The sequence below is a fragment of the Citrobacter sp. Cb004 genome, from assembly GCF_030337065.1.
Taxonomy (GTDB): domain Bacteria; phylum Pseudomonadota; class Gammaproteobacteria; order Enterobacterales; family Enterobacteriaceae; genus Citrobacter; species Citrobacter braakii.
The window spans coordinates 1-57,671 of the sequence record NZ_JAOWCH010000053.1 but is presented as its reverse complement, the minus strand read 5'-3'; the positions used below and the strand labels follow the sequence as shown (position 1 = coordinate 57,671).

Here is a 57,671-nt window from a genome sequence, read left to right as displayed (position 1 = left end):
GATCGTTACACCACCCAAGAGAGCGAACGCCTGCTGCGTTTACCGCTGTTTTACAATCTGTCGCCGGTGAACCAGCGAACAGTCATTACGACCTTACTCAACTACTTCGCCTGATATGTCGCTTGCAAAAGCGTCCTTATGGACGGCGGCCAGTACGCTGGTAAAAATTGGCGCAGGTTTGCTGGTTGTGAAGTTGCTGGCGGTGTCGTTTGGACCGGCAGGCGTGGGGCAGGCGGGCAACTTCCGCCAGATGGTCACCGTGCTTGGCGTGTTGGCGGGGGCCGGCATTTTCAATGGCGTCACGAAATACGTTGCGCAGCATTATGACGATCCGGCCCGGCTCCGTAAGGTGGTCGGTACATCTTCCGCGATGGTGCTGGGATTCTCTACGCTGATGGCGGTGATTTTTTTGCTGGCGGCCGCACCTATCAGTCAGGGATTATTTGGTCATACTCATTATCAGGGGCTGGTTCGACTGGTTGCGCTGGTGCAGATGGGCATTGCCTGGGCGAACCTGCTGCTGGCGCTGATGAAGGGCTTCCGCGATGCGGCGGGTAACGCGCTGTCGTTGATTGTGGGGAGCCTGGTGGGTGTAGCGGCTTATTATGGCTGTTATCGCCTGGGAGGGTATGAAGGCGCCTTGCTGGGCCTGGCGCTGGTACCTGCGCTGGTCGTTCTCCCTGCCGCTATAATGCTGATTAAGCGTGGGACTATCCCCCTGCATTACCTGAAACCCTCGTGGGATAACGGTCTGGCAGGGCAGTTAAGCAAGTTTACGCTGATGGCGCTGATTACCTCCGTAACGCTGCCAGTGGCATACGTGATGATGCGAAACCTGTTGGCGGCGCAGTACAGCTGGGATGATGTGGGGATCTGGCAGGGGGTGAGCAGTATCTCCGATGCTTATCTGCAATTTATCACCGCCTCATTCAGCGTTTACTTGCTGCCGACGTTGTCGCGTTTGACTGAAAAGCGCGATATTACACGCGAAGTGATAAAGTCGTTGAAATTCGTGCTGCCGGCGGTTGCTGCCGCAAGCTTTACCGTCTGGCTACTGCGCGATTTTGCTATCTGGCTGCTTTTCTCCGCTAAATTCACCGCCATGCGCGACCTGTTCGCCTGGCAACTGGTCGGTGATGTGCTGAAAGTCGGCGCCTATGTTTTCGGTTATCTGGTGATCGCGAAAGCGTCGCTGCGGTTTTATATCTTGGCAGAAATTAGCCAGTTCATGTTATTGACGGCGTTTGCACATTGGCTGATCCCTGCACATGGTGCGCTGGGCGCGGCACAGGCTTACATGGCAACGTACATTGTCTATTTCTCTCTTTGTTGTGGCGTGTTTTTACTCTGGCGTAGGCGGGTATGACTGTACTGATTCACGTTCTGGGATCGGATATCCCTCACCATAACCAAACCGTGCTGCGGTTTTTCAACGACTCGCTGGCCGCGACGAGCGAGCACGCGCGCACGTTTATGGTTGCAGGTCAGGATGCCGGATTCAGTGAGAACTGCCCGGCGTTATCGCTAAGCTTCTATGGTGGGAAAAAGGCGCTGGCTGAAGCGGTTATCGCGAAAGCAAAAGCGGATCGCCAACAGCGTTTTTTCTTCCACGGTCAGTTTAACACCAGCCTGTGGTTAGCGCTGCTGAGCGGGGGAATTAAACCAGAGCAGTTTTACTGGCATATCTGGGGCGCGGATTTATATGAAGTCTCCAGTGGACTGAAATTTCGCCTGTTTTACCCCATTCGCCGTATGGCGCAGAATCGCGTGGGCTGCGTATTTGCCACGCGGGGTGATTTGAGCTATTTCGCCGAACAGCATCCGCGCGTGCGTGGCGAGTTGCTCTATTTCCCAACGCGGATGGATCCCTCGCTCAATAATATGAGCAACGCGTGTCAGCGCAGCGGCAAGATGACGGTGCTGGTTGGCAACTCTGGCGATCGCAGCAATGAGCATATTGCCGCGCTACGCGCCGTCCATCAGCAGTTCGGCGACACGGTGAATGTGATTGTACCGATGGGGTACCCCGCCAATAATGCGGCTTATATCGACGAGGTTCGTCAGGCCGGCCTGGCATTGTTTAGCGCTGAGAATCTGCAAATTTTAAGTGAAAAGCTGGAATTTGATGCCTATCTGACATTATTACGTCAGTGTGATTTGGGTTACTTTATTTTTGCCCGTCAGCAGGGGATCGGTACCCTGTGTTTACTGATTCAGGCCGGTATCCCGTGCGTGCTCAACCGTGAAAATCCCTTCTGGCAGGATATGGTGGAACAGAATCTCCCGGTGTTATTTACCACTGATGAGCTCAATGAAGGCGTCGTACGCGAAGCGCAGCGCCAGTTGGCATCGGTAGATAAAAATACAATCACCTTCTTTAGCCCGAATTATCTGCAGCCGTGGCACAACGCGCTGCGCATTGCTTCAGGAGAAACTGTATGAGCCTGATGCAATTTTGCGGTCTGCTTGTGGTATGGCTGCTCTCCACCTTGTTTATCGCCACGCTGACCTGGTTTGAATTCCGCCGCGTGCGTTTTAACTTCAATGTTTTCTTCTCACTGCTGTTTTTGCTGACGTTCTTCTTCGGATTCCCGTTGACCAGCATACTGGTGTTCCGTTTTGATGTGGCAGTTGCTCCGCCGGAGATCCTACTGCAGGCCTTGCTGTCAGCCGCCTGTTTCTATGCCGTCTACTACGTGACGTATAAAACCCGCCTTCGCAAGCGAGTCGAGGATAAGCCACGCAGGCCGCTATTTACCATCAATCGCGTTGAAGCGCATTTGACCTGGGTTATCCTGATGGCGATTGCATTGGTGAGCGTGGGCGTCTTCTTTATGCACAACGGATTCCTGCTGTTCAGACTGCAATCCTACAGCCAAATTTTTTCCAGCGAAGTCTCTGGGGTCGCTCTGAAGCGTTTCTTCTACTTCTTCATTCCGGCAATGTTGGTGGTCTATTTCCTGCGTCAGGACAGCAAAGCGTGGTTATTCTTCCTGGTGAGTACCGTCGCGTTTGGTTTGCTGACCTATATGATTGTTGGCGGGACGCGCGCCAATATCATCATTGCGTTTGCCATCTTCTTGTTTATCGGCATCATTCGCGGCTGGATTTCGCTGTGGATGTTGGCCGCCGCGGGCGTGCTGGGTATCGTCGGGATGTTCTGGCTGGCGCTGAAGCGCTATGGGATGAACGTTAGCGGCGACGAGGCGTTCTATACCTTCCTGTACCTCACGCGGGATACCTTCTCGCCGTGGGAGAATCTGGCGCTGTTGCTGCAAAATTACCACAATATTGAGTTTCAAGGGCTGGCGCCGATTGTCCGTGACTTCTACGTCTTTATCCCCTCCTGGCTGTGGCCTGGGCGGCCGAGTATTGTCCTCAACTCAGCGAACTACTTTACCTGGGAAGTGTTGAACAACCACTCAGGTCTGGCGATTTCGCCGACGTTAATTGGTTCACTGGTGGTGATGGGCGGGGCGCTGTTTATCCCGTTAGGCGCGATTGTCGTTGGACTCATCATCAAGTGGTTTGACTGGCTGTATGAGTTAGGCAACCGCGAAACCAATCGCTACAAGGCGGCGATTCTGCACAGTTTCTGTTTTGGCGCTATTTTCAATATGATCGTGTTGGCACGTGAAGGGCTGGATTCGTTTGTCTCGCGAGTGGTCTTTTTCCTCGTGATTTTCGGCGTTTGTCTGCTGGTGGCAAAACTGCTGTTTTGGCTATTCGATAGTGCGGGACTCATCCATAAACGAATCAAATCGCTGCCCCGGACACAGATTGAAGGATCGTAATGACAGATAACACAACTGCGCCACTCTACTCGCTGCGCGGGTTACAATTGATTGGCTGGCGCGATATGCAGCATGCGCTAAATTACCTGTTTGCCGAGGGACATCTCAGGTCAGGAACGCTGGTGGCAATCAACGCTGAGAAGATGCTGACGGCAGAAGATAACCCTGAAGTGCGGGATTTGATCAACGCCGCTGAGTTCAAATATGCGGATGGGATTAGCGTGGTGCGCTCAGTGCGCAAAAAATTCCCGCAGGCGCATGTTTCACGCGTGGCAGGGGCTGATCTTTGGGAAGCGCTTATGGCGCGAGCCGGGCAGGAAGGAACGCCTGTCTTCCTGATTGGTGGCAAGCCTGAAGTTCTGGCGCAAACGGAAGCCAAACTGCGTGCCCAGTGGCGCGTGAACATTGTAGGCAGTCAGGACGGTTATTTTACCCCGGACCAGCGTCAGGCATTGTTTGAACGTATCCACGCCAGCGGTGCGCAGATTGTGACGGTGGCGATGGGCTCGCCGAAACAAGAGATCTTTATGCGTGACTGCCGGAAGATTCACCCTGAAGCGCTGTATATGGGCGTCGGTGGTACCTACGACGTCTTTACCGGTCACGTTAAGCGTGCGCCGCGAATCTGGCAGACTCTGGGGCTGGAGTGGCTGTATCGCTTATTGTCGCAGCCAAGCCGTATCACTCGTCAACTTCGCTTATTACGCTATCTCCGCTGGCACTATACCGGCAACCTCTGACGCCCTCCCTCCTTTGATAAGTAGCGTGATCTGCTAATTACGCTACTTATTCACAACATAATCGCTGCTTTCTCGCACAATCTATTTATTTTTTGAATGCTTTAATTGCCATTTAAGCGATTTTAGGAAACCATTCGCAACAATCATTGCAGTGCCGTGGTGTTTTTGACGCCAGCCGTTAAGCGGTCGGTGCCGTATGGCCTGTTATGGCATAACAAGATGTACCCATAACGAGAACCGGTAATACCGGACAGTATGCAAACACAACAAGAGGATTTATGGCCGAGAACAAACCTGAGCTACAGCGTGGGCTGGAGGCTCGTCACATCGAATTAATTGCCCTTGGGGGGACTATTGGCGTCGGGCTATTTATGGGGGCCGCCAGTACCCTGAAATGGGCGGGACCTTCGGTTCTGCTGGCATACATCGTCGCCGGGCTGTTCGTCTTTTTCATTATGCGTTCTATGGGGGAGATGTTATTCCTCGAGCCGGTTGCCGGTTCATTTGCTGTTTACGCTCATCGATATATGAGCCCCTTCTTTGGTTATCTCACTGCCTGGTCATACTGGTTTATGTGGATGGCGGTGGGGATATCAGAGATTACCGCTATCGGGGTGTACGTCCAGTTCTGGTTCCCGGAAATGGCACAATGGATACCCGCACTGATTGCTGTCGGACTGGTTGCGTTGGCAAATCTCGCCGCGGTTCGCCTGTATGGTGAAATTGAGTTCTGGTTTGCCATGATTAAAGTGACCACCATCATTGTGATGATCGTCATTGGATTAGGGGTGATTTTCTTCGGTTTTGGCAATGGCGGTCAGGCGATCGGCTTTGGCAACCTGACTGAGCACGGCGGCTTCTTTGCTGGTGGTTGGAAGGGCTTCCTGACGGCATTGTGTATTGTCGTGGCTTCTTACCAGGGCGTGGAGCTGATCGGCATTACTGCGGGTGAAGCGAAGAATCCGCAGGTCACGCTGCGGAGTGCAGTAGGGAAAGTGCTGTGGCGTATTCTGATTTTCTACGTCGGTGCGATTTTTGTTATCGTCACTATTTTCCCGTGGAATGAGATTGGCAGTAACGGTAGCCCGTTTGTTTTGACCTTTGCCAAGATTGGTATTACCGCCGCGGCAGGGATTATTAACTTTGTGGTCCTGACGGCGGCGCTGTCGGGCTGTAACAGTGGGATGTACAGCTGTGGGCGTATGCTTTACGCGCTGGCAAAGAATCGCCAGTTACCTGCCGCCGTTGGAAAAGTTTCTCGCCAGGGCGTGCCGGTTGCCGGCGTGGCTATTTCTATCGCGATCCTGCTGGTTGGTTCGTGCCTGAACTACATCATTCCCAACCCGCAGCGTGTGTTCGTTTATGTCTATAGCGCCAGCGTGCTGCCGGGGATGGTGCCGTGGTTTGTGATCCTGATAAGCCAGATACGTTTCCGTCAGGCGCATAAAGCGGCGATCGCCAGTCATCCTTTCCGCTCGATTCTGTTCCCGTGGGCGAACTATTTGACGATGGCGTTCCTGATTTGCGTATTAATCGGCATGTACTTTAATGAAGATACCCGAATGTCGCTGTTTGTTGGCATTATCTTCTTACTGGCCGTGACGCTCATTTATAAGGTTTTTGGCCTGAATCGTCATGGCACAGCCCAAAAATTGCAGGAATAAGCGACAAAACGCACAAACCATGACCAAACGATAATTTATTTTAAAAAAGCACTAGACAGCAGACCGAGACCTCCGTAATATCCAGCCCCGCAACGGCGCTAAGCGCCCGTAGCTCAGCTGGATAGAGCGCTGCCCTCCGGAGGCAGAGGTCTCAGGTTCGAATCCTGTCGGGCGCACCATTTAGTAAGGTGCCGGAGCTGCGGTGGTTTTAATACCGCGTAAAAGATTTGCAGTGGTGGCTATAGCTCAGTTGGTAGAGCCCTGGATTGTGATTCCAGTTGTCGTGGGTTCGAATCCCATTAGCCACCCCATTAATTTAAAGTTGTGAAATGCGAAGGTGGCGGAATTGGTAGACGCGCTAGCTTCAGGTGTTAGTGTCCTTAGGATGTGGGGGTTCGAGTCCCCCCCCTCGCACCACGACTTAAAGAATTGAACTAAAAATTCAAAAAGCAGTAAAACGGCGAGTAGCGCAGCTTGGTAGCGCAACTGGTTTGGGACCAGTGGGTCGGAGGTTCGAATCCTCTCTCGCCGACCAATTTTGAACCCCGCTTCGGCGGGGTTTTTTGTTTTCTGATTTTCCCTTCTCAGCCTTTATTTCCCCGAATTTCCTGATGTCTTAAAAAGTCCGGTTCCATTGTTTTTGCAGTGCAATCGTGGCATGCCTTGTGCAATAATATACGGGTAGATGCTCATTCCATCTCTTATGTTCGCCATCTGGCCTCATAAACTCAGGAATGATGCAGAGCCGTTTACGGTGCTTATCGTCCACAGACAGATGTCGCTCTGGCCTCATCAAACACCATGGACATAACGTTGAGTGAAGCACCCATTTATGTTGTCATACAGACCTGTTTAACGCCTGCTCCAAAAGAGCGGGCGTTTTTTTATGCATATACACCTCATCCTTCAAGTCGCCTCGAAGCATCTCGAATGATTTGGTGTATATGAAATAACGGTAGGCCCGGTAAGCGAAGCGTCACCGGGCAAGAGGGAGTTACTGTGGGGGATTATTGTTCTGCAGCGTCAACATCAGGCCATCACGACGCATGGTGGCGGCTTCTTCCGGCTGATGCAGTCTGTCCAGCGCGTCAGCAAGCCAGGCGTAGTCATAGGCATCTGGACGCTGTTTGAGAGCGGCACGGAAGGCGAACGTGGCTTCCTGCCATTCGCCGTGCTTCATTAGCGATTGGCCCAGCGTGCTCCACAGTAATGGGCGATCGCCGACGGCTTTAATCTGCTGGCGCAACACTTTTTCTATCTGTTCCGGGTTGTTGGTTTTCAGACGCGGGATCGGCAGCACCAGGCGGTCGTCATACTGGCGTTTAAGACCATCAATGATGACCTGCTGCGCCGTATCGTGATCGTCACACTCAATCAGATGTTCAGCCATTGCCACCTGCAGGGCAACCTGGTGACGGGTTTTACGGTTCTGGTTTTTCCACCATGCACGTAGCCCCTCGCTGCCCTGATCGGCGCGAACCTGATCCATCAGACCAACCCATGCCTGCTGTTCCAGCATCGCGCGGTGCTCGTCATCACCCACGTGCGCTTTTGCCATGGATGGAATGATATCCAGTAACGAACTCCATGCACCGGTACGAATGTAGGCCTGTTCAGCCAGACGTAGCACTTCCGGATGACGTGGCGTCACTTCCAGCAGTTTATCTACGCTGTGGCGCGCGGCGTGATTTTCATTACGCGCCAACTGCAGGCGAACACGAGTGATTTCTACCGGGATCGTATCATTTCCGGCCAGTTCGGTTGCACGCTCAAGGTGTTGGTTGGCACGTGCTTCGTCACCGCGCTGTTGAGCCGCTTCTGCCGCCAGCAGGTAATTCACTACCGGCTGTTCTGCATGATCGGCGTTTTTCGACATCAGCTTTTCAACCTGCTGATAATCGCCTTCTGCCAGCTTGAGCAGCGCCTGCTCCGTCTGCTTACGGGCGCGACGACGCTTCCGACCGACAAACCATCCGCGGGTATGCGCGCCAGTGCGGAAAATTCGGCGCAGCAGCCATTCAATCGCAAACAGGACGACCATTGCGACGATCAGAATGATCACCAGACCCGTCACGCTGGTTTCGATATTGTAATTATCCGTCTGGATCAGTACGTAGCCCTGATGACCGGCAATCATTGGACCGACAACGATCCCGGCGATCAACAGCACAAAGAGCAATAATACTTTTAGCATCATTATTCTCCTTGCGGCGCAGTTGCCGGAGTTTCAGCTGAAGGCGCAGGAGCTGCTGCAACCGGCGCTGTGGCAGGCTGTGCCAGTAAATTACGTACGCGGGTCTGCATGAGCTTGTCGAGAAGCGCCTGGCTCTGCAGCGTTTCCGGTACGTCCATGCTGATGCTTTGTTGGCTCAGTTGGTCTACCTCTTCAAGGAAAGCTTTGGTGGCTGCATCGTCCGTGTCGTAGTAGGCGCGCACCCAGGTGGAGACGTTTTCCAGCGCCTGGCGATATGTTTCCTCCTGATGACGCGGCACGGCCTGGGCGGCCACTAACAGGCGAGAACGGATATTTTCACGTAAGTAAACGTCCTGGTTCGGTGCCAGCAGCGGGACGGCGGTTTCATCACGACGGCGAACGGTGATAAAGCTGTCCATAAAGTTCTGCCAGCTTTTTTGCAGATTGACGCGCCATTCGCTGATCGAGCTGGAAAGCTCGCTGCTGTCGGAATCCATCGGCGAATCGTCGGTGTCGTTGTCGGCCAGACGCAGATTATCAATCTGGTTAGAGAGCTGATTCACTTTCAGGATAATGCCGTCATAGTCGACCTGAGTCACTGCAGAGAGGCTCGCGATATCGTCGGTAATCGCGCGACGGGCGGTAATCAGGCTTGGGTCATTCATATCCGCCAGGCTGGCGTCAGCGCTTTTCAGCAGCGCCGCGGCGGTAGTAACGTCCTGATCGCTCCATAATTTGCGACCGGCCAGTTTCACCAGAAAATCAGCCTGCGCCAGCAGCCATGTCCCGGCATCGCTGCCGGAGATAGTAGCGACTTTTTGCTGGACTTCGTCAAGCTGTTTGACCAGCGCGGCCTGCTGGCGAGCGGCTTCATCCAGCTGCGTTGCCTGCTGCTTAATAATGCCTTCCAGCTCAGCTTTTTGGCTTTCTTGCGCTTTTTGCAACGCCGTAAGCTGGTTTGCCAGCGCATCGCTGGTTGCTGTCTGCGTTGTTGCCTGCTGTTTCCCCCAACCGTACAGCCCAACGCCTGCAGCCAGCGCAATAGCAATCGCCACAGCGCTCAGAATCAGCGCCGTGCTGTTCTTACTCTTTTTTTCAGTATTGACTGGCTGTGACGTGGTTTCCACGGCCTCCCTGGTCTCTTCAACCACGGCGGAGGATTTTTCTTGTTCCGTCATTATGGCATCCCATTATGAGAGTTATTGTAATGCGCGTAGTAGCGCATCGTTGTCGGCGTTATCAGCGACCTTAATATCTTGCCAGCCCAGTTCCCGGGCGAGGTGCGCCAGACGCTCACTGACGACCAGCAGCCGACAGCGTAGTAACCAGTGCTCACGATACCACTGCGGAATGAGCGACCAGAGCTGTTGTAGCATCTCTCCGCTGGTGACAACCACCGTGGTCACACCACGAGATTGCCAGCGCATCGCTTCTTCTGCACCATCGTAATATTTTGCACTGCGTTGATAACATTCACAAAAATCGACATCAGCTCCGCGTGCTGTCAGGGTTTCACCTATCAGCTCACGGCCACCATTGCCGCGTAATATCAGCGCGCGTTTTCCCGCAATATTTTGTAATTCAGGTAATTGTAGCAAGACTTCGCTAATTTCCCGATCCAGAGGGTAGTGAATATTGAAACCGCTAACGGTATGCAGCGCCAGCGCCGTTGTGCGACCAATGGCAAAATAACGCGGAAGGGAGGGCCAGCTTTTCCCTTGTTGCTGAAGTTCGGCATCTGCAAAGGTGACGGCGTGCTGCGAGAGGGCGAAGACCAGATCGTTTTCCGTCAGCGCCGACAGTCGGGAAGCCAGCGTTGCCAGCTCCCGACCGGGCGAAAACTCGATGAGCGGAAAGCTCCAGGCCACCTGCCCCAGTGTGCGCAGACGGCTCACTAACTCTTCCCCTGCGGGAGACGGGCGGGTGACCAGAATACTCATGCGGGGGCTTCTCCGTTGTAAACTTCAGCCAGAATGGTGCGCGCGCCGTTCTCCAGCAGCTCTTCAGCCAGAGAGATGCCCATCTGTTCAGCTTCCTGCGCGGCGCCGCGACGTTCTCCGCATACCATCTGCGAACCGTCAGGCGCGCCGACCAGCGCCCGCAGCCAAATCTCACCGTTAATGAGTTCTGCATAACTGCCGATAGGGACCTGACATCCCCCTTCCAGGCGGGTATTCATGGCGCGTTCGGCTTTGACGCGCAGCGCCGTCTCTTCATGGTTGAGCGGCGCTAACAGCGCCTGAGTGCGCATATCATCCAGTCGACATTCTATGCCAACTGCGCCTTGCCCGACAGCGGGAAGGGAGACTTCCGGCGGCAGAGCGGTGCGGACTCGCGACTCAAGACCTAAACGTTTTAATCCGGCGACCGCCAGAATAATGGCGTCATAATCGCCGTTATCCAGTTTGCTCAGACGCGTACCTACGTTACCGCGCAGTGAACGGATGACGAGATCCGGGCGACGCTTTGCCAACTGGCACTGGCGACGCAAACTGGATGTCCCGACGATACTGCCTGCCGGGAGTTCATCCAGCGTGTTGTACTTATTTGAGACGAAAGCATCACGCGGATCCTCTCGCTCGCAAATGGTGACCAGTCCAAGACCGTCAGGGAATTCAACCGGCACATCCTTCATGGAATGCACGGCGATATCGGCGCGTTTTTCCAGCAGCGCGACTTCCAGCTCTTTAACAAACAACCCTTTCCCCCCGACTTTCGCCAGCGGGGTATCAAGGATCACATCGCCACGGGTTACCATCGGAACCAGTTCCACGATCAGACCGGGGTGGTTTGCCATTAAGGCGTCTTTGACATAATGTGCCTGCCAGAGCGCAAGGGGGCTTTGGCGTGTGGCAATTCTCAAAACATTGTCTAACATGCTTGTTACCGTCATTATCAATCATTGACCATCCTAACATCCTTATCAAAGGGATGTCAGCGTTACGCTCAAACGTGAGTGAGAGGAAAAGGCGCTGCATCATCACTGGCAGTGAATAATGACGAGAAACCTCCCGACCGTATGAAGGAATTTACACGTAACGAACGGTGCTACACTTGTATGTAGCGCATCTTTCTTTACGGTCAATGAGCAAGGTGTTAAATTGATCACGTTTTAGACCATTTTTTCGGCTGTACAGCATAAAAAAATATGGGCGAAAAAACAGGTAACGGTTATTTTTGACATACGGTTTATCCGAATTGATGACGATTATTGTGAGCCCTTGTGCCGCAGCAATCGACAACATGACGGATAGCAACATCAGGCGATACGTCTTGTACCTCTATATTGAGACTCTGAAACAGAGACTGGATGCCATAAATCAACTGCGTGTGGATCGCGCGCTTGCTGCCATGGGACCTGCCTTCCAGCAGGTATACAGTCTGCTGCCGACATTATTGCACTACCACCATCCGCTGATGCCGGGTTACCTTGATGGTAACGTTCCCAAAGGCATATGCCTTTACACGCCTGATGAAACCCAACGCCACTACCTGAACGAACTGGAACTGTACCGCGGTATGCCACCGCAGGATCCTCCCAAGGGCGAACTGCCTATCACCGGCGTTTACTCAATGGGCAGCACCTCTTCGGTAGGGCAAAGCTGTTCCTCTGACCTTGATATTTGGGTCTGCCATCAATCCTGGCTGGATAGCGAAGAGCGCCAGCTGCTGCAGCGTAAATGTAGCCTGCTGGAAAGCTGGGCCGCCTCGCTGGGCGTGGAAGTCAGCTTCTTCCTGATTGATGAAAACCGTTTCCGCCACAATGAAAGCGGCAGTTTGGGTGGTGAAGACTGTGGCTCGACGCAGCATATCCTGTTGCTTGATGAATTCTATCGCACCGCTGTGCGTCTCGCGGGTAAACGTATTCTGTGGAATATGGTGCCGGGCGACGAAGAAGAGCATTACGACGATTACGTCATGACGCTTTACGCACAGGGGGTGTTAACGCCAAACGAATGGCTGGATCTCGGCGGACTCAGTTCGCTCTCCGCCGAAGAGTACTTTGGCGCCAGCCTCTGGCAGCTGTACAAGAGTATCGACTCCCCGTACAAAGCGGTATTGAAAACGCTGCTGCTGGAAGCTTATTCCTGGGAATACCCCAATCCACGCCTGTTGGCGAAAGATATTAAACAGCGCCTGCACGATGGTGAGATCGTCTCTTTTGGTCTCGACCCTTACTGCATGATGCTGGAGCGCGTTACCGAGTACCTCACGGCGATCGAAGACCCGACTCGTCTGGATTTAGTGCGTCGATGTTTCTACTTAAAAGTGTGTGAGAAACTGAGCCGCGAGCGCGCCTGCGTGGGCTGGCGTCGTGAAGTATTAAGTCAGTTAGTGAAAGAGTGGGGCTGGGATGACGCCCGTCTGACTATGCTGGATAACCGCGCTAACTGGAAGATTGACCAGGTACGCGAAGCGCATAACGAACTGCTCGATGCGATGATGCAGAGCTATCGTAACCTGATCCGTTTTGCCCGCCGAAATAACCTTAGCGTGAGCGCCAGCCCGCAGGATATCGGCGTGCTGACCCGTAAGCTGTATGCCGCGTTTGAAGCATTGCCAGGTAAAGTAACGCTGGTGAACCCGCAGATATCTCCGGATCTCTCGGAACCGAATCTGACCTTTATCCATGTGCCGCCGGGCCGTGCCAACCGTTCGGGTTGGTATCTCTATAACCGCGCGCCTAACATGGACTCGATCATCAGCCATCAGCCGCTGGAATATAACCGCTACCTCAATAAACTGGTGGCGTGGGCCTGGTTCAACGGCCTGCTGACCTCGCGTACGCATTTATTTATTAAGGGCAACGGCATTGTTGATTTGCCGAAGCTGCAAGAAATGGTCGCCGACGTGTCGCACCACTTCCCGCTGCGACTGCCAGCGCCAACGCCGAAAGCGCTCTATAGCCCGTGCGAGATTCGCCACCTGGCGATTATCGTTAACCTTGAATATGACCCGACGGCAGCATTTCGCAATCAGGTGGTACATTTTGATTTCCGTAAGCTGGACGTCTTCAGCTTTGGTGAAGAACAAAATTGCCTGGTGGGTAGCGTCGATCTGCTGTACCGCAACTCGTGGAATGAAGTGCGTACGCTGCACTTCAACGGTGAGCAGGCGATGATTGAAGCGTTAAAAACGATTCTCGGCAAAATGCACCAGGATGCCGCGCCGCCGGATAGCGTCGAGGTTTTCTGCTATAGCCAGCATCTGCGCGGTTTAATTCGCACCCGCGTGCAGCAACTGGTGTCTGAGTGCATCGAGTTGCGCCTCTCCAGCACCCGTCAGGAAACCGGACGCTTCAAAGCGCTGCGCGTTTCCGGGCAGACGTGGGGTCTGTTCTTCGAGCGCCTGAACGTCTCGGTACAGAAGCTGGAAAACGCGATTGAATTTTATGGCGCGATTTCACATAACAAACTGCACGGGCTTTCCGTTCAGGTTGAGACCAATCATGTGAAACTCCCGTCAGTGGTTGACGGTTTTGCCAGCGAAGGGATCATTCAGTTCTTTTTCGAAGAAACGGGTGATGAGCAGGGCTTTAATATCTACATTCTGGATGAGAGTAATCGGGCTGAGGTGTATCACCACTGCGAAGGCAGCAAAGAGGAGCTGGTACGCGATGTCAGCCGTTTCTACTCGTCGTCGCACGATCGCTTTACCTACGGCTCCAGCTTCATCAACTTTAACCTGCCGCAGTTCTATCAGATTGTGAAAACCGACGGGCGCGCGCAGGTGATCCCGTTCCGTACCCAGCCGATTAGCGCCGTGCCGCCCGTCAGTCAGGAAAACGACACTCCGCAGTTACAGCAGTATTTCTCGTGAGTATGATGCCGGATAAGCGAAGCGTATCCGGCAATAAAACTTAACGGAAGCTCACCTCTTCACCCGCCTGCTGTGTCGCCGCCTGTTCTAGCAGATCCCAGAACGTTTCGCCGCTACGATCGCAGATCCACTCGTCGCCTTTCAGGTCAAAGTGGTAGCCGCCCTGTTTGGTTGCCAGCCACACCTGATGCAGCGGCTCCTGACGGTTAATAATAATTTTGCTGCCGTTTTCGAAGCTGATGGTCAGCACGCCGCCGTTGATCTCACAATCGATATCGCTGTCGCCATCCCAGTCATCCAGACGCTCTTCAATGGTCATCCACAGGGTGTCAGCAAGGCGATGAAATTCACTGTCGTTCATTTTCTTATCCTGTTTTTCGTGATGACGGCAGTATAACCTGAAACAAAACGCGTTGCAGATTACAGGCTAACTCTTGCTTTTACGCCTTCTCCTGCGATGATAGAAAACAGAAAGCATGAACTTTACAGGCAATCGATAATGAAAAACGTGTTAAAGCCACTCGCTGTCATTTTTACTCTGTTCAGCCTGACGGGCTGTGGGCTAAAAGGCCCGCTCTATTTCCCGCCAGCAGATAAAACCGCGCCGCCTCCGACCAAGAGCGTTCAGCCGCAATCACAATCCACCACGCCAGAGAAAAACGATCGTGGGATTAGTGACGGGCCTTCTCAGGTGAATTACTGACGGCAGGAATAGATGTATATTTCTGTACCCGCGTGAACGGAGTGAATGATGCAATTCTCTAAAATGCATGGCCTTGGCAACGATTTTATGGTCGTCGACGCGGTAACGCAGAATGTCTTTTTCTCACCAGAGCTGATCCGCCGCTTGTCCGACAGGCATCTCGGCGTTGGATTTGATCAACTGCTGGTGGTTGAACCTCCGTATGATCCGGAGCTGGATTTCCACTACCGTATTTTTAATGCCGACGGTAGTGAAGTGTCACAGTGTGGCAATGGCGCCCGCTGTTTTGCCCGCTTTGTTCGCCTGAAAGGGCTGACCAATAAGCGTGATATTCGCGTCAGTACCGCTAACGGTCGTATGGTATTAACCGTAACCGACGACGAGCTGGTACGGGTGAATATGGGTGAACCCAATTTTGAACCCGCGCAGGTTCCGTTTCGCGCCAACAAAGCAGAGAAGACCTATATTATGCGCGTGGCTGAACAGACAGTATTGTGCGGCGTGGTTTCAATGGGGAACCCGCACTGCGTAATTCAGGTTGATGATGTTGATACGGCCACGGTAGAAACGTTGGGGCCGGTTCTGGAAAGTCACGAACGCTTTCCTGAACGCGCCAATATCGGATTTATGCAGGTGGTAAAGCGCGAGCATATCCGGCTGCGCGTCTATGAGCGCGGCGCGGGTGAAACGCAGGCCTGCGGCAGCGGTGCGTGCGCCGCTGTTGCGGTTGGTATCCAGCAGGGCCTGCTGGCAGAAGAAGTGAGGGTGGAATTACCGGGCGGTCGACTTGATATCGCCTGGAAAGGTCCGGGTCATCCGCTGTATATGACTGGCCCGGCGGCACATGTCTACGACGGATTTATTCACTTATGAAGCAACCAGGGGAAGAACTACAGGAAACGCTCATGGAGCTGGACGACCGGGCGGTCGTCGATTACCTGCAACGTAATCCTGAGTTTTTTATCCGTAATGCCCAGGCAGTTGAAGCGATGCGTGTTCCACACCCGGTGCGGGGCACGGTCTCTTTAGTGGAATGGCATATGGCGCGGGCACGTAATCATATTAACGTGCTGGAAGAGAATATGGCGTTGTTGATGGACCAAGCCAACGCCAATGAAAGCCTGTTCTATCGTCTGTTAAATCTGCAAGCCCGGCTGGTATCGGCCAGCAGTCTTGACGACATGCTGATGCGATTTCATCGCTGGGCGCGTGAGTTAGGGCTGGCTGGGGCGACGGTTCGTCTGTTCCCGGATCGCTGGCGACTTGGTGCGCCATCAAAATTCACTCATCTGGCATTAAGCCGTCAGGCTTTTGAACCGCTGCGTATTCAGCGTCTGGGCCAGTCACAGCACTATCTTGGGCCGCTCAATGGCCCGGAACTTCTGGTCATGATGCCCGAGGCGAAAGCGGTAGGCTCGGTGGCGATGTCGATGTTGGGGCAAGATGGATCCCTGGGCGTGATGCTGTTCAGCAGTCGCGATGTTAATCATTACCAGCAGGGGCAAGGTACGCAATTACTGCAGGAAATTTCGCTGATGTTGCCGGAGCTGCTGGAGCGCTGGATTGAACGCGTATGACCGATTCACCCCTTTCTCAGGATGTGGCGCGCTTTTTACGCTATCTGGGCGTTGAGCGGCAGCTTAGCCCGATCACATTGCTGAATTATCAGCGTCAGCTTGATGCCATCATTGCGTTAGCCGGAGAGACCGGTCTGCAAAGCTGGCAACAATGTGACGCTTCGATGGTACGCAGTTTTGCCGTGCGCAGCCGTCGTAAAGGGCTAGGGCCGGCGAGCCTGGCGCTGCGTCTCTCCGCATTGCGCAGTTTCTTTGACTGGCTGGTTAATCAGGGCGAGCTGAAAGCCAATCCCGCAAAAAGTGTTTCCGCGCCGAAAGCACCGCGTCATCTACCTAAAAATATCGATGTCGACGACGTTAATCGTCTGCTGGATATCGACCTCAACGATCCCCTCGCCGTGCGCGACCGGGCAATGTTAGAAGTGATGTACGGCGCAGGGCTGCGTTTGTCTGAACTGGTTGGGCTGGATATTAAACATCTCGATCTCGACACCGGCGAAGTATGGGTGATGGGGAAGGGCAGTAAAGAACGTCGCCTGCCAATTGGCCGCAATGCAGTGGCGTGGATTGAGCACTGGCTGGACCTGCGGGGGCTATTTGGCAGCGATGACGATGCGTTATTCCTGTCAAAACTGGGCAAACGCATTTCTGCGCGTAATGTGCAAAAACGCTTTGCGGAATGGGGGATCAAACAGGGGCTGAACAGCCACGTACATCCCCACAAATTGCGCCACTCTTTTGCGACGCATATGCTGGAGTCGAGCGGCGATCTGCGCGGGGTACAGGAGTTATTGGGGCATGCTAATCTCTCCACTACCCAAATCTATACCCATCTTGATTTTCAACACCTGGCTTCAGTGTACGATGCGGCGCATCCGCGCGCCAAACGGGGGAAATAATGCGTTTTTACCGGCCTTTGGGGCGCATTTCTGCGCTCACCTTTGACCTTGATGACACCCTTTACGATAACCGTCCCGTTATCACACGCACCGAGCAGGAAGCGCTCGCGTTTGTACAGAATTACCATCCGGCGTTGAATTCGCTGCAAAATAGCGACCTACAGCGCTTACGTCAGGCCGTTCGCGACGCTGAGCCGGAAATCTACCACGACGTTACCCAATGGCGTCACCGCGCCGTAGAGCGCGCTATGCTGGAGGCGGGATTGTCAGAAGCAGAAGCCAGAATGGGGGCAAATGCGGCGATGATGAATTTCGCCAAATGGCGTAGCCGCATTGACGTCCCGCAGGCGACGCATGACACGCTGAAGGCGCTGGCCCGCAAATGGCCGCTGGTGGCGATCACCAACGGTAACGCGCAGCCAGAACTGTTCGGCCTGGGCGATTACTTTGAGTTTGTGCTGCGCGCCGGTCCCGACGGGCGATCAAAACCGTTCAGCGACATGTACGCGCTGGCGGCAGATAAACTGAAAATGCCTGTGGCTGAGATTCTGCATGTGGGCGATGACCTGACGACAGACGTGGCGGGGGCCATCCGTTGCGGTATGCAGGCCTGCTGGATCAAACCGGAAAATGCCGACCTGATGCAAACCGCAGACAGCCGTTTGCTGCCGCATATCGAAATTTCACAGTTGGCATCTCTGACCTCGCTGATATAATCACCAGCAGAACTCTGTATATATACCCAGCTTTTTGGCGGATGGCGCTACGCTTATCCGCCTTACCTACTTTTACGCGGCGGTGCCAATGGACGTTTCTTACCTGCTCGACAGCCTTAATGATAAACAGCGTGAAGCGGTGGCCGCGCCACGCAGCAACATGCTGGTTTTGGCCGGCGCGGGGAGTGGTAAAACTCGCGTGCTGGTGCACCGTATCGCCTGGTTACTGACGGTAGAGAACAATTCGCCATACTCCATTATGGCGGTGACCTTTACCAACAAAGCAGCGGCGGAAATGCGCCACCGTATTGGCCAGATCATGGGAACCAGCCAGGGCGGTATGTGGGTGGGTACATTCCACGGTCTGGCGCACCGTCTGCTGCGCGCGCACCATATGGATGCGAACCTGCCGCAGGATTTCCAGATCCTCGACAGCGAAGACCAATTGCGTTTGCTCAAGCGTTTGATCAAGGCGATGAATCTTGATGAGAAGCAGTGGCCGCCGCGTCAGGCGATGTGGTTTATCAATAGCCAGAAAGACGAAGGGCTGCGCCCGCACCATCTGCAGAGCTATGGCAACCCGGTTGAGCAAACCTGGCAAAAGGTGTATCAGGCCTATCAGGAAGCGTGTGATCGCGCGGGGCTGGTGGATTTCGCCGAGCTGTTGCTGCGCGCCCATGAACTGTGGCTCAACAAGCCGCATATCCTGCAGCACTACCGCGAACGCTTTACCAATATCCTGGTGGACGAATTCCAGGATACCAACAACATTCAGTACGCCTGGATCCGCCTGCTGGCGGGCGATACCGGCAAAGTGATGATCGTTGGCGATGATGACCAGTCGATCTACGGCTGGCGTGGGGCGCAGGTGGAAAACATCCAGCGTTTCCTCACGGATTTCCCGGGCGCAGAAACTATTCGCCTGGAGCAGAACTACCGCTCGACCAACAACATCCTCAGCGCGGCCAACGCCCTGATTGAAAACAACAACGGGCGTTTGGGTAAAAAGCTGTGGACCGATGGCGTCGACGGCGAACCAATTTCACTGTACTGCGCGTTCAACGAACTCGATGAAGCGCGTTTTGTGGTCAATCGTATCAAAACCTGGCAGGACAATGGCGGTGCGCTGGAACAGTGCGCCATTTTGTATCGCAGCAACGCCCAGTCGCGCGTGCTGGAAGAGGCGTTGTTACAAGCCAGCATGCCGTACCGTATCTATGGTGGGATGCGCTTCTTCGAACGCCAGGAAATCAAAGATGCGCTCTCCTACCTGCGCCTGATCGCTAACCGTAATGACGACGCCGCATTTGAACGCGTGGTGAATACGCCAACCCGCGGGATTGGCGATCGTACATTAGATGTCGTGCGTCAGACCTCCCGTGACCGCCAGCTTACGTTGTGGCAGGCCTGTCGTGAGCTGTTGCAGGAAAAAGCCCTCGCGGGTCGCGCCGCCAGCGCCTTACAGCGTTTTATGGAGCTGATCGATGCGCTGGCGCAGGAGACCGCCGATATGCCGCTGCACGTGCAGACTGACCGGGTGATTAAAGACTCCGGCCTGCGCATGATGTACGAGCAGGAAAAAGGCGAGAAGGGTCAGACGCGTATCGAAAACTTAGACGAACTGGTGACGGCAACGCGCCAGTTCAGCTACAACGAAGAAGACGAAGACTTAATGCCGCTACAGGCGTTCCTGTCACACGCCGCGCTGGAAGCAGGCGAAGGGCAGGCGGATACCTGGCAGGATGCGGTACAACTGATGACGCTGCACTCGGCGAAAGGTCTGGAGTTCCCCCAGGTATTTATCGTGGGTATGGAAGAAGGCATGTTCCCCAGCCAGATGTCGCTGGACGAAGGTGGGCGCCTCGAAGAAGAGCGCCGCCTGGCTTACGTAGGCGTGACCCGGGCGATGCAAAAGCTGACGCTGACCTACGCCGAAACGCGTCGTCTGTACGGCAAAGAGGTTTACCACCGTCCGTCGCGCTTTATCGGCGAACTGCCGGAAGCGTGCGTTGAAGAGGTTCGCCTGCGCGCCACGGTTAGCCGCCCGGTGAGCCATCAGCGGATGGGCACGCCAATGGCGGAAAATGATACCGGCTACAAGCTCGGCCAGCGCGTGCGCCACGCTAAGTTTGGTGAGGGCACCATCGTCAATCTGGAAGGAAGCGGTGAGCATAGTCGTTTGCAGGTCGCGTTCCAGGGGCAAGGGATCAAATGGCTGGTGGCAGCCTACGCCAGACTGGAAACGGTTTGATCGGTTTGGCTTTGCCGGATGGCGACGCTGGCGCGTCTTATCCGGCCTACAGACCGGGTAACATTTTGATTTCCAGGCCGGACAAGGCGAAGCCGCCATCCCGCTATCTGTCGGTTAATATTCTGAAATCATAGATAAATAATTCCCCTCTGCTAACCTTTCTGTATAAGGGGAAATTATTACTTTTTCGCCATCCGTTGCGTGTTGACGTCAAAATTTTGCTGGCGTAACATGCGCGCACGATTACGCTAAGAGGACATTCGCCTTGGACACACCCAGTAGATACTGGCTCATTATCCTGTCATCCAGGATCAACTCCTAAGGCTATCCCTTTTTGCTGATAGCCTTCGCGGTTGTCAGCGACCTTCTGTTTTTTCCCGTCGCGCTGAGTCAGGCTGTTTAATGGTCTGAAACCCAATTTGTTTCTGTGTGCCCTCCGAACTGTCCGATAATTTTTTGCATTGGGAGTCCCGGTCATGCTGAGCGCATTTCAACTGGAAAACAATCGTTTAACTCGCCTTGAGGCAGACGAAATCGAGCACCTGGCCAGTTCGGTTTGGGTCGATTTAGTCGAGCCGGATGACGAAGAACGAAACCGTGTGCAAAAGGACTTGGGCCAGAATCTGGCTACGCGCCCTGAACTGGAAGACATCGAAGCATCTGCGCGTTTTTTTGAAGACGAAGACGGTCTGCACATTCACTCCTTCTTCTTCTATGAAGATGCCGACGATCACGCGGGTAACTCAACCGTCGCATTTACCATTCGCGAAGGTCGCCTGTTTACTCTGCGCGAGCGCGAGCTGCCGGCATTCCGCCTGTACCGCATGCGTGCGCGTAATCAGGCGATGGTGGATGGCAACGCTTACGAGCTGCTGCTCGACCTGTTCGAAACTAAAATTGAACAGTTGGCGGATGAGATCGAAAATATCTACAGCGACCTGGAAAAACTCAGCCGTGTGATCATGGAAGGGCGTCAGGGTGATGAATATGACGAAGCGCTTTCGACGCTGGCGGAACTGGAAGATATCGGCTGGAAGGTCCGCCTGTGTCTGATGGATACCCAGCGCGCACTGAACTTCCTGGTGCGTAAAGCGCGTTTGCCGGGGAGTCAGCTGGAACAGGCGCGCGAGATTCTGCGCGATATCGAATCCCTGCTGCCGCACAACGAATCACTGTTCCAGAAGGTTAACTTCCTGATGCAGGCGGCGATGGGCTTTATCAATATCGAGCAGAACCGCATCATCAAGATCTTCTCGGTGGTCTCTGTGGTGTTCCTGCCGCCGACGCTGGTGGCTTCCAGCTACGGCATGAACTTTGAGTTCATGCCGGAACTGCACTGGAGCTTCGGTTACCCAGGGGCGATTGTCTTTATGATGCTCGCGGGTCTGGCACCGTATCTGTACTTTAAGCGCAAGAACTGGCTGTAATGGCTGTGCCGGATGGCGGTTACGCCTTATCCGGCACTTCTTCAGCTCCGACGTACCCGTCGTTGCGTATAAATCGCATCCATCACGAAAACTGCCAGCGCCACCCAGATAAACGCAAACGTGACCATTTTATCCGCTCCCGGAACTTCACCGTAGAAAGTGACGGCCAGCAGGAACATTAGCGTGGGTCCGATATACTGGAAGAAACCCAGCGTGGACAGACGCAGGCGGGTCGCCGCGCCGGTAAAGCACAGCAGCGGAATGGTGGTCACGACACCTGCAGCAATCAGCAGCAGATTGAGCGACATGGGGTTTTGCCCCATATGGCTGGTTGGGCTGTCCGCAATGCCAAACAGATAGATGGCCGCAACGGGTAAAAGCCACAGGGTTTCGATCAGCATGCCGGTTTGTGCTTCGACGGCAATCTTCTTGCGTACCAGACCATAGAAAGCAAAACTGAACGCCAGGCCCAACGCGATGATTGGCAGCGATCCGAAGGTCCACAGCTGTACCAGTACGCCGCAGGCGGCTAACAGTACCGCCAGCCACTGCATGCGACGAAAGCGCTCGCCGAGGAAAAGCATTCCCAGCACAATATTCACCAGCGGGTTAATAAAATAGCCCAGGCTGGCTTCCAGCATATGATGATTATTGACCGCCCAAATGAACAGCAGCCAGTTTCCACCGATGAGCACTGCAGAGAGCGCCAGCAGGAAGATCTTCTTTGGCGTTTGTAGCAGTGTTTTGATGCCCGACCACTGGCGGCTGATGCTCATCAGTACCACCATAAAGAAAAATGACCAGATGACGCGATGCGTCAGGATCTCATCCGCCGGGACATAGTAAATCAGCTTGAAGTAGGCAGGAGCGATACCCCAAATAAAATAAGCAGCAAGAGCGAGTAACACGCCCTGCCGCGTTTGTTTAGCATCCATCGGGAAAACTCATTTCAGAAATGTAACAGCAGTTTACCTTTTTTTGAGCACTTACCCCACCATATAAGTGGCGGTTGCGCTGGCAATATAAAGCTGTTCTTCGTTATGCAGTTCCACGCGCGCAACGGCGACTTTATTCCCCGCCCGCAGCAGGCTACTGGTGGCGGTAAAGCGATTTCCTCTCCCCGGGCGCAGGTAATCAACGCGCAAATCGATTGTCCCCATACGTGACATTCGCTGACGCAGTTCGTCCTCGCTGATCGTCTCATGGCGGGTCAGCGTACTGCCAACGCACACCAGCCCGGCGGCAACGTCCAGCGCCGACGCGATCACGCCGCCATGTAGAATGCTTTGCGCCCAGTTGCCGACCATCATCGGTTGATTATTAAAGGCTAATTGAGCAAATTCTTTCTCATAGCGTTCAAGCTCCAGACCCAGAGCCCGGTTAAACGGCATGTGATAGACAAACATTTCACCCACTAACTTCAGCGCTTCCTCAGCAGTAAGTACGGCAGACATACGATCCCTACATCTCAATGGTTAATGAAATGTTGATATTATGCTTATTATTTGTTGTTTTCTACTTTAGGACGGGATAACTAACGAGGAACTCGCTAAGTATGTAGAATACTTGCCAGATAATTATACAATTCATCAATATTTTGGTTCAGGAGAACATTACCGATGCGGGCGATTCTGGGATGGTTACTACCAGCAGTCATGCTGCCGTTGACCGCGTATGCGCAGGAAGCGACAGTGAAAGAGATTCATGATGCACCGGCGGTTCGCGGCAGTATTATCGCTAACATGCTGCAGGAGCATGACAACCCTTTCACGCTTTATCCTTATGAGACCAACTATCTCATCTACACCAATACTAGCGACATGAACAAAGAGGCGATCAGCAGCTATAGCTGGTCCGAAAATGCGCGCAAAGATGAGGTTAAGTTTCAGCTAAGCCTGGCGTTTCCGCTCTGGCGCGGAATATTAGGCCCGAACTCGGTACTCGGCGGTTCCTATACCCAGAAGTCCTGGTGGCAGCTTTCGAACAGTGAAGAGTCTGCACCGTTTCGCGAAACCAACTATGAACCGCAATTGTTCCTCGGTTTCGCCACCGACTATCGCTTTGCCGGTTGGACGCTCCGCGATGTCGAAATGGGCTATAACCATGACTCCAATGGTCGATCCGACCCCACCTCACGTAGCTGGAACCGCCTTTACACCCGGCTGATGGCTGAAAACGGTAACTGGCTGGTGGAAGTTAAGCCGTGGTACGTTATCGGCAGCACTGACGATAACCCTGATATCACCAAATATATGGGCTACTATCAGTTGAAAATGGGTTATCACCTGGGTGACGCGGTGATCAGTGTGAAAGGCCAGTACAACTGGAATACCGGCTACGGCGGCGCAGAGCTGGGGGCCAGTTATCCCATTACCAAGCATGTGCGTCTTTATACCCAGGTCTACAGCGGCTACGGCGAATCACTGATTGACTACAACTTCAATCAGACCCGTGTTGGCGTGGGTGTAATGCTTAACGATATCTTCTGACAGATATTGAGAGTATTTTAATCATTGCAGTTTCTCTCTCAGGCGCTGAAAATAGCGCCTGTTTTTATTTCAGGCTAATGGGGTTAATGTGGCGCAGGCGGAAGTGTTGAATCTGGAAATGGGCGCTAAACAGGTTTTGCAGGAAACCTTTGGCTACCAACAGTTTCGCCCTGGTCAGGAAGAAATCATTGATACCGTGATCGCTGGTCGCGACTGCCTGGTCGTTATGCCGACCGGTGGCGGAAAATCCCTGTGCTATCAAATTCCCGCATTATTGCTTAACGGCCTCACCGTTGTTGTTTCTCCGCTGATTTCTCTGATGAAAGATCAGGTCGATCAACTGCTTGCCAACGGCGTGGCGGCCGCATGTCTGAACTCCACCCAAAGCCGTGAGCAGCAGCTTGAGGTGATGGCAGGCTGTCGTAGCGGGCAGATTCGCTTACTGTACATTGCGCCCGAACGCCTGATGCTGGATAACTTCCTTGAAAATCTGGCGCACTGGAACCCGGTGCTGCTGGCGGTTGATGAAGCGCACTGTATTTCGCAGTGGGGGCATGATTTCCGCCCGGAATACGCCGCGCTGGGGCAGTTGCGTCAACGTTTCCCAACCCTGCCGTTTGTCGCGCTGACCGCGACCGCGGACGAGACAACCCGGCTGGATATTGTGCGTCTGCTGGGGCTCAACGACCCGTTAATTCAGATCAGCAGCTTTGATCGCCCGAATATTCGCTACATGTTGATGGAGAAGTTTAAGCCGCTCGATCAACTGATGCGCTACGTGCAAGAGCAGCGCGGTAAGTCCGGTATTATTTACTGTAACAGTCGCGCTAAAGTAGAAGACACCGCCGCGCGTCTGCAAAGCCGAGGCATTAGCGCCGGGGCTTATCATGCCGGGCTGGAAAACGCTGTACGTGCAGAAGTGCATGAGAAATTCCAGCGTGATGACCTGCAAATCGTGGTGGCGACCGTAGCGTTCGGTATGGGAATCAACAAACCTAACGTACGCTTCGTGGTGCATTTCGATATTCCGCGCAACATCGAGTCCTATTACCAGGAAACCGGCCGCGCCGGGCGTGACGGCCTGCCTGCGGAAGCAATGCTGTTTTACGATCCGGCTGATATGGCATGGCTGCGCCGTTGCCTCGAAGAGAAACCCGCCGGGCAACTGCTGGATATCGAACGGCATAAGCTCAATGCGATGGGGGCGTTTGCCGAGGCGCAAACCTGTCGTCGTCTGGTGCTGTTGAACTATTTTGGCGAGGGGCGTCAGGAGCCGTGTGGTAACTGCGACATCTGTCTCGACCCGCCAAAACAGTACGACGGACTCATGGATGCGCGCAAAGCGCTGTCGACTATCTACCGTGTTAATCAACGCTTTGGTATGGGTTATGTCGTGGAGGTTCTGCGCGGAGCGAATAACCAGCGAATTCGCGAGCTGGCCCATGACAAGCTGCCGGTCTATGGCATTGGTCGTGAGCAAAGCCATGAACATTGGGTAAGCGTTATCCGCCAGCTTATTCATCTTGGGCTGGTGACGCAGAATATTGCTCATCACTCCGCGTTACAGCTAACCGAAGCCGCGCGTCCGGTACTGCGTGGTGATGTTGCGCTACAGCTTGCGGTACCGCGTATTGTGGCGCTGAAACCGCGAGCGATGCAGAAATCCTTCGGTGGCAACTACGATCGCAAACTGTTCGCCAAATTGCGGAAGCTGCGTAAAGCCATTGCTGATGAAGAAAATATCCCGCCGTATGTAGTGTTCAACGATGCCACGCTGATTGAAATGGCTGAGCAGATGCCGGTTTCACCGAGCGAAATGCTGAGCGTTAATGGCGTGGGGATGCGTAAACTTGAGCGTTTTGGCAAAGAGTTTATGGCGCTTATTCGCGCGCACGTTGATGGTGACGACGAAGAGTAGTCAGCCAGGCAAAAAAGTGCCAGGATGGTGACTCACTGAACTATTTCCCCCGCGAGTCATTTTTATGTTAACGCTATTTTTCACCGTTGCGTTGGTGCATATCGTTGCGCTGATGAGCCCTGGTCCCGACTTTTTCTTTGTTTCTCAAACAGCGGTTAGCCGTTCGCGCAAAGAAGCCATGATGGGCGTGCTGGGTATTACTTGTGGCGTCATGGTCTGGGCTGGCATAGCGCTGCTCGGCCTACATCTGATTATCGAAAAAATGGCCTGGCTGCACACCATTATTATGGTGGGCGGGGGGCTGTATCTGTGCTGGATGGGTTATCAGATGCTACGCGGCGCGTTTAAAAAACAGGATGTTGCGACTCCCACTCCGCAGGTTGAGCTGGCGCAGAGCGGACGCAGCTTTTTGAAGGGGCTGCTGACCAACCTGGCGAACCCTAAAGCCATTATCTATTTTGGCTCCGTGTTCTCATTGTTCGTTGGCGATAACGTGGGAACGGGCGCACGCTGGGGGATCTTTGCCCTGATCATCGTGGAAACGTTGGCGTGGTTTACCGTAGTCGCCAGCCTGTTTGCACTGCCGAAAATGCGTCGTGGCTATCAGCGTCTGGCGAAGTGGATTGATGGTTTTGCCGGTGCGCTGTTTGCGGGCTTCGGTATCCACCTGATTATTTCGCGTTAAGTTTCTTCCGGGCCGGATAAGCGCAAGCGCCTCCGGCACCTTCATCAGGCATGCCGTGCCGAGGCTAACAAGGCGCCTATCAGCATAAACAGCGAGCCAAACACTTTGTTTAACGCTTTCATTTGCTTTGGCCCTTTAATCCAGCCAGCAATGCGCGTGGCCAGCGTCGCGTAACCGATCATCACAATGATATCGACCACGATGGTCGTGACGCCAAGCACCACGTACTGCATTAACTGCGGTTCCTGCGGCAGGATAAACTGCGGGAACAGGGCGGCAAGGAAAACAATGCTCTTGGGGTTGGTCAGATTAACAAAGACTGCGCGTTTGAACAGGCGGCTGCGCGATTGCGTATTCGCCATGGTGTTCAGATCGATAGCACCCGCCGCCCGCCATTGCTGAATACCCAGCCAAATCAGATAGGCCGCCCCCGCCCACTTCAGCACCTCAAATGCGATAACCGAACGTGAAAATAGCGTTCCCAGTCCTACGCCAACCAGAACGATATGAATGCCAAGTCCTGTCTGCAAACCAGCAATCGACGCGCTGGCGCCGCGATAACCGTGACTGATGGCAGTGGTCATGGTGTTGATTGCGCCAGAGCCTGGAGACAAGCTCAAAATAATAGAGGTCAACAGGTAGGCGAACCACCATTCAAAGGTCATGAGAAACTCCCGGATTGTCTATTTTTATGCCACAATACGCTACTGCCGTTAGGTTGTGTCAGCGACGGCGAAAAAAACGATTTTACTTGGTCAGCGAGGCTGGATACCCGATGTTTCAGCAGCAAAAAGACTGGGAAACAAGAGAAAACGCGTTTGCTGCTTTTTCCATGGGGCCACTGACAGATTTCTGGCGTCAGCGGGAAGAAGCGGAATTTACGGGCGTGGATGATATCCCCGTCCATTTTGTGCGTTTTCACGCAGAAAAAAACGATCGCGTCATCGTCGTCTGTCCTGGACGCATTGAAAGCTACGTGAAATACGCTGAACTGGCGTATGACCTGTTTCATTCTGGTTTTGACGTCCTCATTATCGATCACCGTGGACAGGGGCGTTCCGGGCGTATGCTTTCGGACCCGCATCGCGGTCATGTCGATAACTTTAATGACTATGTCGACGATTTAACCGCCTTCTGGCAGCAGGAAGTGCTACCCGGTCCGTGGAGAAAGCGCTATATACTGGCGCATTCAATGGGCGGTGCGATAGCCACGTTATTCTTGCAGCGCCACCCGAATCAGTGTGATGCCATCGCGCTTTGCGCGCCGATGTTTGGTATTGTGATGCGCTTTCCCGACTGGATGGTACGCCACATTCTGGACTGGGCTGAAGGGCATCCGCGGATCCGCGAAGGTTATGCGATGGGTACCGGGCGCTGGCGGGCGCTGCCATTCGGTATGAATGCGTTAACCCATAGTCGACAGCGCTATCGGCGCAATCTACGCTTCTATGCGGATGAGCCACGGCTGCGCGTTGGCGGCCCCACCTACCACTGGGTACGTGAAGGTATTCTGGCAGGCGAACAGGTTCTGGCTGGAGCAGGAGACGACGCGACGCCGACGTTGCTGATTCAGGCCGAAGAAGAGCGTGTGGTAGATAACCGCATGCACGATCGTTTTTGTGAACTCCGCGCCGCAGCGGGCCATCCCGTAGAAGGGGGGCAGCCGCTGGTCATCAAAGGCGCGTACCATGAGATCCTTTTTGAAAAGGACGCAATGCGCTCAGTCGCGCTTAACGCTATTGTCGAATTTTTCGACAAGCATAACTCATCCAGCGGAACCCGCTTTGCCTAGAGGTTGAATTTTCTTATGTATCAGGTTGTTGCGTCTGATTTAGACGGTACGCTGCTTTCTCCCGACCATACTCTGTCCCCTTATGCCAAAGAGACGCTGAAGTTATTGACCGCTCGTGGCGTTAACTTCGTGTTTGCGACTGGCCGTCATCATGTTGATGTGGGGCAAATTCGCGATAACCTCGGCATTAAAACCTACATGATCACGTCCAACGGCGCGCGGGTGCATGATTCTGACGGGAATCTGGTGTTTTCGCATAACCTGGATCGCGACATTGCCAGCGACCTGTTTGGCGTAGTGAATGCAAACCCGGACATCGTGACCAACGTTTATCGTGATGATGAGTGGTTTATGAACCGCCATCGCCCGGACGAAATGCGCTTCTTCAAAGAAGCAGTGTTTAACTATTCACTGTTTGAACCTGCGCTACTGGAGCCGGAAGGCGTGAGTAAGGTGTTTTTCACCACCGATTCTCACGAAAGGCTGCTGCCGCTGGAACAGGCGATTAACGCTCGCTGGGGCGACCGCGTCAACGTCAGTTTCTCTACGCTTACCTGCCTGGAAGTCATGGCTGGCGGCGTATCGAAAGGTCATGCGCTGGAAGCGGTAGCGAAAGCGATGGGCTACAGCCTGAAAGATTGCATCGCTTTTGGCGACGGAATGAACGATGCGGAAATGCTCTCCATGGCAGGGAAAGGCTGCATTATGGGCAATGCTCACCAGCGCCTGAAGGATCTGCATCCGGAACTGGAAGTCATTGGTCTTAATGCCGACGATGCCGTGCCGCATTATCTGCGTGAGCTGTTTTTGCAGTAATGTTTTTGTTCGTTAGTTGACCAGATGTCAACTTAAAACTTCGCTACAATGGGCGTACCTTTTGTTAAGAGACATCCATTGTGGCGTTACTCATCATTACCACAATTCTGTGGGCCTTTTCCTTTAGCCTGTTTGGCGAGTACCTTGCCGGTCATGTCGATAGCTATTTTGCGGTGCTGGTGCGCGTTGGGCTGGCGGCGCTGGTGTTCCTGCCGTTTTTACGTACCCGTGGACATAGCGTAAAAACCATCGCGCTGTATATGCTGGTGGGCGCCATGCAGCTTGGCATTATGTATATGCTGAGTTTTCACGCCTATCTGTACCTGACGGTATCAGAACTGCTGCTCTTTACCGTGCTGACGCCGCTCTACATTACGCTGATTTATGACCTGATGAGCGGACGTCGTCTGCGCTGGAGCTACGCCTTCAGTGCGTTGCTGGCGGTGATTGGTGCGGGGATCATTCGTTACGATCAGGTGACCAGCCACTTCTGGACCGGCCTGCTGCTGGTGCAGTTGTCCAATCTCAGCTTTGCCATTGGCATGGTGGGCTACAAGCGTCTGATGGAAACGCGGCCAATGCCGCAGCACAACGCCTTTGCCTGGTTTTACATGGGGGCCTTTATGGTGGCGGTCGTGGCCTGGTTCATGCTGGGGAATGCGCAGAAAATGCCTGCAACCACGCTACAGTGGGGAATTCTGGTCTTTCTTGGCGTGGCAGCGTCCGGCATTGGTTACTTTATGTGGAACTACGGCGCGACCCAGGTGGATGCGGGGACGCTGGGCATCATGAACAATATGCATGTGCCGGCCGGGCTGCTGGTTAACCTGGCTATCTGGCATCAACAGCCTCACTGGCCAAGCTTCATCATTGGTGCGGCTGTGATAGTGGCTTCACTGTGGGTACATCGAAAGTGGGTCGTTCCGCACTCCGTACAAACGGCAGGTGATCGCAGGCGTGATTCCGCGCTGAGCGAATAAACGCTTCCGTGACCGGCTGTCGCTGCTCGCCATCGCGCACGGCGGCGTACAGCCGGCTCCACAATCCATCACCCAGGGTTTTGGTCACCACCAGGCCCTGGCGTTCAAAACTCTCCACCACCCAGTGCGGTAAAGCTGCAATACCCATTCTGGCTGCAACCATCTGAATCAGCAGCAGGGTGTTATCTACGCTCTTCAGCGACGGACTAACGCCCGCAGGCTGCAAGAAATGCCGCCAGACATCCAGTCGACTCCGTTGCACCGGGTAAATAAGCAGCGTCTCACTGGCTAAATCCTCCGGCGTGATCTGCGTCTTGCTGGCCAGCGGATGGTCCGGCGCCAGTACAAGGCGGACTTCAAAATCGAACATCGGCGAGTAGTGCAGTCCGCTACGCGGCAGAATGTCGGATGTCAGCACCAGATCCAGCTCATCCTGTTGTAGCGCTGGTTGCGGATCGAACGTCACGCCGGATTTAAAGTCCATCTCCACCTGCGGCCAGTTGGCACGAAAATTCTCCAGCGCGGGCGTCAGCCATTGAATACAGCTATGGCATTCAATAGCGATCCGCAGCCGGGTTTGCTGCGGTTCGTTGCAGGCCTGCAGCGCACGACCAATTTGCGGCAACACCTGATTTGCTAACTGCAGCAAAATTTCGCCTTGAGGCGTAAAGCGCAGAGGCTGGCTTTTACGGATAAAAAGTCGAAAGCCAAGGCGCTGTTCCAGATCGCTGAATTGGTGAGAGAGGGCGGATTGGGTCTGATGCAACGTCGCCGCTGCGGCCGCCAGCGAACCACTATTCCGCAACGCCTGGAGCGTTTTCAGGTGTTTAATCTCGATCATGAAAGTCCTTCACTTCGGCATGAACAAATTGCGCTTGAGGAATATACAGTAACTGTCAATTATGGATGTGTAAACATCTGGACGGCTAAAATCCTTCGTCTTTTAAATTTATGGTGCGTTGGCTGTATTTTTCCACCCCAGTCACTTACTTCAGTAAGTTCCTGGGATGAATAAACTTGCCACCTTCCCTAAATTAAAAATCAATAGGATTTACATATAATTAGAGGAAGAAAAATGACAATACTTAATCACACCCTCGGTTTCCCTCGCGTTGGCCTGCGTCGCGAGCTGAAAAAAGCGCAAGAAAGCTACTGGGCGGGAAATTCTTCCCGTGAAGATTTGCTAACCGTTGGCCGCGAGCTGCGTGCCCGTCACTGGGATCAGCAGAAGCAGGCGGGCGTTGACCTGCTGCCGGTGGGCGATTTTGCCTGGTACGATCACGTGCTGACCACCAGCCTGCTGCTCGGCAACGTTCCGGCTCGTCATCAAAATAAAGACGGCTCGGTCGATATCGATACCTTATTCCGCATTGGCCGTGGCCGCGCACCAACCGGGGAGCCCGCGGCGGCGGCAGAAATGACCAAATGGTTTAACACCAACTATCACTACATGGTGCCAGAGTTCACCAAAGGTCAGCAGTTCAAACTGACCTGGACCCAACTGTTGGATGAAGTGGATGAAGCGTTGGCGCTCGGTCACAAGGTGAAACCTGTGCTGCTGGGACCGGTAACTTATCTGTGGCTGGGGAAAGTAAAAGGCGAACAGTTTGACCGCCTGAGCCTGTTGAACGATATTCTGCCGGTTTACCAGCAGGTGCTGGCTGAGCTGGCGAAACGCGGTATTGAGTGGGTGCAGATTGATGAACCGGCTCTGGTGCTGGAGCTGCCTCAGGTTTGGCTGAACGCCTTCAAACCGGCGTATGACGCGCTGACGGGTCAGGTGAAGCTGCTGCTGACCACCTACTTCGAAGGCGTAACGCCAAACCTGGATACCATTACCGCGCTGCCGGTGCAGGGGCTGCACGTTGACTTCGTGCACGGTAAAGATGATGTGGCCGAGCTGCACAAGCGTCTGCCTGCCGACTGGTTGCTGTCAGCGGGGCTGGTGAACGGTCGCAACGTCTGGCGTGCCGATCTCAGCCAAAAATACGCGCAAATTAAAGATATCGTCGGGAAACGAGACCTGTGGGTAGCTTCTTCCTGCTCCTTGCTGCACAGCCCAATCGATCTCAGCGTGGAAACCCGCCTTGATGCAGAAGTGAAGAGCTGGTTTGCCTTCGCCCTACAAAAATGCGGCGAGCTGGCGCTGCTGCGTGATGCGTTGAACAGCGGTGATACGGCGGCAATTGTGGCGTGGAGCGCACCGATCCAGGCTCGTCGTCACTCTACCCGCGTACACAACGCCGCAGTGGAAAAACGTCTGGCGGCGATCACCGCCCAGGACAGCCAACGTGCCAACGCTTACCCGGTTCGCGCCGAAGCGCAGCGTGCCCGCTTTAATCTGCCGGCATGGCCGACCACCACTATCGGCTCATTCCCGCAAACCACGGAAATTCGCGGCCTGCGTCTGGACTTCAAAAAGGGCAACCTGGATGCCGGTAACTACCGCACCTGTATCGCGGAACATATCAAACAGGCGATTGTTGAACAGGAACGTCTGGGGCTCGACGTGCTGGTGCACGGTGAAGCCGAACGTAACGACATGGTGGAATATTTTGGCGAGCACCTGGACGGATTCGTCTTTACTCAGAATGGTTGGGTGCAGAGCTACGGCTCTCGCTGCGTGAAGCCGCCGGTGGTCATTGGCGATGTCAGCCGCCCGGAAGCGATCACCGTGGAGTGGGCGAAGTATGCCCAGTCGCTGACCGACAAACCGGTAAAAGGCATGTTGACCGGTCCGGTGACCATTCTCTGCTGGTCATTCCCGCGTGAAGACGTGACGCGTGAAACCATCGCTAAGCAGATTGCGCTGGCGCTGCGTGATGAGGTAGCGGATCTGGAAGCGGCGGGTATTGGCATTATCCAGATTGACGAACCGGCACTGCGCGAAGGTCTGCCACTGCGCCGCAGCGACTGGGCGGCGTATCTGGAGTGGGGCGTGGAAGCCTTCCGCATTAACGCGGCGGTGGCGAAGGATGAAACCCAGATCCACACCCACATGTGTTACTGCGAGTTCAACGACATCATGGACTCCATTGCGGCGCTGGACGCGGACGTGATCACCATTGAGACTTCACGCTCTGATATGGAGTTGCTGGAATCGTTTGAAGAGTTTGACTATCCGAACGAAATCGGGCCGGGCGTATACGATATTCACTCGCCGAACGTCCCGAGCGTGGAGTGGATTGAAGCCCTGCTGAAGAAAGCCGAGCAGCGTATTCCGGCCGAGCGTCTGTGGGTCAACCCGGACTGCGGCCTGAAAACGCGCGGCTGGCCGGAAACCCGCGCCGCGCTGGCGAACATGGTCAAAGCCGCGCAGAACCTGCGTCAGGCGTAATTCCGTGCCGGTGGCCGGGAAGCGCAAGCGCTTACCCGGCTTACAGGAAATAGCAAGAGTTGTAGGCCCGGTAAGGTGTAGTCGCCGCCGGGCAATTAACGTTTATTTCTTCCCGCCGTATTGTGTGAACCACTCCAGCATTCTCAGCCAGCCATCTTTCGCGGACTCTTCGTGATAGCTCGGACGATAATCGGCGTTAAAGGCATGTCCGGCATCCGGATAGACCACGATTTCCGCTTTTGCATTGGCGGCGCGCAGCGCCTGACGCATTGTTTCAACGGTATCTTGCGGAATACTGGTGTCCTGGCCGCCATAAAGTCCCAGAACGGGGGCGTTAAGATCGGTCGCGATATCAACAGGATGTTTCGGTGAGTTGAGGGTTTTATCGCCCACCAGTTTGCCATACCACGCTACCGCCGCTTTTAACTGCGGATTATGAGCTGCATACAGCCAGGTGATGCGTCCACCCCAGCAAAATCCGGTGATCATCAACTGGTGGGCATCTCCTCCGTTACGAGAAGCCCAACTGGCGACGTGATCCAGATCGGCCAATACCTGAGAGTCAGGCACTTTGGCGACAAGGCTGCTGAGCAACGTGGGGATATCGGCAAAGTCATTGGGATCGCCTTCACGAAAATAGAGCTCTGGTGCGATAGCCAGATACCCTTCCAGAGCCAGACGGCGGCAAACGTCACGAATGTGTTCATGAATGCCAAAAATCTCCTGCACGACAATGACCACAGGCAGCGGGCCATCGGACTGTTTTGGTCGTGCGTGATACGCTGGCATATCATCGCCTTGTGAAGGTATGGACGTTACACCGGCGATAATGGCGTTATCCGGAGTGTGAACCGTGGTAGACGTCGGTGGAGATACAGCAGGTGCAAAGCCAGATTGTCGTGTTGTCATGGTATTCTCCGTACCCTTAAATATTCAGCCAAAAAGCGCATTGTTAACTATAGACACATGCAACGAACCACATTGCCTTAAACGGTCTATCTTTTGTGCAGGGCTTCCTTACATCGCATCATTTATGTGATTCAAGTCACTATTTTATGGTAATGGAATGCAATTGATTTACATCATAGTGATGACTGTCACGAAAATATGTTCATGCCTTCGGTAAAGTGTGTTTTTGCTTCTTCTGACAAAACCGATTCACAGAGGAGTTTTTATGTCTAAGTCTGATGTTTTTCATCTCGGCCTCACTAAGAACGATTTACAAGGGGCTCAGCTCGCTATCGTCCCTGGCGACCCGGAGCGTGTGGAAAAGATCGCCGCGCTGATGGATAAGCCGGTTAAGCTGGCATCTCATCGCGAGTTCACTACCTGGCGTGCTGAGCTGGATGGTAAAGCCGTGATCGTGTGCTCTACCGGTATCGGCGGTCCGTCAACCTCTATTGCCGTAGAAGAACTGGCACAGCTGGGCATTCGTACCTTCCTGCGTATCGGTACGACTGGCGCCATTCAGCCACATATCAACGTAGGTGATGTACTGGTCACCACAGCATCTGTCCGTCTGGACGGTGCAAGCCTGCACTTCGCGCCAATGGAATTCCCGGCCGTCGCGGACTTCGAGTGCACCACCGCGCTGGTGGAAGCGGCGAAATCTATCGGCGCCACCACCCACGTAGGCGTTACCGCGTCTTCTGATACCTTCTATCCGGGCCAGGAGCGTTATGACACCTTCTCTGGTCGCGTAGTGAGCCGTTTCAAAGGCTCAATGGAAGAGTGGCAGTCTATGGGTGTCATGAACTACGAAATGGAATCTGCTACGCTGCTCACCATGTGCGCAAGCCAGGGTCTGCGTGCTGGTATGGTCGCGGGGGTTATCGTGAACCGTACTCAGCAAGAGATCCCTAATGCGGAAACGATGAAACAAACAGAAAGCCACGCGGTGAAAATCGTGGTGGAAGCTGCGCGTCGTTTACTGTAATTCTCCCGTCTATTCAAAAAGGCCGACGCGTTCGGCCTTTTTATTTTGCGTAGTGCCTCGCAGGAAATTCCTTTTAAACTGGACGTTTATACAGCACAATTCTATTTTGTGCGGGTAAGTCGTTGCTGTAAGGGGGCGTTGTGGATATTTCAATTATGATGAGTGCCGTGCTGGCGTTAGCCGCAGGGCTGCTGGTGGGGTGGCTAGCAACAAAAGCGCACGCCGATCGGATCCGTGCCGATCTCATCGAAGAACGACGCGAACTGGATATTGCGCTAAGCGCCGCCCGCCAGCAGCTCTCACAGGAAGCCCACTGGCGCGATGAGTGCGAACTACTCAATAACGAATTGCGCAGCCTGCACAGCATCAACACCTCTCTGGAAGCCGATCTTCGTGAAGTCACTACCCGACTGGAAGCGACGCAGCAGCATGCGGAAGATAAAATCCGCCAGATGATCAACAGCGAACAGCGTCTGAGCGAACAATTTGAAAATCTGGCGAACCGTATTTTCGAGCACAGCAACCGTCGTGTAGATGAGCAAAATCGCCAAAGCCTGAACAGCCTGCTTACACCGCTTCGCGAACAACTGGACGGTTTTCGACGCCAGGTTCAGGATAGCTTTGGTAAAGAGGCGCAAGAACGCCATACTCTGGCGCACGAAATTCGTAATCTGCAGCAACTGAACGCGCAGATGGCGCAGGAAGCGGTAAACCTGACGCGGGCATTAAAAGGCGATAACAAAACGCAGGGCAACTGGGGCGAGGTCGTACTCACGCGGGTGCTTGAGGCTTCCGGTCTGCGCGAAGGCTATGAATACGAAACCCAGGTCAGCATTGAGAACGATGCCCGTTCGCGGATGCAGCCAGATGTCATCGTCCGGTTACCGCAGGGCAAAGATGTGGTGATCGACGCGAAAATGACGCTGGTCGCCTATGAACGCTATTTTAATGCTGAAGATGAATACACCCGCGAGAGCGCGTTGCAGGAGCACATCGCCTCGGTACGAAACCATATCCGTCTGCTGGGGCGCAAAGACTATCAGCAGCTTCCTGGGCTGCGCACACTTGACTATGTGCTGATGTTTATCCCCGTTGAGCCTGCTTTTTTATTGGCGCTCGATAGACAGCCTGAACTGATTACCGAAGCCCTTAAAAATAACATTATGCTGGTTAGCCCTACCACGTTGTTGGTGGCATTGCGCACGATTGCCAACTTGTGGCGCTACGAGCATCAGAGTCGTAATGCGCAACAGATTGCCGATCGGGCCAGCAAACTTTATGACAAGATGCGTTTGTTTGTGGATGATATGTCGGCAATTGGCCAAAGCCTGGATAAAGCTCAGGATAACTACCGACAGGCGATGAAAAAACTCTCTTCAGGCCGTGGAAACGTCCTGTCACAGGCAGAAGCGTTTCGCAGTTTAGGCGTGGAAATTAAGCGCGAGATTAATCCTGAACTGGCTGAACAAGCCACTACGCAGGATGAAGAGTACCGCTTGCGTTCGGTTCCTGAAACGCAGCAGGATGAACCTTACCCTGATGATGAAGCGGTAAACCAGCAATCAAACTAGTCCGTTTGGGGTAGTTGAACCGGGCAGAAGGGTAGGGCAAATTGGCCCAATCTGTTACACTTCTTGAACATTTTTTGGATGAGCAGGCACTGAGATGGTGGATAATTCACAAGAAACGACGCACTTTGGCTTTCAGACCGTCGCTAAAGAGCAGAAAGCTGACATGGTGGCCCACGTTTTTCATTCTGTGGCGTCTAAATATGACGTTATGAATGACTTAATGTCATTTGGCATTCATCGTTTGTGGAAGCGCTTCACCATTGACTGCAGTGGCGTGCGTCGCGGGCAAACCGTTCTCGATTTGGCGGGCGGTACGGGCGATCTGACGGCGAAATTCTCTCGCATGGTAGGCGAAACTGGCAAAGTTGTGCTGGCGGATATCAACGACTCAATGCTCAAAATGGGTCGCGAAAAGCTGCGTAATATCGGCGTCGTGGGTAACGTTGAGTACGTTCAGGCGAATGCGGAAGCATTACCTTTCCCAGACAACACGTTTGACTGCATCACCATCTCTTTCGGTCTGCGCAACGTAACGGATAAAGATAAAGCATTACGATCTATGTATCGCGTGTTGAAGCCGGGCGGACGTCTACTGGTGCTGGAGTTCTCCAAGCCGATTATCGAACCGCTGAGCAAAGCCTACGACGCATACTCTTTCCACGTTTTGCCGCGCATTGGTTCTATGGTGGCAAGCGATGCAGACAGTTATCGCTATTTGGCGGAGTCCATCCGCATGCATCCCGATCAGGACACCTTAAAAGCAATGATGCAAGATGCCGGGTTCGAAAGCGTTGATTACTACAACCTGACGGCAGGTGTCGTGGCGCTGCATCGTGGTTACAAGTTCTGACAGGAGATTGGGGATGCCTTTAAAACCCTTAGTGACCGCCGGCGTTGAAAATTTGCTTAACACCTTTCTGTATCGTTCTCCTGCGCTCAAGTCAGCCAGAACGCGTTTACAGGGCAAAGTGCTGCGTGTTGAGCTCAAAGGATTTTCAACACCGTTAGTGCTGGTGTTTAGTGAGCGCCAGGTCGATGTGCTGGGGGCATGGGAAGGCGAAGCCGATTGCACCGTAATCACACATGCCAGCGTGTTACCGAAATTACGCGACCGGCAGCAACTCACCACGCTTATCCGCAGTGGTGAGCTGGAGGTTCAGGGCGATATCCAGGTGGTACAGAATTTTGTCGCGTTGGCCGATCTGGCGGAGTTTGATCCCGCAGAACTGTTAGCACCTTATACCGGCGATATCGTCGCGGAAGGGGTCAGCAAAGTTTTGCGTGGTGGAGCGAAGTTCCTGTGCCACAACATTCAACGCCAGCAGCGCTATGTTGCCGAAGCGATCACCGAAGAGTGGCGTATGGCTCCTGGTCCGCTTGAGGTTGCATGGTTTGCAGAAGAAACGGCAGCCGTTGAGCGTGCGGTCGAATCTCTGGCCAAACGGCTGGAAAAACTGGAGGCCAAATGACGCCAGGTGAAGTACGGCGCCTTTATTTCATCATTCGCACTTTTTTAAGCTACGGTCTTGATGAACTCATCCCCAAAATGCGTATCACGCTGCCGCTCCGGCTGTGGCGTTACACGCTGTTCTGGATGCCCAACCGACATAAAGACAAACCGCTGGGAGAACGGCTGAGACTGGCTTTACAGGAGCTCGGCCCGGTGTGGATTAAGTTCGGGCAAATGCTCTCTACCCGCCGTGATCTTTTTCCGCCACACATCGCCGATCAGCTAGCGCTATTGCAGGATCGGGTAGCCCCATTCGATGGGCAAAGAGCGAAAGAACAAATCGAAGAGGCGATGGGTGGACTGCCCGTCGAGGAATGGTTTGATGATTTTGAGATCACACCGCTGGCATCTGCGTCTATTGCTCAGGTTCACACCGCGCGACTGAAATCGAATGGGAAAGAGGTGGTGATCAAAGTTATCCGCCCGGACATACTGCCGGTAATTAAAGCGGATTTAAAACTGATCTACCGCCTTGCTCGTTGGGTACCTCGCCTGATGCCAGACGGCCGCCGCCTGCGACCAACAGAAGTGGTCCGTGAATATGAAAAAACGTTGATTGATGAGCTGAATCTGCTGCGCGAGTCGGCGAACGCGATTCAGCTGCGACGTAATTTTGAAGACAGCCCAATGCTGTACATCCCGGAAGTGTACTCTGACTATTGCAGTCAGAACATGATGGTGATGGAGCGCATTTACGGTATTCCCGTTTCAGATGTCACCTCGCTTGAGAAGAACGGCACCAATATGAAGCTGCTGGCTGAACGCGGTGTTCAGGTCTTCTTTACTCAGGTATTCCGCGACAGCTTTTTCCATGCGGATATGCACCCTGGGAACATTTTCGTGAGTTATGAGCATCCTGAAAACCCGAAATACATTGGTATTGATTGTGGGATTGTGGGTTCTTTAAACAAAGAAGATAAGCGTTATCTGGCTGAAAACTTCATCGCGTTCTTTAACCGCGACTACCGCAAAGTTGCTGAACTGCATGTGGATTCTGGCTGGGTTCCGCCGGATACCAACGTAGAAGAGTTTGAATTTGCCATTCGTACCGTGTGCGAGCCGATTTTCGAAAAACCGCTGGCGGAGATTTCCTTTGGCCATGTGCTGTTAAATCTGTTCAACACAGCGCGCCGATTCAATATGGAAGTTCAGCCTCAACTGGTATTGCTACAGAAGACGCTGCTGTACGTTGAAGGTGTCGGACGACAGCTCTACCCGCAGTTAGATTTGTGGAAAACGGCCAAGCCTTTCCTCGAATCCTGGATCAAAGATCAGGTCGGTATTCCGGCGCTTGTTAGAGCATTTAAAGAAAAAGCACCGTTCTGGGTCGAAAAAATGCCAGAAATACCTGAACTGGTGTATGACAGTTTGCGCCAGGGCAAATATTTACAGCACAGTGTTGATAAGATTGCCCGCGAGCTTCACGCGAATCATGTACGTCAGGGACAATCCCGTTATTTATTGGGCATTGGTGCAACATTGTTGCTCAGTGGAACATTCCTGCTGGTAAGCCGTCCTGAGTGGGGGCTTATGCCGGGCTGGTTAATGGCCGGCGGCGTCTTAGCCTGGTTGATCGGCTGGCGCAAAATGCGCTGAATTTTTCATCGCCCTAGGCAGGTCGTGTAACGTATACTACGGCCTTATTAATTCATCATCTATGACAGAGGAACATGTATGGGTGGTATCAGTATTTGGCAGTTGTTGATCATTGCCGTCATCGTTGTACTGCTATTTGGCACCAAGAAACTCGGCTCCATCGGTTCCGATCTTGGCGCGTCGATTAAAGGCTTCAAAAAAGCAATGGGTGATGATGAGCCAAAGCAAGATAAAACCAGCCAGGACGCTGATTTTACTGCTAAATCCATTACCGATAAGCAGGGCGAAGTGAAAAAAGAAGACGCCAAAAGCCAAGATAAAGAGCAGGTATAATCCGTGTTTGATATCGGTTTTAGCGAACTGTTATTGGTGTTCGTGATCGGCCTCATCGTCCTGGGGCCGCAACGTTTACCTGTAGCGGTAAAAACGGTTGCTGGTTGGGTTCGTGCTTTGCGTTCCCTGGCAACTACTGTTCAGAATGAACTGACCCAGGAGCTTAAGCTTCAGGAGTTTCAGGACAGCCTGAAGAAAGTAGAGAAAGCGAGCCTGACAAATCTGACCCCGGAGTTGAAAGCCTCAATGGATGAGCTGCGTGAAGCGGCAGAGTCGATGAAGCGTTCTTACAGTGTGCACGATCCTGAGAAAGAGAGCGATGAAGCGCACACTATCCATAATCCGGTGGTGAAAGAAGCTGATGCGCAGCGAGAAGGGGTCACCCCTGCTGCCGCTGAAAACCAGGCCAGTTCGCCGGAGCAAAAACCGGAATCCACGGGTGCTAAAACGCCAGAGCCAACGGAAAACACTTCCGCTACGTTAATGGATGCAGAAAAGAAAGCTGTCGCACCTGTTGCCGAATCCTCCCCCTCGTCGAGTGATAAACCGTAAACATGGCTGTAGAAGATACCCAACCGCTCATCACGCATCTTATTGAGCTGCGTAAGCGACTCCTGAACTGCATCATTGCGGTAATCGTGATCTTTTTGGCGTTGGTTTACTTTGCCAACGACATTTACCATATGGTCGCGGCGCCGTTGATTAAACAGATGCCGCAGGGTGCAACGATGATCGCCACCGATGTGGCTTCGCCGTTCTTTACCCCAATCAAGTTGACCTTCATGGTATCGCTGATCCTGTCAGCGCCAGTGATCCTCTACCAGGTGTGGGCATTTATTGCGCCAGCGTTGTATAAACATGAACGCCGCCTGGTTGTTCCGCTGCTGGTCTCCAGTTCGTTGTTGTTCTACATCGGCATGGCATTCGCCTATTTTGTTGTCTTCCCGTTAGCGTTTGGTTTTCTGGCCAACACGGCTCCGCAAGGCGTGCAGGTATCAACGGACATTGCCAGCTATCTCAGCTTTGTAATGGCGCTATTTATGGCTTTCGGTGTCTCTTTTGAGGTGCCTGTCGCCATCGTGCTGCTATGCTGGATGGGCATTACGACGCCAGATGATTTACGCAAAAAACGTCCTTATGTTGTGGTGGGAGCCTTTGTTGTTGGGATGCTACTGACCCCGCCAGATGTCTTCTCGCAAACGTTGTTGGCGATACCGATGTACTGCCTGTTCGAGGTGGGTGTTTTCTTCTCTCGTTTCTATGTCGGTAAGCGACGTACGAGAGATGAGGACAACGAGGCTGAAGAAGCAAAAGAAGCCGAAGCCACCGAGAAAACTGAAGAATAAATTCAACCGCCCGTCAGGGCGGTTGTCATATGGGAGGAAGCATGTTTGATATTGGCGTTAATTTAACCAGTTCACAATTTGCGAAAGACCGGGATGAGGTCGTGGCGCGCGCCTTTGCTGCGGGCGTAAACGGTATGCTTCTGACCGGAACAAACCTTCACGAAAGCCAGCAGGCGTTAAAGCTGGCGCAGCATTATCCGCATTGCTGGTCCACGGCTGGCGTGCACCCGCATGACAGCAGCCAATGGCAATCCTCAACGGAAGACGAGATCATCGCGCTGGCAAACCAATCGAAGGTAGTCGCTATTGGTGAGTGCGGCCTGGATTTCAATCGCAATTTCTCCACGCCGCAGGAGCAGGAACGTGCTTTCGAAGCGCAACTGCGCATTGCTGCTGAACTGCAGATGCCCATTTTCATGCATTGTCGGGATGCGCATGAGCGTTTTCTGACATTGCTGGAGCCGTGGCTGGACAGCCTCCCAGGCGCGGTGCTGCACTGTTTCACCGGTTCGCGCCAGGAGATGCAGGACTGCGTGGACCGAGGGCTTTATATCGGTATCACCGGGTGGGTCTGTGATGAACGCCGGGGGATGGAACTGCGGGAGCTGCTGCCGTTTATTCCGGTGGAAAGACTGCTGATAGAAACCGATGCACCTTATCTACTCCCTCGCGACTTAACGCCTAAACCGACGTCACGTCGCAATGAACCGGCGCACCTGCCGCATATTCTTGAGCGAATTGCTCACTGGCGTGGGGAAGATCCTCAATGGCTGTCAGCAACCATTGATGCCAACGTCAGAACGCTGTTCGAAGTGACCTTCTAAACGACTTATATTTTTCGAAAACCGGTATTTTTCACACTCTGCTTAATCTCTTTATTCAAGAGGTTAAGCAGTAGCATGGAACGCGCTTCGCCATCCGGTTCGGTGAAGATCGCTTTCAGTCCCTCAAACGCCCCTTCAGTAATAATCACGCTGTCCCCTGGCTGAGGGGTTTGCGGGTCAACAATACCTTCAGGCTTGTAGATAGAAAGCTGGTGAATTACGGGGGATGGGACGGTCGCAGGCGTCGCTCCAAAACGAACGAAATGGCTGACACCACGCGTGGCGTTGATCGTGGTGGTGTGGATCACTTCCGGGTCGAACTCGACAAACATGTAATTAGGGAATAGTGGTTCACTGACTGTGGTACGTTTACCGCGCACCATTTTTTCCAGGGTGATCATAGGCGTCAGGCAGTTCACCGCCTGTCTTTCCAGGTGTTCCTGGGCTCGCTGAAGTTGCCCACGTTTGCAGTACAGTAAATACCAGGATTGCATAATAACTCTTATTCGCTTGTTCTGAGCGCTAGCATAGCAAAAGCCATGAGTTAAGTTAATTATACCCGCCTCAAAGCAGGCTGAAACCCAACGGGTATATACTCCCAGGGCTTATATGTATCGCCAGAGTTCACGCTAATTTAACAAAAATACAGCATCACAATGATGAACGCCGTATAATGAAGCGCTTACGAAGAGGCCACAATGGACGCCATGAAATATCACGATTTACGCGACTTCCTGACGCTGCTTGAACAGCAGGGCGAGCTCAAACGCATTTCGCTTGAGGTGGATCCCCACCTGGAAATTACTGAAATTGCCGATCGCACCCTACGTGCTGGCGGGCCTGCGTTACTGTTTGAGAATCCTAAAGGCTATTCCATGCCGGTGCTGTGTAACCTGTTTGGCACACCGAAGCGTGTTGCGATGGGGATGGGGCAGGAAGATGTCTCGGCACTACGGGAAGTCGGTAAACTGTTGGCGTTTTTGAAAGAGCCGGAGCCACCGAAAGGATTCCGCGATCTGTTTGATAAGCTGCCGCAGTTTAAGCAGGTGCTGAACATGCCGACTAAGCGGTTGCGCGGTGCGCCTTGTCAGCAAAAAATCTACTCCGGTGATGACGTCGATTTAAACCGTATTCCGATTATGACCTGTTGGCCGGAAGATGCCGCACCGCTGATTACCTGGGGGCTAACCGTAACGCGTGGCCCACATAAAGAGCGGCAGAATCTGGGTATTTATCGCCAGCAGCTGATTGGCAAAAACAAGCTCATTATGCGCTGGCTGTCCCACCGCGGCGGCGCACTCGATTACCAGGAGTGGTGTGCGGCGCATCCTGGCGAACGCTTCCCGGTTTCGGTGGCGTTGGGGGCAGATCCTGCGACCATTCTGGGGGCCGTGACGCCCGTCCCTGATACATTATCCGAGTACGCATTTGCCGGGCTGTTACGTGGCACCAAGACCGAAGTGGTCAAATGTATTTCCAACGATCTGGAAGTGCCCGCCAGTGCTGAAATCGTGCTGGAAGGGTATATCGAACCGGGTGAGCTGGCCCCGGAAGGACCGTATGGCGATCATACGGGCTACTACAACGAAGTAGATAGCTTTCCGGTCTTTACCGTCACGCACATTACCCAGCGTGAAGAGGCGATTTATCACTCTACTTATACCGGACGTCCGCCTGATGAGCCCGCGGTGCTTGGCGTGGCGCTGAACGAAGTTTTCGTTCCTATTCTGCAAAAGCAGTTCCCGGAAATCGTCGATTTTTACCTGCCTCCGGAAGGCTGTTCATATCGTCTGGCCGTGGTGACGATGAAAAAACAGTACGCTGGTCATGCCAAACGCGTCATGATGGGTGTTTGGTCGTTTTTGCGCCAGTTTATGTACACCAAATTTGTTATTGTCTGCGATGATGATGTCAATGCACGCGACTGGAATGATGTGATTTGGGCAATTACTACCCGTATGGACCCGGCTCGGGATACGGTACTGGTAGAGAATACGCCAATTGATTACCTGGACTTTGCCTCGCCGGTTTCCGGCCTGGGTTCAAAAATGGGGCTGGATGCCACAAATAAATGGCCGGGCGAAACCCAACGCGAATGGGGACGCCCGATTAAAAAAGATCCTGAAGTAACTGCGCGTATTGACGCAATTTGGGATGAACTGGCCATCTTTAATGACGGCAAAAGCGCCTGAGGCGCGATCGTTTTGCCTATTGATCCGACAGAGAGAGCGCATGACAACCTTAAGCTGTAAAGTGACCTCGGTAGAAGCTATCACTGATACCGTATATCGCGTTCGTTTAGTGCCAGACGCGGCGTTTTCCTTTCGTGCTGGCCAGTATTTAATGGTCGTGATGGACGAAAGGGATAAGCGTCCGTTCTCCATGGCATCCACGCCGGACGAGCAAGGATTCATTGAGCTGCACGTTGGCGCCTCTGAGCTAAATCTTTATGCCATGGCTGTGATGGACCGCATTCTGAAAGACCGGGAAATCAAGGTCGACATTCCGCATGGCGAAGCCTGGCTGCGTGATGAAGACGAGCGCCCGCTGATCCTGATTGCCGGTGGTACAGGGTTCTCTTACGTGCGTTCCATTCTGCTTACTGCGCTGGCGCGTAATCCAAACCGCGATATCACCATTTACTGGGGTGGGCGCGAAGAGAAGCATCTCTACGATCTCTCCGAACTGGAAGCGTTGTCTGTTAATCACCCGAATCTGCGCGTTGAGCCAGTGGTGGAACAGCCAGAAGACGGCTGGCGTGGTCGTACGGGAACCGTGTTAACGGCGGTATTGCAGGATTACGGTACCCTGGCTGAGCACGATATCTACATTGCCGGTCGTTTTGAAATGGCCAAAATCGCGCGCGATCTGTTCTGTAATGAACGCAGTGCGCGTGAAGATCGCCTGTTTGGCGACGCTTTCGCGTTCATTTAAGCGCTGTGCGCCGGAGCCCTTCCGGCGCATCCATCAATCATCTGTCTTCCAACTAGCAGGGCGCAGGCCCGGCGTCATTGCCTCTCTTTCTCATCATAATTATTTTTTAGTAAACATAGTATGTCCGTCACTCAAACATAAATTGAGTTTTTGTGACAGCTCTCCATGTGTTTAGTAAACAAAATAGGCAAGCTAAACCGCATCACATTGTGAGAGGCAAATGAGGAAAAACCATGAGGCTCGGACTGGATATCGGCGGGACTAAAATCGAAGCGGTGGTGATTGATAACGCGGGTGAAATTGTTTACCGCGAACGATGCGCGACACCAAAGCAGCGTTACGGTGATTTTTTCCAGGCCGTGACGGAGATGATAGCCAGGGCTATGCAGGCCATTAATCAGCCTTTATCGGTTGGCGTCGGGGTGCCAGGTGCGGTGGATAGCGAAGGTTTGATTAAGAATTCCAACATTCTGGTGCTGAATCAGCAGGCCTTTGCGCAAGATCTCGAGCGTGCATTAGGAATGCCAGTGCCCGTTACTAATGATGCCAACTGCTTTACCCTGTCAGAAGCGATGGACGGTAGTGGGCGTGGGCATAGCGTGGTATTTGGCGTGATCCTCGGTACCGGATGCGGCGGTGGTCTATGCATCGAGAACCGGTTGATCTCCGGCCCTAACGCCTGTGCCGGAGAGTGGGGGCATAATGCCTTGCCGCGCTACCACGGATCTCGGGACGGGGCTGAAGTGACATGCTATTGCGGACAGTTGAACTGTATTGAGAGCTTTATTTCGGGTAGTGGCCTGGAGCGCCAGTATATGAATCACACCGCGCAACATATGGGTGTGCCACAAATTATGCAACGGGTAGCATCGGGTGATGCAGACGCCTGTTTGTTATGGGAACGCTATTGCGATCAACTGGCTCGCGCGTTGGCGAGTGTGGTAAATATGCTCGATCCCGATGTTATCGTGCTGGGGGGCGGGGTATCCAATATCGATTTACTGTACTCAGGCTTACAGGCGCGAGTGGCGCAGTACGTGTTTGGTAAACAGTGCCGCACACCGATCGTTCAGGCCCGCCACGGCGACAGCAGCGGCGTACGCGGCGCAGCCTGGCTGGGGCACAACAAGCCACAGTAAATCCATGAGAGTGAAATGAAGAAACCTGTACGTATCAGAGACATTGCCGACGCTTGTGGCGTCTCGGTTGGCGCTGTTTCCCGCGCGCTAAAAGGGCAACCGGGGCTGCGTGAAGAGACCCGGCAGCGCATTATTTCAGTGGCGCAGCAGCAGGGTTATGATTTTTCACGCCTGCGCGCAGATAAAATCAAACGTGTCCTGTTTTTACTGCATCGCCAGCACAATATCAGCCGGGCTTTACCGTTTTACTCTCAACTGCTGCTGGGGATAGAAGATCTGTGTCGCGAAAAGGGGGTTGCGCTGAGCTTTCTCTCTATAGGTCCAGGCGATGCAGTAAGTGAGCAGGTGATGCTGCACCAGCCTGATGCGCTGATCTGCGCGGGATTTTTTGAACCTGAGTTGCTTGGGCTGCTACAACAGATGAAATTGCCGCTGGTGCTGGTGGATCTCTGGGCGCCAGGACTGCCTTGCGTGAATCCTGACAATACTCTGGGCGGCTATCTGGCCACGCAACATCTGATTGCACAAGGCCGCAGCCGCATTGCGTTTCTTGCCAGTACGCTCGCGCACTACAGCATCCGTCAGCGTGAAAAGGGCTACCGTCAGGCATTGTATGAAGCCCGTTTGCTAATGCCGCCAGAGTATGACGTCGTTGCGCCGCCGCTGCTGGATACCGAGCAATCTCTGGTGGATGCGGTTAATGAGCTACTCAGACTGCCAGAGCCGCCCGATGCCATTTTTGCCTATAACGACGCGGCAGCGATGGTTGTTCAGCAGGTGTGTGCTCAGCAGGGTATACGTATCCCGGAAGATCTTGCGCTGGTGGGATTTGATGATATCGATGCTGCGTCCTGGTCACATCCGCCGCTGACTACCGTTGCGGTTGATAAAAAACAGCTGGGGCGTGAAGCGCTGCGTTTACTGCTGGAAGAAAATCAGGAAGAGAATCTGCTGCTGCCGGTGCAGTTAGTGGTGCGTGGTAGTTCAGGGAAATAAAAAACCCGCCCCTGACAGGCGGGAAGAACGGCAACTAAACTTTCTCTCTTCGCCATTGGCACCATAACTGTGTTGGCTTCGCTCATTCACCCGAATCACTTACTATACGTAAGCTCATCGGGATTCATTCGCTTGCCGCCTTGTTCTGGCACCAATGGCTTTGAGATAACATTTCGTAGGCCGGGCAAGCGAAGCGTCCCCGGCACTGCTGGATTAAACCCGCTCAAACACCGTTGCGATGCCCTGACCTAATCCGATACACATCGTCGCCAGACCAAACTGTACGTCTTTGCGTTCCATCAGATTCAGCAGCGTGGTGCTGATACGTGCGCCAGAACAGCCCAGCGGATGACCGAGCGCGATCGCCCCGCCGTTGAGGTTGATCTTCTCATCGATCTGCTCCATCAGCCCCAGATCTTTAATACATGGCAGGATCTGCGCAGCGAACGCTTCGTTCATCTCAAACAATCCGATATCGCTGGTAGTCAGCCCCGCTTTTTTCAGCGCCAGCTTTGAGGCCGGAACCGGGCCGTAACCCATGATTGACGGATCGCAGCCGACAACAGCCATCGAACGAATACGGGCACGCGGCGTCAGACCCAGTTGACGGGCGCGGCTTTCGCTCATTACCAGCATCGCTGCTGCGCCGTCGGAGAGCGCAGAAGAGGTACCGGCAGTCACCGTTCCGTTAACCGGATCGAACGCCGGGCGCAGGGTGGAGAGCGCTTCAACGGTCGTTTCCGGACGGATAACCTCATCGTAGTTAAACTGCTTCAGCACGCCGTCGGCATCATGACCGCCGGTCGGGATGATTTCGTTTTTAAAAGCGCCAGACTGTGTTGCAGCCCAGGCGCGAGCGTGTGAACGTGCGGCGAAAGCGTCCTGCATTTCACGGCTGATGCCGTGCATGCGGGAGAGCATTTCTGCGGTCAGGCCCATCATCCCTGCGGCTTTCGCCACGTTGCGGCTCATACCCGGGTGGAAATCAACGCCGTGGCTCATTGGCACATGGCCCATATGCTCAACGCCGCCAATCAGGCACGCCTGAGCATCACCAGTCATGATCATGCGTGCCGCATCGTGCAGCGCCTGCATGGATGAACCGCACAGGCGATTGACCGTGACGGCCGGAACGGAGTGCGGAACTTCCGCTAGCAGCGCGGCATTACGGGCGATATTGAAACCCTGCTCCAGCGTTTGTTGCACACAGCCCCAGTAAATGTCATCAAGCGCGGTTGGCTCCAGCGCCGGATTACGCGCCAGCAGGCTACGCATTAAATGTGCAGAGAGATCTTCTGCCCGCACGTTCCGAAACGCGCCCCCTTTCGAACGGCCCATCGGGGTACGGATCGCATCAACAATTACAACCTGTTCCATTGTGACTCCTTAAGCCGTTTTCAGGCTGCCAACCGGGCGGGCTGGCTCAACCTGGGGATAATACGGTTCGTTATGGCGCGCTTTATCACGCAGACCGGCCGGAACTTCATACAGCGGACCAAGGTGCTGATACTGCTGAGCCATATCGAGATACTTCGCGCTGCCGAGCGTATCCAGCCAGCGGAACGCACCGCCATGGAACGGAGGGAAGCCCAGACCGTATACCAGCGCCATATCGGCTTCTGCCGGGCTGGCAATAATGCCTTCTTCCAGGCAACGCACTACTTCGTTGACCATAGGGATCATCATGCGGGCGATAATCTCTTCATCGCTGAAGTCGCGTTTCGGCTGGCTGACCTCTGCCAGCAGATTGTCAACGGTGGCATCTTCTTCTTTCTTCGGCTTGCCCTTGTTGTCTTCTTTATAACGCCAGAATCCGAGACCGTTTTTCTGCCCGAAACGGTTAGCATCAAACAGGGCGTCTATCGCATCGCGATAATCTTTCTGCATACGCTGAGGGAAGCCTGCGGACATCACCGCCTGCGCGTGGTGCGCGGTATCAATACCTACCACGTCCAGCAGATAAGCCGGGCCCATCGGCCAACCAAACTGTTTTTCCATCACTTTGTCGACTTTGCGGAAATCCGCCCCGTCGCGCAGCAACTGACTGAAACCGGCAAAATAGGGGAACAGCACGCGGTTAACGAAGAAACCAGGGCAGTCATTAACCACAATCGGCGTTTTGCCCATCTGGCTTGCCCAGGCGACAACCTTAGCGATGGTTTCATCCGAGCTTTTCTCGCCGCGAATGATCTCAACCAGCGGCATACGGTGCACCGGGTTAAAGAAGTGCATCCCACAGAAGTTTTCCGGACGCTTAAGCGCGCTGGCCAGTTCGTTGATTGGGATGGTGGAAGTATTCGAAGCCAGTACAGTGTCCGGGCGAACCTGATCTTCGGTTTCCGCCAGTACCGCTTTTTTCACTTTTGGGTTTTCTACGACCGCTTCAACTACCACGTCCACGCGTTCGAAACCGCTATAGTCGAGGGTGGGATGAATGGTGGAAATAACGCCCGCCATTTTCAGACCGTCAATTTTGCCGCGCTCAAGCTGTTTGTTCAGTAGCTTGGCCGCTTCGGTCATACCCAGCGTTAATGATTTGTCGTTGATATCTTTCATGACAACCGGCACGCCTTTCCAGGCCGACTGGTAAGCGATGCCGCCGCCCATAATGCCTGCGCCCAGCACAGCCGCTTGCTTTGGCGCTTCAACATTTTTGGTGAGCTTTTTGGCTTTGGCTTTCACGAACTGATCGTTAAGGAAAATTCCAACCAGTGCGCGGGCTTCATTGGTATGCGCGAGTGGAACAAAGCTTTTATTTTCCAGATTCAGCGCTTCTTCACGACCAAAACGGGCCGCTGCTTCAATGGTTTTTACCGCGGTAATCGGTGCGGGATAATGCTTACCTGCCGTCTGCGCCACCATACCTTTGGCGATGGTAAAGCTCATTGCTGCTTCAATTTTGCTGAGTTTCAACGGCTCCAGCTTCGGCTGACGTTTGGCTTTCCAGTCGAGGTCGCCGTTAATCGCCTGATGTAATACCGCGATCGCGCCATCAAGCAGTTTGTCTTGCTTCACTACGCCATCGACCAGACCGATTTTTAGCGCCTGCTCAGCACCCACATCTTTACCCGCAGCAATAATTTCCAGCGCGCTGTCCGCACCCAGCATACGTGGCATACGCACGGAGCCGCCAAAGCCTGGCATAATGCCCAGCTTGGTTTCCGGCAGGCCGATGCGCAGGTCCGGCGTAGCCAGACGATAATCGGTCGCCAGGACACACTCACAGCCGCCGCCCAGCGCATAGCCGTTAACCGCTGAGAGAGTCGGAACAGGCAGATCTTCCAGGCGATTAAACACGCTGTTGGCAAAATGCAGCCACTGGCTCAGTTGCTCTTCAGGCACGAGGAACAGTGAAAGGAATTCGGTGATGTCGGCACCAACAATAAAGGCTGCTTTGTTAGAACGCAGCAGCAGCCCTTTTAAATTCGGTTGTTTTTCCAGCACGTCAAGCGCATGGCCCAGGCTGGCAACGGTGGCCGTGTCGAGTTTATTGACTGAGCCTGGGGCATCGAACACCAGTTCGGCGATGCCATCTTCCAGCCAGTCGAGGTACAGGGTGTCGCCTTTGTAAAGCATGTCAGTCTCCTGAATCCGCAAGGTGATCTGGTCATACCAGATGAATCGAAGTGTGTGTTTTATGTTAATAAAATGCAAATGAATGATTAAAGAAATGACGATTTGATCACGCTCGGCAGAAATCACGCACTCACAAACCGATGTGCTAAGATGCGGACACTTGAGGTCAAAAAAACAGAAGGATAGAAAATGGAATCACTGGCCGCACTCTATAAAAATCATATCGTTACCCTACAAGAACGGACGCGCGACGCGCTGGAGCGCTTCAAGCTGGATGCGTTACTTATTCACTCAGGAGAACTTGTTAACGTTTTTCTCGACGATCATCCCTACCCGTTTAAGGTCAATCCGCAATTCAAAGCCTGGGTGCCTGTAACGCAGGTTCCTAACTGCTGGTTGCTGGTGGATGGCGTGAATAAGCCGAAATTGTGGTTCTACCTGCCGGTCGATTACTGGCACAATGTTGAGCCGCTGCCGACCTCTTTCTGGACGGAAGAAATTGAGATCATCGCGCTGCCAAAAGCTGATGGTATCGGTAGCCAACTGCCTGCTGCTCGCGGCAATATCGGTTACATCGGTCCGGTTCCGGAACGCGCGCTGCAGCTAGACATCGCGGCCAGCAATATCAACCCGAAAGGGGTTATCGACTACCTGCATTATTATCGTGCTTACAAAACAGATTACGAACTGGCCTGTATGCGCGAAGCACAGAAAATGGCGGTGAATGGACACCGTGCCGCGGAAGAAGCGTTCCGTTCCGGGATGAGCGAGTTTGACATCAACCTCGCTTACCTGACTGCTACCGGTCATCGCGACACCGACGTGCCGTACAGCAACATCGTGGCGCTTAACGAGCATGCTTCGGTTCTGCATTACACCAGGCTGGATCATCAGGCTCCGTCTGAAATCCGCAGTTTCCTACTGGACGCCGGTGCGGAATACAACGGCTATGCAGCAGACCTGACGCGTACGTGGTCGGCGAAAAGCGACAACGACTATGCGCATCTGGTGAAGGATGTGAATGACGAGCAACTGGCGCTGATTGCCACTATGAAAGCGGGCACCAGCTACGTGGATTATCACATTCAGTTCCATCAGCGCATCGCGAAGCTGCTGCGTAAGCATCAAATCATCACCGATATGAGTGAAGAGGCGATGGTGGAAAACGATCTTACCGGGCCGTTTATGCCGCATGGCATTGGTCACCCGCTGGGCCTGCAGGTACACGATGTCGCTGGCTTCATGCAAGATGACAGCGGTACTCATCTGGCCGCGCCGTCGAAGTATCCTTACCTGCGTTGCACCCGCGTGCTGCAACCGGGCATGGTCCTGACCATCGAACCGGGCATCTACTTCATTGAATCGCTGTTGGCGCCGTGGCGTGAAGGGCAGTTCAGCAAACACTTCAACTGGCAGAAAATTGAAGCTCTGAAACCGTTCGGCGGTATTCGAATTGAAGACAACGTGGTGGTCCACGAGAACAATATCGAAAACATGACACGGGATTTAAAACTGGCGTAATGGACAGTTGGTTAATCCCTGCGGCGCCGGTTTGCGTCGTTGAAGAGATCAAAAAAAGCCGCTTCATTACGCTGCTCGCCCATACGGACGGCGTAGAAGCGGCGAAAGCGTTTGTTGAGTCAGTCAAAATGGAACACCCGGACGCCCGCCACCATTGTGTGGCGTGGGTGGCGGGCGCGCCCAATGACTCGCAGCAACTGGGATTTTCAGACGATGGCGAACCGGCTGGTACGGCAGGCAAACCGATGCTCGCGCAGCTGATGGGGAGTGGCATCGGTGAGATTACCGCGGTGGTGGTGCGCTACTACGGCGGTATCCTTCTGGGTACGGGTGGGCTAGTGAAAGCCTACGGTGGCGGCGTGAATCAGGCGTTGCGTCAGTTAACGACGCAGCGCAAGACGCCATTAACCGAATATACTTTGCAGTGTGAGTACGGTCAGCTGGCAGGCATTGAAGCTTTGCTGGGGCAGTTTGACGGTAAAGTTGTTGCCAGTGATTACCAGGCTTTTGTTCGGCTCAGGGTGGCGCTTCCTTATGCCAAAGTGGATGAATTTTCGGCAAAACTGGCGGATTTTAGTCGGGGTTCATTGCAATTGTTAGCGATTGAAGAATAATCCCCACCTCATTTTAAAGAACTAAGGAAGCGGCAGAGATGCATTTTCGCGCCATCACCCGAATCGTTGGACTACTGGTCATCTTATTCTCGGGGACAATGATTATCCCCGGACTGGTAGCGCTCATCTACCGCGATGGGGCAGGGCGTGCGTTTACTCAAACTTTCTTCGTTGCTCTGGCGATCGGCTCCATGCTGTGGTGGCCAAACCGTAAAGAGAAGGGCGAGCTGAAATCGCGCGAAGGGTTTCTGATTGTCGTTTTGTTCTGGACCGTGCTGGGTAGCGTGGGTGCGCTACCGTTCATCTTTGCGGAAAGCCCTAACCTCACGATAACTGACGCTTTTTTTGAATCCTTCTCCGGATTAACCACCACGGGGGCGACAACGCTGGTGGGGCTGGATTCATTGCCACACGCTATCCTCTTTTATCGACAGATGCTGCAATGGTTCGGCGGGATGGGGATCATCGTGCTGGCGGTGGCTATTCTGCCTATTCTTGGCGTCGGCGGGATGCAGCTCTACCGGGCAGAAATGCCGGGCCCGCTGAAAGATAACAAAATGCGTCCGCGTATTGCCGAAACGGCGAAAACGCTGTGGCTTATCTATGTATTACTGACGGTGGCGTGTGCGCTGGCGCTATGGTTTGCCGGGATGCCCGCGTTTGACGCTATTGGGCACAGCTTTGCTACGATAGCCATCGGCGGCTTTTCCACACACGATGCCAGCGTGGGGTATTTCGACAGTCCCACGATTAACACCATTATTGCTATCTTCTTGCTGATCTCCGGTTGTAACTATGGTCTGCACTTCTCTTTACTCAGCGGTCGCAGCCTGAAGGTCTACTGGCGCGATCCAGAATTCCGCATGTTCATTGGGGTGCAGCTGACGCTGGTGGCTGTCTGTACGCTGGTGCTGTGGATACACAATACCTACGGTTCGGCACTCACGACCATCAACCAGGCTTTTTTTCAGGTGGTATCAATGGCGACGACCGCCGGATTTACTACGGACAGTATTGCCCGCTGGCCGCTGTTCCTGCCGGTGCTGTTGCTGTGTTCTGCTTTTATTGGCGGCTGTGCCGGGTCGACGGGCGGTGGCTTGAAGGTGATTCGAATCCTGTTGCTGTTTAAGCAGGGTAACCGCGAATTGAAACGACTGGTCCACCCGAATGCGGTTTACAGTATCAAGCTGGGTAACCGTGCTTTGCCGGAGCGAATCCTTGAAGCTGTGTGGGGATTCTTCTCTGCCTATGCGCTGGTCTTTATTATCAGTATGCTGGCGATTATTGCGACCGGTGTTGATGACTTCTCCGCGTTTGCCTCTGTTGTGGCGACGCTGAATAACCTGGGGCCAGGGCTGGGGGTTGTTGCCGACAACTTTGCCAGTATGAACCCCGTGGCGAAGTGGATCCTGATTGCCAATATGCTGTTTGGTCGTCTGGAGGTCTTTACCCTGCTGGTACTCTTTACCCCTACTTTCTGGCGTGAATAATGGAGTAACACGTGAAAACACTGATTCTTTTTTCTTCCCGGGACGGACAAACGCGTGAAATCGCCGAGTATCTGGCTTCTGAACTCAAAGAGCTGGGCGTTTGGGCGGATGTCGTTAATTTGCATCGTACCGCGGAGCCTGACTGGCAAAATTATGACAGCGTGGTGATTGGCGCCTCGATTCGCTATGGTCATTACCATGCAGCTTTTCAGGAGTTTGTGAAAAAGCATGCCACGCGGCTGAACGCGATGCCGAGTGCCTTCTACTCCGTAAACCTGGTTGCCCGTAAACCGGAGAAACGCACGCCGCAAACTAACAGTTATGCGCGTAAGTTCCTGATGAGTTCGCCGTGGCGGCCTGATCGCAGTGCGGTTATTGCTGGCGCTTTGCTGTATCCCCGCTATCGCTGGTATGACCGCGTTATGATCCAACTGATAATGAAGATGTCAGGCGGTGAAACAGATACCAATAAAGAAGTGGTGTATACCGATTGGGAACAGGTCGCGGGTTTCGCGCGGGAAATCGCCCAATTAACCCACAAAACGTTGTCAAAATAAGCACAAAGAATAAAAAATACGCACTCGGAAGATTATTTTAAATTTCCCCTTGTCAGCCTGAAATAACTCCCTATAATGCGCCTCCACTGACACGGAACAACGGATTACAAACCGCCGGGTCAGCGGGGTTCCACTGAGAATCTCGCAGAGAAAAGCAAAAATAAATGCTTGACTCTGAATGAGGAAAACGTAATATACGGGACCTCGCGACAGAGCGCTAAAGCGCGTCGCAACTGCTCTTTAACAATTTATCAGACAATCTGTGTGGGCACTCGAAGATACGGATTCTTAACGTCGCAAGACGAAAAATGAATACCAAGTCTCTGAGTGAACACGTAATTCATTACGAAGTTTAATTCACGAGCATCAAACTTAAATTGAAGAGTTTGATCATGGCTCAGATTGAACGCTGGCGGCAGGCCTAACACATGCAAGTCGAACGGTAGCACAGAGGAGCTTGCTCCTTGGGTGACGAGTGGCGGACGGGTGAGTAATGTCTGGGAAACTGCCCGATGGAGGGGGATAACTACTGGAAACGGTAGCTAATACCGCATAACGTCGCAAGACCAAAGAGGGGGACCTTCGGGCCTCTTGCCATCGGATGTGCCCAGATGGGATTAGCTAGTAGGTGGGGTAACGGCTCACCTAGGCGACGATCCCTAGCTGGTCTGAGAGGATGACCAGCCACACTGGAACTGAGACACGGTCCAGACTCCTACGGGAGGCAGCAGTGGGGAATATTGCACAATGGGCGCAAGCCTGATGCAGCCATGCCGCGTGTATGAAGAAGGCCTTCGGGTTGTAAAGTACTTTCAGCGAGGAGGAAGGTGTTGTGGTTAATAACCACAGCAATTGACGTTACTCGCAGAAGAAGCACCGGCTAACTCCGTGCCAGCAGCCGCGGTAATACGGAGGGTGCAAGCGTTAATCGGAATTACTGGGCGTAAAGCGCACGCAGGCGGTCTGTCAAGTCGGATGTGAAATCCCCGGGCTCAACCTGGGAACTGCATCCGAAACTGGCAGGCTAGAGTCTTGTAGAGGGGGGTAGAATTCCAGGTGTAGCGGTGAAATGCGTAGAGATCTGGAGGAATACCGGTGGCGAAGGCGGCCCCCTGGACAAAGACTGACGCTCAGGTGCGAAAGCGTGGGGAGCAAACAGGATTAGATACCCTGGTAGTCCACGCCGTAAACGATGTCGACTTGGAGGTTGTGCCCTTGAGGCGTGGCTTCCGGAGCTAACGCGTTAAGTCGACCGCCTGGGGAGTACGGCCGCAAGGTTAAAACTCAAATGAATTGACGGGGGCCCGCACAAGCGGTGGAGCATGTGGTTTAATTCGATGCAACGCGAAGAACCTTACCTACTCTTGACATCCAGAGAAGTTTGCAGAGATGCGAACGTGCCTTCGGGAACTCTGAGACAGGTGCTGCATGGCTGTCGTCAGCTCGTGTTGTGAAATGTTGGGTTAAGTCCCGCAACGAGCGCAACCCTTATCCTTTGTTGCCAGCGGTTCGGCCGGGAACTCAAAGGAGACTGCCAGTGATAAACTGGAGGAAGGTGGGGATGACGTCAAGTCATCATGGCCCTTACGAGTAGGGCTACACACGTGCTACAATGGCATATACAAAGAGAAGCGACCTCGCGAGAGCAAGCGGACCTCATAAAGTATGTCGTAGTCCGGATTGGAGTCTGCAACTCGACTCCATGAAGTCGGAATCGCTAGTAATCGTGGATCAGAATGCCACGGTGAATACGTTCCCGGGCCTTGTACACACCGCCCGTCACACCATGGGAGTGGGTTGCAAAAGAAGTAGGTAGCTTAACCTTCGGGAGGGCGCTTACCACTTTGTGATTCATGACTGGGGTGAAGTCGTAACAAGGTAACCGTAGGGGAACCTGCGGTTGGATCACCTCCTTACCTTAAAGAA

52 protein-coding genes, 4 tRNA genes and 1 rRNA gene (1 of these 57 running past the window's edge) are annotated in these 57,671 nt (G+C 53.6%); 44 read left to right on the top strand and 13 right to left on the bottom strand.

All coding sequences use genetic code 11. The features are described from left to right. From rffA to OGV65_RS10085, 10 genes are all read left to right on the top strand, one after another. Window positions 1–114, top strand: partial view of a dTDP-4-amino-4,6-dideoxygalactose transaminase gene (rffA, locus tag OGV65_RS10130; protein ID WP_200047449.1) — the 3' end only. The gene continues 1,017 nt to the left of window position 1, outside the view; only the last 114 of its 1,131 coding nucleotides appear in the window; its start codon lies beyond the left edge, outside the window; the stop codon is at window positions 112–114. A 1-nt stretch (window position 115) separates the two neighbouring features. Then, the gene (gene wzxE, locus OGV65_RS10125; RefSeq protein WP_279263655.1) at window positions 116–1,366 is read left to right on the top strand and encodes a lipid III flippase WzxE; all 1,251 of its coding nucleotides are present in this window, start codon (window positions 116–118) and stop codon (window positions 1,364–1,366) included. Then, window positions 1,363–2,442, top strand: coding sequence for a TDP-N-acetylfucosamine:lipid II N-acetylfucosaminyltransferase (locus tag OGV65_RS10120; RefSeq protein ID WP_200047447.1), 1,080 nt, complete (start codon window positions 1,363–1,365; stop codon window positions 2,440–2,442). The genes wzxE and OGV65_RS10120 overlap by 4 nt, the downstream gene beginning before the upstream one ends. Continuing rightward, window positions 2,439–3,794, top strand: a complete 1,356-nt coding sequence (gene wzyE / locus OGV65_RS10115; RefSeq protein WP_094761733.1) for an ECA oligosaccharide polymerase — start codon at window positions 2,439–2,441, stop codon at window positions 3,792–3,794. Before OGV65_RS10120 ends, wzyE begins: the two co-directional genes overlap by 4 nt. After that, window positions 3,794–4,534, top strand: a complete 741-nt coding sequence (wecG, locus tag OGV65_RS10110; RefSeq protein ID WP_200108582.1) for a lipopolysaccharide N-acetylmannosaminouronosyltransferase — start codon at window positions 3,794–3,796, stop codon at window positions 4,532–4,534. Before wzyE ends, wecG begins: the two co-directional genes overlap by 1 nt. A 278-nt stretch (window positions 4,535–4,812) precedes the next feature. After that, window positions 4,813–6,198, top strand: a complete 1,386-nt coding sequence (thrP, locus tag OGV65_RS10105; RefSeq protein WP_016155119.1) for a bifunctional threonine/serine APC transporter ThrP — start codon at window positions 4,813–4,815, stop codon at window positions 6,196–6,198. Between the two features lie 102 nt (window positions 6,199–6,300). Beyond that, a tRNA-Arg gene (locus tag OGV65_RS10100) sits at window positions 6,301–6,377 on the top strand. A gap of 56 nt (window positions 6,378–6,433) precedes the next feature. Further along, a tRNA-His gene (locus OGV65_RS10095) sits at window positions 6,434–6,509 on the top strand. Between the two features lie 20 nt (window positions 6,510–6,529). After that, window positions 6,530–6,615 (top strand) — tRNA-Leu (locus OGV65_RS10090). 41 nt (window positions 6,616–6,656) lie between these two features. Next, window positions 6,657–6,733, top strand: a tRNA-Pro gene (locus OGV65_RS10085). 459 nt (window positions 6,734–7,192) lie between these two features. Here the strand turns inward: OGV65_RS10085 and hemY are convergent. The 4 genes from hemY to hemC are packed head-to-tail and all read right to left on the bottom strand — an operon-like array spanning window position 7,193 to window position 11,270. After that, a complete protein-coding gene (gene hemY, locus OGV65_RS10080) occupies window positions 7,193–8,392 on the bottom strand; it encodes a protoheme IX biogenesis protein HemY (RefSeq protein ID WP_047499566.1) in 1,200 nt (399 codons plus the stop codon). 2 nt (window positions 8,393–8,394) lie between these two features. Then, window positions 8,395–9,570 carry a uroporphyrinogen-III C-methyltransferase gene (hemX, locus tag OGV65_RS10075; RefSeq protein ID WP_019078439.1) on the bottom strand — a complete coding sequence of 392 codons (1,176 nt, stop codon included), beginning with the start codon at window positions 9,568–9,570 and terminating at the stop codon, window positions 8,395–8,397. A gap of 21 nt (window positions 9,571–9,591) precedes the next feature. Next, on the bottom strand, window positions 9,592–10,332 hold the full coding sequence (hemD, locus tag OGV65_RS10070; RefSeq protein ID WP_016155122.1) for a uroporphyrinogen-III synthase: 741 nt from the start codon (window positions 10,330–10,332) through the stop codon (window positions 9,592–9,594). Then, window positions 10,329–11,270: a hydroxymethylbilane synthase gene (hemC, locus tag OGV65_RS10065; RefSeq protein ID WP_016157846.1), complete on the bottom strand. Its 942-nt coding sequence runs from the start codon at window positions 11,268–11,270 to the stop codon at window positions 10,329–10,331. The genes hemD and hemC overlap by 4 nt, the downstream gene beginning before the upstream one ends. Window positions 11,271–11,665: 395 nt before the next feature. On the opposite strand from hemC, the gene cyaA reads away from it, so the two are divergent. Continuing rightward, complete coding sequence (gene cyaA, locus OGV65_RS10060; protein WP_286454911.1) at window positions 11,666–14,212, top strand: class I adenylate cyclase; 2,547 nt, start codon at window positions 11,666–11,668, stop codon at window positions 14,210–14,212. 40 nt (window positions 14,213–14,252) lie between these two features. Here the strand turns inward: cyaA and cyaY are convergent, their stop codons facing one another. Continuing rightward, entirely contained in the window at window positions 14,253–14,573 is a 321-nt protein-coding gene (gene cyaY / locus OGV65_RS10055) for an iron donor protein CyaY (RefSeq protein WP_003828967.1), read from the bottom strand. A gap of 138 nt (window positions 14,574–14,711) precedes the next feature. On the opposite strand from cyaY, the gene lptM reads away from it, so the two are divergent. The 8 genes from lptM (at window position 14,712) to corA (ending at window position 21,785) form a co-directional block, all read left to right on the top strand. Continuing rightward, window positions 14,712–14,915 carry an LPS translocon maturation chaperone LptM gene (lptM, locus tag OGV65_RS10050; RefSeq protein WP_003017937.1) on the top strand — a complete coding sequence of 68 codons (204 nt, stop codon included), beginning with the start codon at window positions 14,712–14,714 and terminating at the stop codon, window positions 14,913–14,915. A gap of 48 nt (window positions 14,916–14,963) precedes the next feature. Continuing rightward, window positions 14,964–15,788 (top strand): diaminopimelate epimerase, encoded by an 825-nt coding sequence (gene dapF / locus OGV65_RS10045; protein ID WP_016155126.1) that lies wholly within the window; start codon window positions 14,964–14,966, stop codon window positions 15,786–15,788. Then, window positions 15,785–16,492: a DUF484 domain-containing protein gene (locus OGV65_RS10040; protein ID WP_103767363.1), complete on the top strand. Its 708-nt coding sequence runs from the start codon at window positions 15,785–15,787 to the stop codon at window positions 16,490–16,492. Before dapF ends, OGV65_RS10040 begins: the two co-directional genes overlap by 4 nt. Next, window positions 16,489–17,391, top strand: coding sequence for a tyrosine recombinase XerC (gene xerC / locus OGV65_RS10035; RefSeq protein WP_046274891.1), 903 nt, complete (start codon window positions 16,489–16,491; stop codon window positions 17,389–17,391). Before OGV65_RS10040 ends, xerC begins: the two co-directional genes overlap by 4 nt. Then, a complete protein-coding gene (gene yigB / locus OGV65_RS10030; protein ID WP_016155129.1) occupies window positions 17,391–18,107 on the top strand; it encodes a 5-amino-6-(5-phospho-D-ribitylamino)uracil phosphatase YigB in 717 nt (238 codons plus the stop codon). Before xerC ends, yigB begins: the two co-directional genes overlap by 1 nt. Before the next feature lie 88 nt (window positions 18,108–18,195). Further along, complete coding sequence (gene uvrD, locus OGV65_RS10025; protein ID WP_003828957.1) at window positions 18,196–20,358, top strand: DNA helicase II; 2,163 nt, start codon at window positions 18,196–18,198, stop codon at window positions 20,356–20,358. 265 nt (window positions 20,359–20,623) lie between these two features. Continuing rightward, complete coding sequence (ysgD, locus tag OGV65_RS10020; protein WP_212723238.1) at window positions 20,624–20,680, top strand: YsgD/CorL family protein; 57 nt, start codon at window positions 20,624–20,626, stop codon at window positions 20,678–20,680. 154 nt (window positions 20,681–20,834) lie between these two features. Beyond that, window positions 20,835–21,785: a magnesium/cobalt transporter CorA gene (gene corA, locus OGV65_RS10015; RefSeq protein ID WP_003017920.1), complete on the top strand. Its 951-nt coding sequence runs from the start codon at window positions 20,835–20,837 to the stop codon at window positions 21,783–21,785. Window positions 21,786–21,826: 41 nt separating this feature from the next. On the opposite strand, the gene rarD is transcribed toward corA, so the two are convergent. Together rarD and yigI are read right to left on the bottom strand one after the other, a co-directional pair. After that, the gene (gene rarD / locus OGV65_RS10010) at window positions 21,827–22,720 is read right to left on the bottom strand and encodes an EamA family transporter RarD (RefSeq protein ID WP_016155131.1); all 894 of its coding nucleotides are present in this window, start codon (window positions 22,718–22,720) and stop codon (window positions 21,827–21,829) included. Window positions 22,721–22,771: 51 nt separating this feature from the next. Continuing rightward, window positions 22,772–23,239, bottom strand: a complete 468-nt coding sequence (gene yigI / locus OGV65_RS10005; protein WP_003017917.1) for an acyl-CoA thioesterase YigI — start codon at window positions 23,237–23,239, stop codon at window positions 22,772–22,774. A gap of 165 nt (window positions 23,240–23,404) precedes the next feature. On the opposite strand from yigI, the gene pldA reads away from it, so the two are divergent. The 3 genes from pldA to rhtC all read left to right on the top strand — a co-directional run bounded on the left by pldA (window position 23,405) and on the right by rhtC (window position 26,877). Beyond that, window positions 23,405–24,274: a phospholipase A gene (gene pldA / locus OGV65_RS10000; protein WP_016157849.1), complete on the top strand. Its 870-nt coding sequence runs from the start codon at window positions 23,405–23,407 to the stop codon at window positions 24,272–24,274. Window positions 24,275–24,362: 88 nt separating this feature from the next. Next, entirely contained in the window at window positions 24,363–26,192 is a 1,830-nt protein-coding gene (recQ, locus tag OGV65_RS09995; RefSeq protein ID WP_286454907.1) for an ATP-dependent DNA helicase RecQ, read from the top strand. Between the two features lie 64 nt (window positions 26,193–26,256). After that, a complete protein-coding gene (gene rhtC, locus OGV65_RS09990; protein WP_019078428.1) occupies window positions 26,257–26,877 on the top strand; it encodes a threonine export protein RhtC in 621 nt (206 codons plus the stop codon). A 44-nt stretch (window positions 26,878–26,921) separates the two neighbouring features. Here the strand turns inward: rhtC and rhtB are convergent, their stop codons facing one another. Next, the gene (rhtB, locus tag OGV65_RS09985; RefSeq protein WP_003828938.1) at window positions 26,922–27,542 is read right to left on the bottom strand and encodes a homoserine/homoserine lactone efflux protein; all 621 of its coding nucleotides are present in this window, start codon (window positions 27,540–27,542) and stop codon (window positions 26,922–26,924) included. 110 nt (window positions 27,543–27,652) lie between these two features. Between rhtB and pldB the strand changes: the two genes are divergently transcribed. The 3 genes from pldB (at window position 27,653) to OGV65_RS09970 (ending at window position 30,465) form a co-directional block, all read left to right on the top strand. Continuing rightward, the gene (gene pldB, locus OGV65_RS09980; RefSeq protein ID WP_003017911.1) at window positions 27,653–28,669 is read left to right on the top strand and encodes a lysophospholipase L2; all 1,017 of its coding nucleotides are present in this window, start codon (window positions 27,653–27,655) and stop codon (window positions 28,667–28,669) included. 15 nt (window positions 28,670–28,684) lie between these two features. Beyond that, window positions 28,685–29,485 (top strand): sugar/pyridoxal phosphate phosphatase YigL, encoded by an 801-nt coding sequence (yigL, locus tag OGV65_RS09975; RefSeq protein ID WP_008787091.1) that lies wholly within the window; start codon window positions 28,685–28,687, stop codon window positions 29,483–29,485. Window positions 29,486–29,565: 80 nt separating this feature from the next. After that, the gene (locus OGV65_RS09970) at window positions 29,566–30,465 is read left to right on the top strand and encodes a carboxylate/amino acid/amine transporter (protein ID WP_141876190.1); all 900 of its coding nucleotides are present in this window, start codon (window positions 29,566–29,568) and stop codon (window positions 30,463–30,465) included. On the opposite strand, the gene metR is transcribed toward OGV65_RS09970, so the two are convergent. Further along, a complete protein-coding gene (gene metR / locus OGV65_RS09965; RefSeq protein WP_003017908.1) occupies window positions 30,353–31,306 on the bottom strand; it encodes an HTH-type transcriptional regulator MetR in 954 nt (317 codons plus the stop codon). The genes OGV65_RS09970 and metR overlap by 113 nt on opposite strands. A 234-nt stretch (window positions 31,307–31,540) precedes the next feature. Here metR and metE point away from each other — a divergent pair, with 234 nt between their 5' ends. Beyond that, complete coding sequence (gene metE / locus OGV65_RS09960) at window positions 31,541–33,802, top strand: 5-methyltetrahydropteroyltriglutamate--homocysteine S-methyltransferase (protein WP_286454906.1); 2,262 nt, start codon at window positions 31,541–31,543, stop codon at window positions 33,800–33,802. Window positions 33,803–33,904: 102 nt separating this feature from the next. On the opposite strand, the gene OGV65_RS09955 is transcribed toward metE, so the two are convergent. Then, the gene (locus OGV65_RS09955; protein ID WP_016155137.1) at window positions 33,905–34,711 is read right to left on the bottom strand and encodes a dienelactone hydrolase family protein; all 807 of its coding nucleotides are present in this window, start codon (window positions 34,709–34,711) and stop codon (window positions 33,905–33,907) included. A 265-nt stretch (window positions 34,712–34,976) separates the two neighbouring features. Here OGV65_RS09955 and udp point away from each other — a divergent pair, with 265 nt between their 5' ends. The 9 genes from udp to tatD all read left to right on the top strand — a co-directional run bounded on the left by udp (window position 34,977) and on the right by tatD (window position 42,918). Next, window positions 34,977–35,738 (top strand): uridine phosphorylase, encoded by a 762-nt coding sequence (gene udp, locus OGV65_RS09950; RefSeq protein WP_006686084.1) that lies wholly within the window; start codon window positions 34,977–34,979, stop codon window positions 35,736–35,738. A 140-nt stretch (window positions 35,739–35,878) separates the two neighbouring features. Continuing rightward, window positions 35,879–37,309, top strand: coding sequence for a DNA recombination protein RmuC (gene rmuC / locus OGV65_RS09945; RefSeq protein WP_019078423.1), 1,431 nt, complete (start codon window positions 35,879–35,881; stop codon window positions 37,307–37,309). Between the two features lie 94 nt (window positions 37,310–37,403). Further along, a complete protein-coding gene (ubiE, locus tag OGV65_RS09940; RefSeq protein WP_003017897.1) occupies window positions 37,404–38,159 on the top strand; it encodes a bifunctional demethylmenaquinone methyltransferase/2-methoxy-6-polyprenyl-1,4-benzoquinol methylase UbiE in 756 nt (251 codons plus the stop codon). Window positions 38,160–38,172: 13 nt separating this feature from the next. After that, window positions 38,173–38,778, top strand: a complete 606-nt coding sequence (gene ubiJ, locus OGV65_RS09935; RefSeq protein ID WP_016155139.1) for a ubiquinone biosynthesis protein UbiJ — start codon at window positions 38,173–38,175, stop codon at window positions 38,776–38,778. Further along, window positions 38,775–40,415 (top strand): ubiquinone biosynthesis regulatory protein kinase UbiB, encoded by a 1,641-nt coding sequence (gene ubiB / locus OGV65_RS09930; protein ID WP_016155140.1) that lies wholly within the window; start codon window positions 38,775–38,777, stop codon window positions 40,413–40,415. Before ubiJ ends, ubiB begins: the two co-directional genes overlap by 4 nt. 78 nt (window positions 40,416–40,493) lie before the next feature. Beyond that, complete coding sequence (gene tatA, locus OGV65_RS09925; protein WP_003017888.1) at window positions 40,494–40,748, top strand: Sec-independent protein translocase subunit TatA; 255 nt, start codon at window positions 40,494–40,496, stop codon at window positions 40,746–40,748. Window positions 40,749–40,751: 3 nt separating this feature from the next. Then, window positions 40,752–41,300: a Sec-independent protein translocase protein TatB gene (gene tatB / locus OGV65_RS09920; RefSeq protein ID WP_047499557.1), complete on the top strand. Its 549-nt coding sequence runs from the start codon at window positions 40,752–40,754 to the stop codon at window positions 41,298–41,300. Between the two features lie 2 nt (window positions 41,301–41,302). Further along, window positions 41,303–42,094 (top strand): Sec-independent protein translocase subunit TatC, encoded by a 792-nt coding sequence (tatC, locus tag OGV65_RS09915; protein WP_016155142.1) that lies wholly within the window; start codon window positions 41,303–41,305, stop codon window positions 42,092–42,094. Between the two features lie 41 nt (window positions 42,095–42,135). Further along, window positions 42,136–42,918 carry a 3'-5' ssDNA/RNA exonuclease TatD gene (gene tatD / locus OGV65_RS09910; protein WP_047416487.1) on the top strand — a complete coding sequence of 261 codons (783 nt, stop codon included), beginning with the start codon at window positions 42,136–42,138 and terminating at the stop codon, window positions 42,916–42,918. A gap of 5 nt (window positions 42,919–42,923) precedes the next feature. On the opposite strand, the gene rfaH is transcribed toward tatD, so the two are convergent. After that, window positions 42,924–43,412 carry a transcription/translation regulatory transformer protein RfaH gene (gene rfaH, locus OGV65_RS09905; protein ID WP_047358740.1) on the bottom strand — a complete coding sequence of 163 codons (489 nt, stop codon included), beginning with the start codon at window positions 43,410–43,412 and terminating at the stop codon, window positions 42,924–42,926. A gap of 204 nt (window positions 43,413–43,616) precedes the next feature. On the opposite strand from rfaH, the gene ubiD reads away from it, so the two are divergent. From ubiD to OGV65_RS09885, 4 genes are all read left to right on the top strand, one after another. Continuing rightward, window positions 43,617–45,110 (top strand): 4-hydroxy-3-polyprenylbenzoate decarboxylase, encoded by a 1,494-nt coding sequence (gene ubiD / locus OGV65_RS09900; protein ID WP_016155145.1) that lies wholly within the window; start codon window positions 43,617–43,619, stop codon window positions 45,108–45,110. Between the two features lie 40 nt (window positions 45,111–45,150). Next, window positions 45,151–45,852, top strand: coding sequence for an NAD(P)H-flavin reductase (gene fre / locus OGV65_RS09895; protein WP_003828903.1), 702 nt, complete (start codon window positions 45,151–45,153; stop codon window positions 45,850–45,852). A 233-nt stretch (window positions 45,853–46,085) separates the two neighbouring features. Then, window positions 46,086–46,991 carry an ROK family protein gene (locus OGV65_RS09890; protein WP_286454904.1) on the top strand — a complete coding sequence of 302 codons (906 nt, stop codon included), beginning with the start codon at window positions 46,086–46,088 and terminating at the stop codon, window positions 46,989–46,991. 15 nt (window positions 46,992–47,006) lie between these two features. Then, the gene (locus OGV65_RS09885) at window positions 47,007–47,987 is read left to right on the top strand and encodes a LacI family DNA-binding transcriptional regulator (protein WP_286454903.1); all 981 of its coding nucleotides are present in this window, start codon (window positions 47,007–47,009) and stop codon (window positions 47,985–47,987) included. Window positions 47,988–48,200: 213 nt separating this feature from the next. On the opposite strand, the gene fadA is transcribed toward OGV65_RS09885, so the two are convergent. Both fadA and fadB read right to left on the bottom strand, forming a co-directional pair. Further along, window positions 48,201–49,364: an acetyl-CoA C-acyltransferase FadA gene (fadA, locus tag OGV65_RS09880; RefSeq protein WP_259688982.1), complete on the bottom strand. Its 1,164-nt coding sequence runs from the start codon at window positions 49,362–49,364 to the stop codon at window positions 48,201–48,203. 9 nt (window positions 49,365–49,373) lie between these two features. Then, on the bottom strand, window positions 49,374–51,563 hold the full coding sequence (gene fadB, locus OGV65_RS09875) for a fatty acid oxidation complex subunit alpha FadB (RefSeq protein ID WP_286454901.1): 2,190 nt from the start codon (window positions 51,561–51,563) through the stop codon (window positions 49,374–49,376). 189 nt (window positions 51,564–51,752) lie between these two features. Between fadB and pepQ the strand changes: the two genes are divergently transcribed. The 5 genes from pepQ (at window position 51,753) to OGV65_RS09850 (ending at window position 57,661) form a co-directional block, all read left to right on the top strand. Continuing rightward, the gene (gene pepQ / locus OGV65_RS09870; RefSeq protein ID WP_016155150.1) at window positions 51,753–53,084 is read left to right on the top strand and encodes a Xaa-Pro dipeptidase; all 1,332 of its coding nucleotides are present in this window, start codon (window positions 51,753–51,755) and stop codon (window positions 53,082–53,084) included. Beyond that, window positions 53,084–53,698 (top strand): IMPACT family protein, encoded by a 615-nt coding sequence (locus OGV65_RS09865; protein ID WP_115191171.1) that lies wholly within the window; start codon window positions 53,084–53,086, stop codon window positions 53,696–53,698. Before pepQ ends, OGV65_RS09865 begins: the two co-directional genes overlap by 1 nt. Window positions 53,699–53,736: 38 nt before the next feature. After that, entirely contained in the window at window positions 53,737–55,188 is a 1,452-nt protein-coding gene (gene trkH / locus OGV65_RS09860) for a Trk system potassium transporter TrkH (RefSeq protein ID WP_003017848.1), read from the top strand. An 11-nt stretch (window positions 55,189–55,199) separates the two neighbouring features. Next, on the top strand, window positions 55,200–55,745 hold the full coding sequence (gene hemG / locus OGV65_RS09855) for a menaquinone-dependent protoporphyrinogen IX dehydrogenase (protein WP_101701061.1): 546 nt from the start codon (window positions 55,200–55,202) through the stop codon (window positions 55,743–55,745). 374 nt (window positions 55,746–56,119) lie between these two features. Then, window positions 56,120–57,661, top strand: a 16S ribosomal RNA gene (locus OGV65_RS09850). Window positions 57,662–57,671 lie beyond the last annotated feature (10 nt).

Coding starts and splice junctions, on each gene's coding strand:
- wzxE (WP_279263655.1), top strand. CDS start 116: ATGTCGCTTGCAAAAGCGTCCTTATGGACGGCGGCCAGTACGCTGGTA.
- OGV65_RS10120 (WP_200047447.1), top strand. CDS start 1,363: ATGACTGTACTGATTCACGTTCTGGGATCGGATATCCCTCACCATAAC.
- wzyE (WP_094761733.1), top strand. CDS start 2,439: ATGAGCCTGATGCAATTTTGCGGTCTGCTTGTGGTATGGCTGCTCTCC.
- wecG (WP_200108582.1), top strand. CDS start 3,794: ATGACAGATAACACAACTGCGCCACTCTACTCGCTGCGCGGGTTACAA.
- thrP (WP_016155119.1), top strand. CDS start 4,813: ATGGCCGAGAACAAACCTGAGCTACAGCGTGGGCTGGAGGCTCGTCAC.
- hemY (WP_047499566.1), bottom strand. CDS start 8,392: ATGCTAAAAGTATTATTGCTCTTTGTGCTGTTGATCGCCGGGATCGTT.
- hemX (WP_019078439.1), bottom strand. CDS start 9,570: ATGACGGAACAAGAAAAATCCTCCGCCGTGGTTGAAGAGACCAGGGAG.
- hemD (WP_016155122.1), bottom strand. CDS start 10,332: ATGAGTATTCTGGTCACCCGCCCGTCTCCCGCAGGGGAAGAGTTAGTG.
- hemC (WP_016157846.1), bottom strand. CDS start 11,270: ATGTTAGACAATGTTTTGAGAATTGCCACACGCCAAAGCCCCCTTGCG.
- cyaY (WP_003828967.1), bottom strand. CDS start 14,573: ATGAACGACAGTGAATTTCATCGCCTTGCTGACACCCTGTGGATGACC.
- lptM (WP_003017937.1), top strand. CDS start 14,712: ATGAAAAACGTGTTAAAGCCACTCGCTGTCATTTTTACTCTGTTCAGC.
- dapF (WP_016155126.1), top strand. CDS start 14,964: ATGCAATTCTCTAAAATGCATGGCCTTGGCAACGATTTTATGGTCGTC.
- OGV65_RS10040 (WP_103767363.1), top strand. CDS start 15,785: ATGAAGCAACCAGGGGAAGAACTACAGGAAACGCTCATGGAGCTGGAC.
- xerC (WP_046274891.1), top strand. CDS start 16,489: ATGACCGATTCACCCCTTTCTCAGGATGTGGCGCGCTTTTTACGCTAT.
- yigB (WP_016155129.1), top strand. CDS start 17,391: ATGCGTTTTTACCGGCCTTTGGGGCGCATTTCTGCGCTCACCTTTGAC.
- uvrD (WP_003828957.1), top strand. CDS start 18,196: ATGGACGTTTCTTACCTGCTCGACAGCCTTAATGATAAACAGCGTGAA.
- corA (WP_003017920.1), top strand. CDS start 20,835: ATGCTGAGCGCATTTCAACTGGAAAACAATCGTTTAACTCGCCTTGAG.
- rarD (WP_016155131.1), bottom strand. CDS start 22,720: ATGGATGCTAAACAAACGCGGCAGGGCGTGTTACTCGCTCTTGCTGCT.
- yigI (WP_003017917.1), bottom strand. CDS start 23,239: ATGTCTGCCGTACTTACTGCTGAGGAAGCGCTGAAGTTAGTGGGTGAA.
- pldA (WP_016157849.1), top strand. CDS start 23,405: ATGCGGGCGATTCTGGGATGGTTACTACCAGCAGTCATGCTGCCGTTG.
- rhtC (WP_019078428.1), top strand. CDS start 26,257: ATGTTAACGCTATTTTTCACCGTTGCGTTGGTGCATATCGTTGCGCTG.
- rhtB (WP_003828938.1), bottom strand. CDS start 27,542: ATGACCTTTGAATGGTGGTTCGCCTACCTGTTGACCTCTATTATTTTG.
- pldB (WP_003017911.1), top strand. CDS start 27,653: ATGTTTCAGCAGCAAAAAGACTGGGAAACAAGAGAAAACGCGTTTGCT.
- yigL (WP_008787091.1), top strand. CDS start 28,685: ATGTATCAGGTTGTTGCGTCTGATTTAGACGGTACGCTGCTTTCTCCC.
- metR (WP_003017908.1), bottom strand. CDS start 31,306: ATGATCGAGATTAAACACCTGAAAACGCTCCAGGCGTTGCGGAATAGT.
- metE (WP_286454906.1), top strand. CDS start 31,541: ATGACAATACTTAATCACACCCTCGGTTTCCCTCGCGTTGGCCTGCGT.
- OGV65_RS09955 (WP_016155137.1), bottom strand. CDS start 34,711: ATGACAACACGACAATCTGGCTTTGCACCTGCTGTATCTCCACCGACG.
- udp (WP_006686084.1), top strand. CDS start 34,977: ATGTCTAAGTCTGATGTTTTTCATCTCGGCCTCACTAAGAACGATTTA.
- ubiE (WP_003017897.1), top strand. CDS start 37,404: ATGGTGGATAATTCACAAGAAACGACGCACTTTGGCTTTCAGACCGTC.
- ubiJ (WP_016155139.1), top strand. CDS start 38,173: ATGCCTTTAAAACCCTTAGTGACCGCCGGCGTTGAAAATTTGCTTAAC.
- ubiB (WP_016155140.1), top strand. CDS start 38,775: ATGACGCCAGGTGAAGTACGGCGCCTTTATTTCATCATTCGCACTTTT.
- tatA (WP_003017888.1), top strand. CDS start 40,494: ATGGGTGGTATCAGTATTTGGCAGTTGTTGATCATTGCCGTCATCGTT.
- tatC (WP_016155142.1), top strand. CDS start 41,303: ATGGCTGTAGAAGATACCCAACCGCTCATCACGCATCTTATTGAGCTG.
- tatD (WP_047416487.1), top strand. CDS start 42,136: ATGTTTGATATTGGCGTTAATTTAACCAGTTCACAATTTGCGAAAGAC.
- rfaH (WP_047358740.1), bottom strand. CDS start 43,412: ATGCAATCCTGGTATTTACTGTACTGCAAACGTGGGCAACTTCAGCGA.
- ubiD (WP_016155145.1), top strand. CDS start 43,617: ATGGACGCCATGAAATATCACGATTTACGCGACTTCCTGACGCTGCTT.
- fre (WP_003828903.1), top strand. CDS start 45,151: ATGACAACCTTAAGCTGTAAAGTGACCTCGGTAGAAGCTATCACTGAT.
- OGV65_RS09890 (WP_286454904.1), top strand. CDS start 46,086: ATGAGGCTCGGACTGGATATCGGCGGGACTAAAATCGAAGCGGTGGTG.
- OGV65_RS09885 (WP_286454903.1), top strand. CDS start 47,007: ATGAAGAAACCTGTACGTATCAGAGACATTGCCGACGCTTGTGGCGTC.
- fadA (WP_259688982.1), bottom strand. CDS start 49,364: ATGGAACAGGTTGTAATTGTTGATGCGATCCGTACCCCGATGGGCCGT.
- fadB (WP_286454901.1), bottom strand. CDS start 51,563: ATGCTTTACAAAGGCGACACCCTGTACCTCGACTGGCTGGAAGATGGC.
- pepQ (WP_016155150.1), top strand. CDS start 51,753: ATGGAATCACTGGCCGCACTCTATAAAAATCATATCGTTACCCTACAA.
- OGV65_RS09865 (WP_115191171.1), top strand. CDS start 53,084: ATGGACAGTTGGTTAATCCCTGCGGCGCCGGTTTGCGTCGTTGAAGAG.
- trkH (WP_003017848.1), top strand. CDS start 53,737: ATGCATTTTCGCGCCATCACCCGAATCGTTGGACTACTGGTCATCTTA.